Origin of the sequence: Kineococcus rhizosphaerae (assembly GCF_003002055.1) — a bacterium.
In the GTDB taxonomy this organism is placed as follows: domain Bacteria; phylum Actinomycetota; class Actinomycetes; order Actinomycetales; family Kineococcaceae; genus Kineococcus; species Kineococcus rhizosphaerae.
Genome location: NZ_PVZF01000001.1, coordinates 401,011 through 458,681, shown reverse-complemented (window position 1 = coordinate 458,681; position 57,671 = coordinate 401,011). Strand labels below are relative to the sequence as shown.

Genomic DNA, 57,671 nt, shown 5'->3' with positions numbered 1-57,671 from the left:
ACGGCCGCCGCCCCCCAGGTCATCGGTCGCGTCAGCGCCATCGTCGGGCTGTCCGTCGAGGTCGCCGGCCTGGAGGCCGCGGTGGGGGAGACGATCCTGCTCGGCGACCACCGGGGCTCGATCCCCGCCGAGGTGGTCGCGGCCGAGGGCTCGAAGCTGCGCTGCCTGCCGCTGGGCCACCTCACCGGCCTGGCCGCCGGTGCCCCCGCCGTCGCCACCCGCCGTCCCTCCGACGTCCCCGTCGGCCCCGCGCTGCTGGGCCGCGTCGTCGACGCCATGGGCAACCCGCTCGACGGCGGTGCCCCGCTCGTGGCCGCTCCCCGCGCGGCGCTGCACAACACCCCGCCGCCCGCGCTGACCCGCGGCCGCGTGAACACCCCCCTGAGCCTGGGCGTGCGGGCCCTGGACACCCTCGTGCCCGCCGGCCGCGGCCAGCGCTTCGGCATCTTCGCCGGCTCCGGCGTCGGCAAGTCCTCGCTGCTGTCCATGATCGCCCGCGGCACCTCCGCGGACGTGTCCGTCCTGGCCCTCATCGGCGAACGTGGCCGCGAGGTCCGCGAGTTCCTCGAGGACGACCTCGGCCCCGAGGGCCTGGCCCGCTCCGTGGTCGTCATCGCCACCTCCGACGAGGCCCCCGTCCTGCGGCTGCGCGCCTCGCTGACGGCGACCGCCGTCGCGGAGTCGTTCCGCGACCTGGGCGCCGACGTCGTGCTGATGATGGACTCCCTCACACGCGTGTCCATGGCCCAGCGCGAGATCGGCCTGTCCGTGGGCGAGCCGCCCGCCACCCGCGGCTACCCGCCGAGCGTCTTCGCCCTCATGCCCCGCCTGCTCGAGCGCGCCGGGCCCGGCGTGACCGGCTCCATCACCGGGATCTACACGGTCCTGGTCGACGGGGACGACCACAACGAGCCCATCGCCGACACCGCCCGCTCGATCCTGGACGGTCACGTCGTCCTGGACCGCCGCCTGGCCACCGCCGGGCACTTCCCGACGATCGACGTCCTCGACTCCGTCTCCCGCGTCGCCGGCCGCGTCACCACGCCCGAGCAGAAGGCCGCCGCCACGGCCCTGCGCCGGGTCATGGCCGCGCACCGCGAGGCCAAGGAGCTCATCGACGTCGGCGCCTACCAGCCCGGCGCCAACCCCGAGGTCGACGCCGCGGTGGCCCACCTGCCCGCCATCAACGCCTTCCTGCGCCAGGACATCCACGACATCACCCCCGCCTCCGTGGCGTGGGCCCAGCTGCAGCAACTCGTCTCGAGCTTCGGAGGTGCCCGGTGAGTGCCACCAAGGCGATCATGGCGCTGCTGAAGCTGCGCAAGGTCCAGGCCGACCAGATCAAGGTCGACCTCGCCGCCGCCAACGCCGTCCTGCGCAACGAGCAGAAGCGCGCCGCCCGCGTGCGCCACGAGCTCGGCCAGGCGCACCTGAGCGACGAGACCATGGCCGCCTGGACCGCAGCCGTGGCCCGCCGCGCCGCCCTCGTCTCCGACCTCGACGCCACCCGCGCCCTCGTGGCCCGCGCCGAGGTCGACCTGGGCGCCAAGCAGGCTGCCTGGGCCCGCGCCCGCCGCGCCGAACGTTCCCTGGAACGCATCGTGGAACGCCACGAACGCGCCCAGGAGGAGGCCGCGCTGCGCGCCGACCAGAAGGCGCTCGACGACCGCACCGTCGCCGAGTTCGCCGCCAAGGCGCGCCGTCGGGCCCAGCGCGAGGGGGGTGACCAGTGACGGTCGTCGACGAGATCCAGGGTCGCATCGCCGACATCCAGGCCCGCATCGCCTCCTTCTCGGGGCAGGCCGTCGGGCAGGTCGCCACCACGGCCGTCTCCACCGCCTCGCGCGCCTCCTCCGTCACGTCCGGCTTCGCCGACGCCCTGTCCAGCGCCGGTTCCAGCGCCTCCGGCGTCGTCACCCGTGGCCTGCGCACCCTCAGCGACTCCACCACCGGCCAGAAGCTGCTCTCGGTGGCCCAGCAGTACGCGGGCACCCCGTACAAGTGGGGCGGCACCACCCCCGCCGGCTTCGACTGCTCCGGCCTCGTGCAGTACGCCGCCAAGCAGCTCGGCATCACCCTGCCCCGCACCGCGGCCCAGCAGGCCACCGTCGGCACCGAGGTCCCCAGCCTCGACCAGGCCAGGCCCGGCGACCTCGTCGTCCTGGAGAACGGCCACCACATCGGGATCTACGTCGGCAACGGGCAGATGCTGCACGCGCCGAAGACGGGGGACGTCGTGAAGGTGTCCAAGGTCTGGGAGACCCCCATGACGATCCGCCGCCTCGGCACGACGGCCGCCACCGCCGCCGCGGGCACCGCCGTCGCGGCCACCCTGCTGTCGGGCCTCACCGGCGCCACCTCGAGCGACGCGTCCTCGTACGTGCGGCCCGCGTCGCTGTCCTCCACCTCCAAGTCCGCGCCCTACGAGACGGCCTTCGCTGCGGCGGAACGCAAGTACGGCCTGCCGACCGGCCTGCTCAAGGCCGTCGCCAAGCAGGAGTCGGGCTTCGACCCGACCGCGAGGTCCGGCGCCGGGGCCGTCGGGCTCATGCAGTTCATGCCCGCCACGGCCCGCAGCCTGGGCATCGACGCGAGCGACCCGTTCGCCTCCATCGACGCCGCCGGCAAGTACCTGGCCCAGAACCTCGAGACCTTCGGGTCCGTCCCGCTGGCGCTGGCCGCCTACAACGCCGGCGCGGGCAACGTGAAGAAGTACGGCGGCGTCCCGCCGTTCAGCGAGACCCAGAACTACGTCAAGAAGATCACCGCCGACCTCGGGAGTGCCGCGTGAGCGCCAACCTGACCGTGACGTCGCTGCCCCTCGCACCGACCGCTCGCGACACCGTCCGCTTCTCGTCCTCCTCGTCGGACTCCGACTTCGCCGACTCCTACGGCCAGGCCATGCAGGACCTGCGCAGCTCCTCGCGCGACGACCAGGTGCGCCCGGACTCCCGACCCGACGCCCGCGACGACCAGGTGCGCCCCGACGACCGTCCCGTCGACGCCTCCCCGCGCGCCGAGAAGGCCACCGAGCGGGTCGAGAAGGCCACCGAGCGGGTCGAGAAGGGCGGCGAGCGTCCCGAACCGGCCCACAAGAGCACCAAGCCGGGGACCAAGCACCCCGTCGGCGGCTCCGAGCGGGCCGGCGAGGACGAGGCCACCGACGACGCCGACGTCCCCGCCGTGCCGGTCGACCTCTCGCTGCTGGGGCTGCCCCCCGCACTGCGCGCCGCGCTGACCCCGCAGGCCCCGGCCGAGACCGTCCCCACCGACGCGACGGCGAAGAGCGCCGTCCAGGGCGTGGCCACGACCCAGCCCGTCCTCACCGCCGCCCCGGCCGCCGTCGGCGAGCAGGTCCCGGCCCAGGCCTCGGCGTCCGCCACACCGGGCTCCGCAGCCCCGCAGGTCCCACTGGCCGCACAGGCCTCGGCGCAGACGGCCCCGGCGGTCGCCGTGCAACTCCCGGCCCAGGCCATCGCCACCGCCGCGGGGACCCAGGTGCAGGCCCCGGTCTCGACCCCGGTGCAGGGCACGCCGCAGGTCCCGGTGAGCGCCGTGGACGCGGCGCTGGCGACCGCGACGGTCACCTCCGCGCCCGCCGGTCCCGCCACCGCGCCGTCGGTCCCGGTGCAGACCGCCGTGACCGGGTTGCCGCAGCACGTCGCGCAGACCCCCGTCGACGCCGCGGCGCCGGCGCTCGCCGGCGCGGCCCAGCCGGTCGCGACCCAGGCCCAGGCCGCCGCAGCGGCCTCCCCGTCCCCGACCGCCCCGCAGACCCCGGCCCAGCCCGTCGCGGCGCAGCCGGCCGACGCCTCCGCGCCGGTCGTCGCCGTGCCCGCGGGGCAGGGTGGCCAGGGCGCCGGGGACACCGCGGGCCAGGACGGGCAGCCGTCGGGCCGGTCCGGGCAGAACCCCGCTCCGGCCCAGCCGATCGTCGTGACGCCGCCGCGGGCCGCGGCGGGGGAGGGCCCGGCTCAGCCGTCGCCGACCGTCCTGGCCGCCAGCCCGACCGTCGCCCCGCCGATCGCGCCGCCCGTGACGGCTGGCGCCGCCGCCCCGAAGCCCGCCGACGTCGACCCGGCGGCCGGTCTGGTCCCGGCGCTCGCCCCGACGGTCACCGGCACGGGGACCGTCACCGCGCCGAGCGTCGCCCCGGCCTCCACGCCGCCGGCCCCGCTGCCGCTGACCAACCCCGTCGCGTTCGCGCAGGGCGTGGCCGGCCGGCTCGAGGACCTGCCCACCACCGACGCGGTGCACCGCATGAGCGTCGAGGTGAACCCCCAGGGCCTGGGCCCGGTGCGGATCACCGCCGAGGTCACCGCGGGTGCGCTGCACGTGTCCCTCGCGGGGGCCTCCGAGGCGGCCCGGCACGCGCTGCAGGCCGCCGTCGGCGACCTGCAGAGGGAGCTGTCCACGACGAGCTTCACCCAGACCACCGTCGACGTGCGCGCCGACTCCGGGTCCGCCCAGCAGCAGCGCTCGGCCGACGCCCAGTCCGGCGAGGGCCGGCAGGGGTCGTCGCAGCAGGGCTCCTCCGCGCAGCAGAACGCCGGGCACAGCGCCCGGTCGGCGTTCTCGGCGGCCGCCGCCGAACGCCGTCAGGCCCGGGAGGCCGCCGCCGCGGCCGACGGCCGCCTCGACCTGAGCGTCTGAACCGTTCCAGCCGGGGGATTCACCTGGCTGGGCGCTGTGAATCCCTCACTCGGACTACAGAGTCCCACCCGTTCCGCCGAAGGAGTAGGCATGACAGTCGACGCGACCAGCGGATCGGGCAGCTACTTCTCGCAGCTCACCGCGAACTCGGACGCCCTGACCGCCGCCTCGGCGACCAAGAACGCCAACGCGACGGACACCTCCGCGGCGGCCAAGGCGAAGACCAAGGACGACAAGGACATGTTCCTCAAGCTCCTCGTCGCCCAGCTGCGCTACCAGGACCCGTCGAAGCCGGCGGACACCACGCAGTTCATGGCCCAGACCGCGCAGTTCTCGGCGCTGGAGGCCATGCAGGACGTCGCCACGCAGTCCAGCTCGATGGTCGCGGCGCAGAACAAGCTGCAGGCCAGCACGATGGTCGGGCAGACGGTGTCCTACACCGACGAGAACGGCAAGGTCGTGACCGGTGAGGTCAAGTCGGTCTCCTTCACGCAGGGCTCGGTCGGCGGCACCAACGGCGAGCCGGTCCTGAACGTCGACGGCGTCAGCGTCGTCCTCTCGAAGGTCTCCGGGGTCGGCTCCATCGACGCCACCGCGCTCAACGCGGCGGCGGAGAAGGCCGCCGCGGAGGCCAAGGCCAAGGCTGAGGGCACCTCCGTCCCCGTGACCACCGTGCCGGGTGCGGCCACCGGCAGCTCCTCCACCGCGTCCTCCGGAACCGCCAGCACGGGAACCTCCGGAGCCACGGGAACCTCTCAGACCGCTCCCGCCACGGGAACCCCTGAGACCACCCAGACCTCCGGCACCACCGGAGCCCAGGGTTCGACGAACCCTCCGCAGTCCGCCTGATCCCTCCGCTCGCCCCTCCCGTACCCCCGTCAGCCCCTCGAAAGGTCTGAAGCATGCTCCGCTCCATGTTCTCCGGTGTCAGTGGTCTCCGCGCGCACCAGACGATGATGGACGTCGTCGGCAACAACATCGCCAACGTCAACACCGCCGGTTACAAGAGCTCCAGCGTCGTCTTCGCCGACACGCTGTCCCAGCTCACCAAGGCCGCCGGTGCACCCACCAACGCGACCGGTGGCACCAACCCGGCTCAGGTCGGTCTCGGTGTCCGCGTCGACGCGATCACCCAGAACATGTCGCAGGGTTCGGCGCAGGCCACGGGCAAGTCGACCGACCTGATGCTGCAGGGCGACGGCATGTTCGCCGTGCAGCAGGGCGACGGCGTCTTCTACACCCGCAACGGGTCGTTCACCCTCGACGCGCAGGGTTCGGTCGTCACCAACGACGGTGCCTACGTCATGGGGTGGAAGCCGGACTCGGCCGGGAACGTCGACACCAACGGGACCGTCGGCAAGCTGGTCATCCCCTCCGACACCGTGATGCCCGCGAAGCAGACCAGCACCGGCAAGGTGACGGGCAACCTGGACAACACCCTGAAGAACGGGAAGGCGCAGGAGGTCACGACGTCCTTCACCTCCTACGACGAGCAGGGTGTCGCCACGCCCGTCTACGTGAAGTTCGTCAACGCCAGCACGTCCACCACCGCCAGCAACGACTGGGAGATCTGGACCTCGACGGACAACAAGACCTTCACCGACACCAGCCAGGCGGTGAACTTCGACTCGGTCACCCCGCCGGGTGAGTCGGCGACCAAGGTCGGGCAGTACGCGTCGCCGCAGACTTTCGACCTCACCGGTCTCACCAACGCGCAGGGTGCGCCCATCCAGACCCTGACGCTCGACATGTCGGGTCTGTCCGCCTACGTCGGGGCCTCCGGCAGCAGCAGCATCCAGACCGCGCAGGACGGTGCGCCCATCGGCACGCTGACCAGCTACTCGTTCGGCACCGACGGCGTCATCACGGGTTCGTACTCGAACGGGTACAAGCAGACCCTCGGGCAGGTCGCCATCGCGACGTTCAACAACTACGCCGGCCTGCGCAAGGAGGGCAACTCCCTCTACAGCGTCTCGACCAACTCCGGCACCCCGGTGTACGGCATCGCCGGGCAGTCCGGCCGCGGTGGTCTGCTCGCCGGATCGCTGGAGATGTCGAACGTCGACCTGTCGGCGGAGTTCACCGAGCTCATCCTCGCCCAGCGCGGTTTCCAGGCGAACTCGAAGGTCATCACGGCCTCCGACGAGATCCTGCAGGACCTGGTCAACCTCAAGCGCTGAGGCTGAACCGCCGAGAACCCTCCCGGAGCGAGCGCTCCGGGGGGGTTCTCTGCTTCCCGGGTAGTAGCAGAGGGTGACGACGGACGAAGCGTTAGCACGAACGGGTGCACCCTGCAACCCCCTCTCAGGTCCCGGAACGGCACGCCGATGGACTGGGTGGAAACACCCAGCCCACGGACGGGCGCCCCCGTATCCACCCCCAAGGACGGACCCACACGTGATCCTCGTGACTCGCCTCAACGGGTCGGTGTTCGCCGTGAACCCCGATCTGATCCAGCGCGTCGACTCGACCCCCGACACGGTCATCACCCTCGTCGACGGCGCGAAGTTCGTCGTCACCGAGCCCCTGTCGGAGATCGTCGAGCGCGTCATGGCCTTCCGCGCGCGCGTCGTCGCGACCGCGCACTCCCTGGAGGAGACGGGGACGGCCGACGTCCTCGAGCTGCCGACGCACCCGGACGCGCACTCCGGCGCCCGCCCCACCGACCACCAGACCACCAGCGAAGCCGACGGCACCCTGCCGGCTCCGGTCCCGCTGCACCGCAGGAGGCCGTGAGCCATGGACTTCGCAACGATCGGCGGGCTCATCATCGCCGCCGCCGCCATCCTCTGGACGCAGAACCACGAGGGCGGCAGCCCGACGGACATCCTGCTGCCCGGTCCGCTCGTCCTGGTGTTCATCGGGTCCCTGGGCGTCGGGCTCATGGGCGGCACCCTCAAGGACGGGATCGGGTCGCTCAGGGCGCTGCAGAAGGCCTTCCTGGGCAAGCCCAAGAACGCCGGCGAGACCGTGGGCGTCATCATCAAGATGGCCGAACGGGCCCGTCGCGAGGGTCTGCTGGCCCTGGAGGACGCCATCAAGGAGGTCGACGACGAGTTCCTGCGCGACGGCCTGCAGACCGCCATCGACGGCACCGACCCGGACGAGCTGTACGAGATCCTCTCGGCGCGGATCCAGGCCAAGAAGGCCGCGGACAAGCAGACCGCGAAGTTCTGGGGTGACCTCGGCGGTTACGCCCCCTCCGTCGGCATCGTCGGCACGGTCATCTCCCTGACCGTCGTCCTGCAGAACCTCTCCGACGCCGGCTCCCTCGGCCCGATGATCGCCTCCGCGTTCGTCGCCACCCTGTGGGGTGTGGCCAGCGCCAACGTCTTCTTCCTGCCCGTGCAGACCCGCCTGAACCGGCTGTCCGCGCTGGAGACCGCGCAGATGGAGCTGGTCGTCGAGGGCATCCTCGCCATCCAGGCCGGCTCGAACCCGCGCTCGGTGGCCAAGAAGCTCGAGAGCCTGCTGCCCCCGGGCACCGCGGTCCCGGACAAGAAGGCGGCCTGATGTCCGCAGCGCACAAGCGGCGCCACAAGCACGAGGAGCACGAGGAGCACGTCAACCACGAGCGGTGGCTGGTCTCCTACGCCGACATGCTGACGGTCCTCATGGCGCTGTTCATCGTCCTGTTCGCCCTCAGCCAGATCGACCAGCTGAAGTTCGCCCAGTTCAAGGACGGCCTCAGCAAGGGGACCCCGGACTCCAGCCAGGCCGTCTCGGGCTCCTCGGGCGTCATGGACGTCACGAACGGCAACTCGGTCGTGCAGGTCTCGCCCTACTCCACGGGACAGGAGCTGACGACCTCCTCGCAGGTCCAGCAGATCGCCCAGAAGATCCAGACCGCGCAGACGGCCAAGGACCTCACCGCCGCCAAGGCCGAGGTGCAGGACTACCGCGAGGTCGAGAAGAAGATCGACGCCGCCCTCACCGCCAAGGGCGACCAGGACCAGGTGACCTACCGGATCACCGCCGACGGCCTGGTCGTCGGCCTGGTCGCCGACAACGTCTTCTTCGCCAACGCCTCGGCGGACGTGGAGGCCAAGGGCCGCGAGGTCCTGGACACGATCGCCCCGATCCTGGCCGCCCTGCCCAACGACGTCGCGGTGCAGGGGCACACCAACAACCTGCCCCTGAACGGCAGCGCCCGCTACCGCGACAACTGGGACCTGTCCTCGGCCCGGGCCAACACCGTGGTCACCGGCTTCATCGGCCACGGCATCGCCCCGGTCCGCCTGTCCGGCACCGGGTACGCGGACTCGCGTCCGCTGTACCCCGACTCCGACCCCAAGGCCCTCACCGGCAACCGCCGCGTCGACCTCGTGGTGGCCTCGCCCAGCTCCGACGCCGTCAAGGCGCTGCTGCCGGAGGTCGCGCAGCAGACCGAGTCGAACGGGCCGGCCGAGCTGACCGGCACGACCGACACCGAGACCGGCACCAGCACCACCGGCACCACCGGCACCACCGGCACCACCGGCGCCACCGGCGCCGTGAGCGAGGACGTCTCGGCGGGCATCGCGCCGGACATCGCCACGAACGTCGCCCACTGACCTGATCCACCGACCTGAAGGAGGCCGCGATGGCCAAGAAGGACAAGGCCGAGGGCGACGCGAAGCCCGGCGGCGCGAAGAAGCTCATCGTCATCGGCGCGGCCGCGGCCGTGCTCCTGGCCGGCGGCACCGGTGCGGGGGTGTTCTTCCTGACGAAGGGCAACTCCGCCTCGGCCGCCGAGGCCACCCCGACCGCCACGCTGACGCCCGGCACGGTCACCGCGCTGGACCCCATCAGCGTCAACCTCGCCGACGGGCACTACCTCAAGATCGGCGTCGCCCTGCAGGGCGTCGCGGCCGCCGGCGGCGGTCACGGCGAGGGCAGCAAGGACACCCTCGACGGGTCCAAGGCCTACGACCTGATCATCAACGAGTACTCCAACCTGTCGATGACGGACCTGCAGAACTCCGAGCAGCGCAACCACTACAAGGACGAGCTGCAGGAGAAGGTCATCGAGGCGTACAAGACGCACGACGACAAGGGTGAGGAGACCGAAGGGGTCATGGGGATCTACCTGACCAGCTTCGTCATGCAGTGACGACCTGAGACGCGCTGAGCGCACGAAGGCCCCCGCCGTTCCCGGCGGGGGCCTTCGACGTTCACGCACGAGTCAGGGGACCCACAGCGCGGGGACGTCGACGACGACGCCGGTGTGGTCACCACCGGTGAGCCTGACGTGCCCGGCGCCCTGATGGACGGGCTCGTACCGCCCGTCCACCAGGGTGAACGCGTACGGGCACCGGTCGCCGTGGTCGAGGATCCAGCAGTTCCGCGCGCCGCAGCGGGCGCAGTCGCGCAGGGTGCGCACCCGGTCCTCCACCGCGTTCGAGGGTGAGGTGACCTCGACCACGAGCACCGGCGGGTCCACGGTGAAGCGGGCGTCGGTGTCGAGACGGGCCAGGAGCATCACGTCGGGCTGGTACTCGCGCGTCGCGCCGTCCGGACGCCACGCCCACTCGGTGAGCGCGACCCCGTCGAAGCCGCGCAGCAGCTCGCGCACGTTCGCCACGGCGAGCTGGTGGCGGCCGGTGCTCCGCGGGCTCACGACGAGCATCCCGTCGACGTGCTCGCCGCGGACGTCCTCGCCCAGTGCACCGAACTCCTCCCAGGACATGCGGATCGCCTGGGGAGCCTCGCTCACCTCAGCTGCCACGCGGGTCAGGTTGGACACGTCGTCCACCCCGCCCCGGGACCGACCCCGTCCACCCGCGGGTGGCGCGACACGCGCCGCGACCACCCGCCGGCCCGCCGGGGGCAGGCTGGGACGGTGAGGTGCAGCAGCAGGCGCGCCGGGCCGGGCGGGGCGGGCCCGACCTTGAGCCGGGAGGCCGCGGACCACCCGTTCGGGCTCGCGCTAAAGGGTGACGCCCGTTCGTGCCGATAGGTGACTCGTGGCAGCCGAGACCCCCAGCACCGCAGAGCGGGCAGGTGCCCGTCGCTCCCGGCGACGAGGCGTCCCCGTCCCGTACGACTTCCGACGGCCGACCAAGCTGTCGCGTCAGCACGCCCGCGTGCTCGAGATCACCTACGAGGGCTTCTGCCGGCAGTGGGCGACGCTGCTGTCCTCCACCCTGCGCACCACCGTGCAGGTCGAGCTGGACGGCATCCAGCAGTACAGCTACGACGAGTACGCCGCGTCGCTGCCGATGCCGACCGTGATGGCCGTGTTCGACCCCGAGCCGCTGGTCGGCGCCGCGGTGCTGCACGTCGACATCGCGTTCGTGCTCGCCTGCATCGAGCGCATGCTCGGCGGGACCGGCACCAACGCCCAGCCCGAGCGGCAGCTGACCGACATCGAGGCCGTCCTGGCCCGGGGGATGGTCGAGCGCACCCTGACCGAGCTGGCCTCCTCGCTGGTCACGGTCACCGACCTCAAGCCCAAGCTGACGGCCATCGACCAGAACCCCGCCTTCGCGCAGGCCGCCGCTGCCACCGACGTCATGATCGTCTCCTCCTTCCACCTGCAGGTCGAGGGCGTGACCGGGACCGCGACGCTCGCGATGCCGCTGGACCCGCTGTCGGCGGCGCTGACCGCGGCCGAGCTGCGCGTGGCCAGCCCCGAGGAGCTGCGCATCCGCCGCCTCATGCGCGACCGCCTCGACGACCACCTGGAGAACATCCCGGTCGACGTCTCGGTCCGGATGAAGGCCGCGCAGATGCGTCCCGACGAGATCCTCTCCCTCATCCCCGGTGACGTCCTGCGCCTGCCGCACCGCGCCGACGAGCCGCTCGAGGTCGTCGCCCAGGGCGCCTCGGTCGCCTCCGCCGTCGCGGGGACCCGCGGCGCCAAACTCGCCTGCCTGATCGTCCCGACCCCCGAGGAGAACGCACGATGAGCACCGCCACCCACGCCGACCTCATGTCCACGCTGCGCGAGGCCGCCCAGGCTGCGCTCGCCGTCCTGCCCCTGTCGGCGCCCGGGACCATCTCCAGCGTCCTGGCCGTCGCCCAGGCCCCCGACCTCGGCGACGAGGGCACCGCGGTGTCGGCGAACTTCGCCGGCGCCGCCAACGGCCGCGTCACGGTCATCGTGGGGGAGGAGACCCTCAACACGCTCCTCATGAGCCCCGAGGGCGCCCTGGACCCCGTCGACGCCCTGCGCCCGGCGTTGGAGACCGTCGTGCACGCCCTGGGCCAGTGCGTCCTGGAGGCCGGTGTCGAGGGCGACCCCGCCCAGGCCCTGAACCAGCTCGAGGGGGGCGCGGTCGCGGTCGTCGACGCGGCGGGGGAGACCCTGGCCCTCATCGGCCTGACCCTGACCGCGCAGTCCGAGGCCCCGACCCCGGCGCCGTCGACGACGGCCTTCGCCGGTGCGGCCCCGGCCGCCGGCGGCCCCCGCCGCACGATGGACCTGCTGCGCGACGTGCAGATGGACGTCACCGTCGAGCTCGGCCGCACCTCCATGACGGTCCAGGACCTGCTGGCCCTGACCCCGGGCTCGGTCGTCGAGCTGGACCGCGCCGCCGGTTCGCCCGCCGACATCCTCGTCAACGGTCAGCTCATCGCCCGCGGCGAGGTCGTCGTCGTGGACGAGGACTACGCCATCCGCATCACCGAGATCGTCACCCCGGAGGCCGGCGCCTGATGGACGCCGTCGCCGCGATCGCGCGGACGAGCATCTCGCTGGTCGCGGTGCTCGGCCTGCTGTACCTGATCTCCCGCTGGCTGCGCCGCCGCCAGGGCGGCACGGCCGCGGGGGCCGACTTCGCCGTCCTGGCCAAGCAGAGCCTGGGCGCGAAGGCCGCCGTCGCGCTGGTCAAGGTCGGCGACAGGGCCCTGGTCGTCGGGGTCTCCGACGCCGGGGTGAACCTGCTGGGCGAGACCGACGTCGAGGCCGTGTTCAAGGATTCGGCCGAACGTGTCGAAGAGGTCGACATCACCGCCACGGATTCGGCGGAAGAACAGACGACTGGCACGGATGCCGGTGCGGCGCAGCCCCAGACGGGGGAGCGCTACCTCCGCAAGGCCGGCGAGACGATCGCCGTGAAGGCTCCGGCCAAGCACACCGCCACCGGTGTGAACGGTTCGGCCCTCAACCCGGCCACGTGGTCCAAGGCAGTCGACGTTCTTCGTGAGAGGACGACCCGCAGGTGACGAAGTCCCGAGTCCGCACGCTGGCCGCAGCGCTGGTGCTCTCCGGTGGTCTGGTCGTGGGGGGCGCGCTCAGCGCCCAGGCGTCCGCCCCCGCCGCGAGCGTCTCCGCCGCCGCCCCGGCCGCCTACACCACCGCCCTCAGCGGCTCGGTCCAGGCGGGCGTGCAGGCACCCACCGCCCCGACGGCGCCGACCGCGCCCACGGGCACCGGGTCCGGCTCGGTGACGATCAACGGGATCGACGGCAAGCCCAGCCAGTCGGTCACCATCATCATCGCCCTGACGATCCTGTCGGTGGCCCCCGCGCTGCTGCTGCTCACGACGAGCTTCATGAAGATCCTCGTCGTCCTGGGCCTGACCCGCAACGCCCTGGGCCTGCAGGGCACCCCGCCGAACCAGGTCCTGGCCGGCCTGGCCCTGTTCCTGACGATGTTCGTCATGGCGCCCACCTTCAGCGCCGTGAACGACGCCGCGGTCCAGCCCTACCTCAAGGGCGAGAAGACCGCCACGGTCGCCTTCACCGACGGCTCCAAGCCGCTGAAGGAGTTCATGCTGAAGCAGACGCGCCCGGAGGAACTGGCGCTCATGACCAAGGCCGCCAAGCGCGACCTGCCCAAGACCCGCGCCGAGACGCCGCTGACGACCCTGGTGCCGGCCTTCGCCCTGTCGGAGCTGCGCAGCGCCTTCATCATCGGGTTCGTCGTCTTCATCCCGTTCCTGGTGATCGACATCGTCGTCTCAGGAGCCCTGATGAGCCTGGGCATGATGATGCTGCCACCGGTCACGGTGTCCCTGCCGTTCAAGCTGCTGCTGTTCGTGATGGTCGACGGCTGGGGCCTGATCATCAAGTCCCTCGTCGCCTCCTACGCCGGCTGAGCCATCGCCCCGACCCCTCGCCCGACCCCTCGCCCGACCCCTCGCCCGACCCGTTGCGCTGCAGCCCCTCGCGCTGACCCGTCCGCGAACGCCGCGTCCTGAGCCCCGATCCGCGGGGCTCGGGGCGCGGCGTTCGCGCGTGCGGGCCGGACCCGTCCCGCGAGCGCCTGCGGACGGCGCCGCAGGGGTTAAAGGGATTCACCCGATCGGCCGAGATACCCACTGCACGACCACCCCGACCGGAAGAGGCGAAGCTGATGACCGACGTGACCGTCATCCACATCGGGATGACCGCTCTCGTCCTCGCCGCCAAGCTGTGCGCCCCGATGCTGCTGACGGCCCTGGCGGTCGGTTTCGGCATCTCGTTGTTCCAGAGCGTCACCCAGCTGCAGGAGCAGACCATCGCGTTCGTCCCCAAGGCCGTCGCGGTCGGGGCGGCCATCGTCATCTGCGGCAAGTGGATGCTGCACGAGGCGACGGGTTTCACCACCGCGCTGTACGAGCAGATCCCCTCCCTGCTGACCCACGGCGGCTGAGCGCGTGCAAGGCGTCCCGGCCGTCCCCCTCGACCTGCTGGTGGCCGTGCTGCTGGCCTCGGTGCGCGCCGCCGCGTTCGTCATGCTCGCGCCCCCCTTCGCCAACAAGGCCGTCTCCGGGCAGGTCAAGGCGCTGCTGTCGGTGGCGATGGCCCTGCCCGTGGCGTTGCGGCTGCGCGACACCGTGCCCGCCGTCGAACCCGGCGCCCTCATCACCGCCGTCGTGCAGCAGGCCCTCGTCGGGGTCGTCATGGGCGCCTTCGTGGCCCTGCTGTTCGCCGCCGTCCAGGCCGCCGGCGACATGCTGGACCTGTTCGGCGGGTTCCAGCTCGCCAGCGCCTACGACCCGCTGATGCAGACCCAGACCGCGATCTTCGGCAAGCTGTACGCGTGGACGACGACGGCGCTGCTCGTCGTCACCGGCGGCCACCTGCTCATCCTGCAGGGCTTCTTCCGCTCCTACGACGTGCTGCCGCTGGACGCCGGCGTCGACCCCGGCACCATCGCGCGGACCTTCACCGACGGCGTCGGCCAGCTCGTGCTGTCCGCCCTGCAGATCGCCGCCCCCCTCATCGCGGTCCTGTTCATCACCGACATCGGCCTCGGGCTGCTCTCGCGCGTCGCACCGGCGCTGAACGTGTTCGCCATGAGCTTCCCCGTGAAGATCCTCATCGCCCTCACCCTGGCCGGTTTCACCTTCTCCCTGCTGCCCGGTGTCGTCGGCGACCTCGCCGACACCGCCCGCGAGACGATCGTGCGAATGGTCACCCCCCTCGCCGGTCCGGACGTGGGCGGGGGTGAGGGCGGGTGAGCGGGGAGAAGACCGAGAAGCCGACCGCCAAGCGCCTCAAGGAGGCGCGCGACGAGGGCAACATCCCGTTCTCCCGCGACGTCGGCGCCTGGCTGTCGACCGGCGCGGGCGCGCTCACGATCCCGCACACCATCGAGGCCGGCAAGACGCTGGGGCAGCGCACCCTGGGCCGCATCGCCGAGGTCGCCGCCCACCCCGAACCGGGCCGGGCGCTGAGGGTCCTGACCGACACCTTCGCCGGCATCCCGACCGTGCTCGGCCCCCTGGCCGTCGCCACCGTCCTGGCCGTCGTCGTCGCCGGCGCCGCCCAGGGCACGCTGCGCCCGGCGCCCAAGAAGCTCAAGCCGAAGTTCTCCAACCTCAACCCCGTCAACGGGTTCAAGCAGCACTGGGGTCCGCAGGCGGTCTGGGAGGGCGCCAAGTCGCTGCTGAAGACGATCGTCATCGGCGGCGCCGTGTGGATGGTCGTCAAGGACCTGGCCCCCGAGCTCATCGGGCAGGGCCTGCTGTCCACGACGGCGGTCCTGGCCATGACGAAGGCCGCCGTCGTCCGGATGCTGGCCGTCACCGTCCTCATCGGCCTGGTGATCGCCGCCGCCGACTACGCCATGAGCCGGCGCCGCGTGATGAAGAAGCTGAAGATGAGCAAGCAGGACATCAAGCAGGAGCACAAGAACGCCGAGGGCGACCCGCTGCTCAAGGGCGCCATCCGCTCCAAGCAGATGGCCATGTCCCGCAACCGGATGATGGCCGACGTCGCCAAGGCCGACGTCGTGCTGGTCAACCCCACCCACATCGCCGTCGCCCTGCGCTACGAACCGGGCAGCGGCGCCCCCAAGGTCGTCGCCAAGGGCGCCGGCGCCATCGCCTCGAAGATCCGCGAGAAGGCCAAGGAGAACGACGTCCCGCTCGTCAAGGACATCGACCTGGCCCGCGCGATGTACAAGGGCGTCAAGGTCGGCCAGGAGATCCCGCCGGAGTTCTTCGCCGCCGTCGCCAAGGTCCTGGCCTTCGTCATGAGCCTGCGCAGCCGCGGGTCGCTGACCGCCTTCGGCGAGGCGCACACCGTCCCCGCCTGATCCCGCGCGGGACCGTCGACGCACCGGGACGGAGCTCCGGTGCGTCGACGGTCCACCCGGGGCCCCGTTCAAGGTCGGTACCCGGGCCGCCGATGGCAACAGCGTGGGCCGACCGGGTGAGGCGCAGGGTGCGCCGGACGAGCACGGCGTGCGCGACAGCGGCGCCCGCGAGCACCTCGCGCGGCTGCTGCCCCAGCCCACGCCCCAGCCGGGAGCCTTGCGCAGCGCCGCCGCCGCCCACGGCCGCACCCGCCGCCGCACCGACGAACGCGCCGCCGCCGCCGCGGCCACCTCCGTCGGGGCCCGCCTGACCCGCGTCCTCGGCGGCGTCCTCGCCCTCCTGCTCCTCGTCGGCCTCAGCGGCGCCGGCGGCCTGCTCGTCACCGGCTCCTCCCGGGCCCGCGAGACCCAGCTGCGCGGCCTCGAAGCCGCCAACGCCGGCCTGCAGCTGACCCTCACCGACGCCGACACCGCCGTGCGCGACCAGCACGACCGGCACGACCGGCACGACACCGACCGGCCCCGGGGCACGACCACCTGGACCGCCGCCGTCGCCGCCCTGCCCGCGCGGCGCGCCCGCGTCGACGCGCTGCTCACCGACCCGCTGCAGCGCAGCCTTTTCGCCGAGCAGTCCCGGCTCATCGACAGCTGGATCGCCCTCACCGACCCCGACCGCGGCGCGGCCGACACCGCCGGCGCCGCCGCCCAGGCCGCCGCCTTCGCCGAGGTGCGCGACGCCAACGAGCGCCTCGACGCCCTCGTGCGCCACCAGCGCCACGACGCCACCACCACCGAGAACCGGGTCCGCTACGGCGCCCTGGCCTTCACCGTCCTGACCATGGCCGCGGCGCTCGCGGTGGCCGTCGGTGCCGGCCGGCGGACCCGGTGCGCCCTGGTGGAGCCGTTGCGGGCCCTCGTGGAGGTCCTCGACGCCCAGCACGGCGGACGGGACGGGGCGCAGGTCCAGGCCGACCCGACCCGCGGGCCGGCCGAGGTCCGCGCCGTCGCCCTGGCCGTCAACGACCTGGCCCGGGAGAACGACCTGCTGCTGGAGGCCGCCGGGCAGTCGGCCCGGCTGCACCGCCTCGCCGGCGACATCGGCCGCGAGGTCCGCGACCAGCTCGTGGCCCAGGACGCCCTGCAGGTCGCGGTCACGCGCCTGGGCGAGGAACTGGGCCTCGCCCGGGTCTGGGTGCGGATGCTCCAGCCGCCGGGGGTGCAGCTCTCCGGCCACGACGCGGGCCTGGGGCCGGTGGCCAGGGAGTGGGCCGCCAGCCCCCTGGCCCCCCTGACCGGGGCCGGGGCCGGGGTCGCGGCCGACGTCAGCGCCGCCTTCGACGACTCCCGGGCCTGGCTGGGGCAGCTGCACGCCTCCGGAGACGTCTACGCCGTCCCCGACACCCGCCCGCTGACGGGCCGCTCACCCGGCCTGGACGCCTTCCTGCGCGGTTGCGACGCCCGGGCCCTGCTGCTGGTGCCGATCGGCGTGGGGGACAGCCCGCACGGGCTGCTGACCCTCGTCGACGCCGCCGGGCCCCGCGAGTGGACCGTCCAGGAGGTCGAACTGGTCCGTTCCGTGGCCGTCGACCTCGCCCGCGCCCTCGTGCTGGCCGGGCTCTACCGCGCCCAGGAACGGCTCCTGGGGGAGCTGCGCGACGTCGAGTCGGTCAAGTCCGACCTGCTGGCCACCGTCTCGCACGAGCTGCGCACGCCGCTGACGTCCATCTCCGGATACCTCGAGCTCCTGCGCGACGGCGCGGTCGGGGAGGTCGGCGAGGACGTCGCCGCCGTCCTGGGCATCGTCGAACGCAACACCGAACGCCTGCGCGCCCTCATCGAGGACCTGCTGCTGCTCTCGCGCGTGGAGTCGGCCCCCACCGTCGCGGTGCCCGGCGAGACCACCGTCGCCGACCTCGTCACCGGCGTCCTGGCCGCCGTCGGGTCCGGCTCCCCGGCCGGGCACCGCGGCGGCGGCACCGTGCGCTGCACCACACCCCCCGACGAGCTCACCGGCCTGCGCGTGCACGGCGACCGCGACCACCTGCACCGCGCCCTGCTGGCCGTCGTCGACAACGCCGTGAAGTTCTCACCGGCCGGGTCCCTGGTCCGCCTGCGGGTCGAACGCCACCTCCGCAACGTGCGCATCGTGGTGCAGGACAACGGGATGGGCATCCCGTCCACGGAGGTCGGCGCCGTCTTCGGGCGGTTCGCCCGCGCCTCCAACGCCGCCCTCCTGCAGGTCCCCGGCACCGGCCTGGGTCTGACCATCGCCCGCGACCTGGTCCGTCTGCACGGCGGCGGCATCGACCTGGACTCCGAGGAGGGCCAGGGCACGACCGCCACGCTCACCCTCACCCTGACCGACACCTCGATCGACACCTCGATGGACACCTCGACCGACACCCCCGAGGACCCCGGCGTCGGAGGCGCCCGCGCATGACCAGCACCCGCCAGCACACCCCGGCCGCCGACCGCGTCCCCCGCCTCCTCGCGGGCCCGGGCACCCCCGCGCCCGGCGTGGAGGTCCTGCGCCTGGCCGCCCTGCACGGCTACGACCTGCTGGACACCCCCGCCGACCCCGAGCTCGACGCCGTCGTGCGCATCGCCGCCGCCCTGGCCGGTGTGCCGACCGCCACCGTCAACCTCATCGACTCCCAGCGCCAGTGCCAGCTGTCGGCCGTCGGGTTCGTCGGCGGCGACTGCGCGCGCTCGGAGTCCCTGTGCGCCCGCAACCTCGGCGACCCCGACGTCGTCGTCGTGCCCGACGCCCGCACCGACGCCCGCTACGGCGACTCGGCGTGGGTCGACGGCCGCCTGGCCGAGGTGGTCTTCTACGCCTCCGCGCCCCTGATCACCCCCGACGGGCACCACCTGGGCGGCCTGTGCGTCTTCGACTCCACCCCCCGCACCCTCACCCCCGAGCAGGTCGAGCGGCTGCGCGACCTCGCCGGGGTCGTCATGGCCCTGCTCGAACGCCGCCGCCGCCACCGCGACCAGGCCCACCTCGTCGCCGAGGTCGAGGAGCAGCGCCACCTGCTGCAGCACACCCTGACCGAGCTGGAGACGCGCGAGGAGTTCACCGCCGCCCTGCTCGACTCCGTCGGCGTCGCCGTCGTGGCCTGCGACGCCCGGGGCTCCCTGACGGTGTTCAACCCCACCGCCCGCCGCATCCACGGCCTGGCTCCCGACCCGCGGATGCCCTCGACCGAGCACGCCCGCGCCTACGGCCTGCACGCCGCCGACGGCCGGACCCCGCTGGCCGCCGCCGACGTGCCCCTGGCGCGCGCCCTGGCCGGCGAGGACGTCCGCGGCGTCGAGATCGTCATCGCCCCCCGGGACGCGGACCCGGTGCGCGTCACCTGCACCGGCCGCGCCCTGCACGACGAGGCGGGCGCCGTCATCGGGGCCGTCGTCGCCATGCAGGACATCACCGCCGACCGGGCCCGCATCCACGCGCTGGAGGAGGCGGGGGAGCGGCTGCGGCGCTCCAACGACGACCTGGCCAACCTCGCCGCCGTCGCCAGCCACGACCTCGCGGCCCCGCTGACCTCCGTCATCGGCTACCTCGAACTCGTCCTCGACGTCCACGCCGAGGCCCTCGGCGCGCAGGGTGCGGCCTGGACCGGCACCGCCCTGCGCGCCGCCCGGCGCATGCAGGGCCTCATCGAGGCCGTCCTCGAGCACGCCCGCGCCGACTCCACCGGGTTCGCCGCGAGGCCCGTCGCCGTGCGCGACGTGCTGTCCCACGTCGTGGAGGACCTCGGCGCCGCCGCCGGCGCCGTCGAGATCGCCTACACCGAGACCGGCCTCGACGGCGCCGGCACCGCCGCCCACGTCCGCGCCGACCCCGTCCTGCTGCGCCAGCTGCTGCAGAACCTCGTGGGCAACTCGGTGCGCTACCGCCACCCCGGGCGCCCCTGCCGCGTCGAGGTCCGCGTCGCGGACCGGCCCGGCGGCTGGGAACTGGCCGTCGTCGACAACGGCCGCGGCATCGACCCCGCCCACCGCCACCGGGTCTTCGGGATGTTCACCTCCGCCGCCGACCCCGCTGCGGACCCCTGCGCCGACCCTTCCGCGGGTCCCACCGCCGGCCCCTCCACCGACGACGCACGAGGCCGCCGGGCCGGGCACGGCATCGGCCTGGCCACCTGCCAGCGCATCGTCGAGCGCCACGGCGGGCGCATCGTCGCCGAGCCCACCCCCGGCGGCGGCGCGACCCTGCGGGCCACGTTCCCCGTCGCCGCGGCCCGGGACCCGGGGCTGCGCGAGCGGCTCAGCACCGGCTGAGCCCGGCCGATGGGCCGGGGGAGCCCACCACGCCACCGCTCCCACCGCGTCCGTTCCCCGTCCCCCCACCAGGTCCAGGAGGACCCCCATGGCCCGAGTGCTGGTCGTCGAGGACGACCCCGACATCCGTCAGCTCGTGGAGCTGCGGCTGCGAGGACTCGGCCACCGCGTCGTGTCCGCCCCCTCCGGCCCCGAGGCGCTCGCCGTCATCGCCGACCGCGGGGCCCCCGAGGTCGTCGTCCTGGACGTCGCGATGCCCGGCATGACCGGCCTGGAGGTCCTGCGCACCCTGCGCGCCCAGCCCGAGCACGCCGACCTGCCCGCGATCTTCCTGTCCGCCCGTGTGCGCCCCGAGGACATCGCCGCCGGTGAGGAGCTCGGCGCCCTCTACCTGACCAAGCCGTTCGTGGTCAGCGCCCTCGCCGGCGCCATCGACAAGGCCCTGACGCGCACCGCCGAGGCCGCCGCCGGCTGGTGAAGCGGCCCACCCGCCCGTCCTCCCGGCCCCGTTCCCGCTGCGCGGGAGCGGGGTCCGTGCGTTCCCGGGGCGACACGGGGCGACACGGGTGGCGCGGGCGCCCGTCACCCGGACGGGTGCGTTAAAGGACACCGCCGCGGGTGCCGAAGGAGGGCGTAGCCAGGAAGGCTGAAGCGGGGCCACGGACGGGCCGCTGGACGAGTGACGCCCGAACGGGTGCCCGAGATCGACAGGCGGTGCAGTGAGACTTCCGAACCTCTCGCAACTGGTGGTCCCCGCGGGGGTCGTCGGCATCGTCCTGCTGCTCGTCGTGCCCCTGCCGGCGGCGCTGCTGGACTTCCTCATCGCCCTCAACATCACGCTCTCGCTCGTGGCGCTGCTGATGACGATGTTCGTCAAGCGGGTCCTGGACTTCTCCGTCTTCCCCTCGCTGATCCTCGTCCTGACCCTGTTCCGCCTCGGCCTGAACGTCGCCTCGACGCGGCTGGTGCTGTCCGACGGCTACGCCGGCAAGGTCATCGAGGCCTTCGGGCACTTCGTGATCTCCGGATCGCTGGTCATCGGCCTGGTGATCTTCCTGATCCTGGTCGTCATCCAGTTCGTCGTCATCACCAAGGGCGCCGAGCGCGTCGCCGAGGTCGGCGCCCGCTTCACCCTCGACGCCATGCCCGGCAAGCAGATGGCCATCGACGCCGACCTCAACGCCGGGCTCATCGACGAGGCCACCGCCCGACAGCGCCGCGCCGACGTCACCGCCGAGGCCGACTTCTACGGCGCCATGGACGGTGGCTCGAAGTTCGTCAAGGGCGACGCCATCGCCGGCATCATCATCATGCTGATCAACCTCATCGGCGGCTTCGCCATCGGGATGGTCCAGCACGGCCTCGGCCCGGCGGAGTCCATCCAGAAGTACGCGCTGCTCAGCATCGGTGACGGCCTGGTCTCCCAGGTGCCCGCGCTGCTGCTGTCGGTGGCCACCGGCCTCATCGTCACCCGCTCCACCGGCGCCGGTGACATGGGCTCCGAGGCGATCAAGCAGCTGTCCTCGCAGAAGCTGGCCTTCCAGATCGCCGGCGGCGCCCTCGTCGTCCTGGCCCTGATCCCCAGCATGCCGAAGCTGCCGTTCCTCGTCGTCGGCGGCGCCGCGATCTACGCCTCCACCCGCATCGCCAAGCGCGACAAGGCGGCCGCCCGCCAGGCCGCGCTGGCCGAGCTGGCCCCCGCCCCCGTCAACCCCGGTGAGGCCGCCGAGAACCTCCTCGAGGAGATGCGCGTCGACCCCCTGGAGGTCGTCCTGGCCCCCGACCTGGTCGACCTCGTCGACACCTCCGGCGGCGGCGACCTGCTCGAGCGCGTCCGCGCCCTGCGCCGCAAGATCGCCCTGGAGCTGGGCCTGGTCGTGCCGCCGGTGCGCACCCGCGACTCCCTGGACCTGCCCGTGTCCACCTACGCGGTGCGCATCTCCGGCGTCGAGGTGGCCCGCGGCATGGCCCCGCCCGGGCAGGTGCTGGCCCTGGGCGACAACCTCGACGGCCTGCCCGGCCGCAGCACCGTCGAACCCGTCTTCGGCCTGGCCGGCAAGTGGATCCCCGCCGAGCTGCGCCACCAGGCCCAGCTCACCGGCGCCACCGTCGTCGACCGCGCCAGCGTCCTCATCACCCACCTCGGTGAGCTCGTGCGCACCCACGCCCCGCGCCTGCTGTCCCGCGAGGACGTCCGGTCGCTCGTGGAGGCCCTCAAGCGCACCCACCCCGCCGTCGTCGACGAGCTCACCCCCGCCGTCCTCACCCTCGGGGAGGTCCAGCGCGTCCTGCAGGCCATGCTCGACGAGGCCGTCCCGATCCGGGACCTGGCGCGCATCTTCGAGGCGCTGTCCCTGCGCGCCAAGGCCGGTTCCGACCTCGACGGGCTCGTGGAGGCCTCCCGCCGCGCCCTGGGCCCGGCCGTGGCGGCCGTCCACGAGCAGGACGGCGTCCTGCACGTCATCACCCTGGACCCGCTCCTGGAGCAGCAGCTGGCCGACTCCCTGCGCCCCGGGGAGATCGGCGCCAGCCTCGCCCTGGACGCCCTGACCGCCGAGCACCTGGTGACCGGCTCAAGTTCCTGCCTCGAACGTGCCGAAGGGCAGGGCATCAGCGCGGTCCTGGTGTGCGCACCCCCGCTGCGCGCCCCGCTGCGCCGCCTGCTGAAGGTGGCCGTGGGCCGCCTGCACGTCCTGTCCTACGACGACGTGAGCAACCACCCCCGGATCGAGACGGTTGGATCGGTGAGCGGTGTCCATGCACTTGCTTCTTGAAGGCTCTGACCTGCAGGAACTCCTGAACTCCGTGCGCGAGCAGCACGGCAGCGCCGCGCGCGTCGTGCGCGCCGAGCGCATCCGCTCCGGAGGCGTCGCCGGCTTCTTCAGCAAGGAGCGCTACGAGGTGACCGTCGAGATGGACGGCGCCGGCGCCCCCACCGGCACCGAGACCGGCCCCGAAACCCGCACCGACCACTCCACGGGAGAGTCCTTGCCCGACCCCACCACCGCCACCGACGGCCTGGAGCAGCGCGAGGCCCTCGACTTCGAGGCCCTGCTCGCCGCCGCCGACGCCGCCGAGAGCACCGCCCGCAGCGCCACCGGTCCCGACACCTCGAGCGCCCCGAGCGCCCCGAGCGCCCCGGCGCTCGCCGGTGAGGTCGCCGGTGAGGTCGCCGCCGACGAGCAGGCGCACGAGTTCGAAGCCGCCCGTGCCGGGCTGCTGGAGGTGCTGCGCGCCTCGGGGTCGGCCACCGGGCCGACGACCGCGCCGACGACCGGTGAGGGCGCCGCGCAGGGCGGGCTCAAGGTTCCGGCCGCGGATGCCGAGTACCCCGTCGTGATCGCGCAAACGGGTGACACCGCTCAAGCCGAGCCGACCTCGCAGGAGGCGGCCGAGCAGGCCGTCGTCGCCTTCGAGGACGACCTGCTGGAGCAGGCGCAGGCCGAGATCGAGCAGGCTGAGGCTGAGCGTGCCGAGGCTGAGCGTGCGGAGGTCGAGCTCGCCGAACGCCGGCGCGCCGAGGCCGAGCGTGCCGAGGCCGAGCGTGTGCTGGCCGAGCGTGCCGAGGCCGAGCGTGTGCTGGCCGAGCGTGCCGAGGCCGAGCGCGCCGCCCGCGAGCGCGCCGAGGTCGAGCGTGCCGCCCGCGAGCGCGAGGCCGCAGAACGAGCCCTGGAAGAGGAGCGGATGCAGCAGCAGTTGATCCAGCGTCAGCAGGCCGAGCGTCAGCAGGCCGAGCGCGCCCACGCCGAGCGTCAGCGGGCGCAGCGGACCGCCGAGGTCCGCCGCCGGCAGGCCGAGCGCATGGAGCAGGCCGCGCCCCGCTCGCTGGGTGACGTCCTGGCCGCGGCCGACGCCGCCGAGGGCACCGACCGCCTCGGGGCGATGTTCGCCGCCGGCCAGCAGGCCCCCGTGCGCGAGGTGCGCGAGGTGCGCGCGGTGCGCCCGCACCGGCCGATCTCGACCGAGAGCGACTCCTTCGCGCGGACGATGGCCTCGATGCGGTCGGGCGCCACGCGAACCCCTGCGACTGGAGTAACGGCTGATGTACGCTCCGTGACGACCTCGGACCGCCCCGTCCGTCCTCGTCAGGGCCGTCCCGAGGCACGTCCCGCTCGCACTCCGGAGGAACGCGTGTCCGATCAGTTCGGTGCTCCCAACGGCGCGACCGCCCAGGGCCGCGGCCCCGCCCGTCGTCCGGAACTGCGCCGCCCCGCGGCCGTCGAGGACCAGTTCGCCGACCAGTTCGGTGACCAGTTCGGCGACCGGTTCGAGACCGACCGCCGTGAGTGGGCCCACGACTACGACGCTCTCGAGCAGACCTACGAGCAGACCTACGAGCAGCCGTACGCGCCGCAGGACTACGAGCGCCAGGAGGAGCGCGTCGCGCGCAGCCAGCCCCAGCGCGAGCGCCTCCCCGAGCGTGGAGCAGAACGTGCAACCGACCGAAGCGCGAACGACAACGAGGCGATGACCATGGATCTGACTTACCGTGAACCCGTGTCCACCTACAGTGAGCGTCAGGCGCCCTCCCGCGTGTCGTACCGCGAGCCGCAGGACACCGGTGACGTGCTGCGCCTGGCCCGCGACATCGACGTCCCCGCGCCGCTGCGCGTCGGGGCCGGTGAACTGGTCGTCGTGATCGGCGAGGCCGACGCGGTGGTCGCGGCCGCGCTGCTGGTCGCCGACGAGGTCGGCTCGGAGGCGCCCCTGGTGCTGGGCCGCGCCGACGTGCAGAACACGGTCACCGCCGACGAGCTGCCCGCCCGTCAGGAGCAGGCCCGTCGCTGGAGCGCACCGTTGACCGTGGCCATCCCGGCCCGTCCGACCGGCGCCGACGCCGAGCGCGCGGCCCGCATGGCCGCCGAGGTCGGCGCCGCCTCCGTCGTCGTGTGCGTCGACGCCACCCGCCGCAGCCACGCCGTGGCCAGCCTGCTGCGCGCTCTGGACGGCGTCGGCCTGCCGGCCCGTCGCCTGGCCGTGCACCGCGCCGCCGAGAGCCCGGACCCGCTGGACGTGCTGTCCCTGGACGTCCCCGTCGGCTTCCTCGACGGCCGTCCGGCGACCTCCGGCGCCTGGGCGGGGCTGCTGCTCGACGCCGCCGGCGACCCCGGCCTGCGCTGATCCCCGCCCTCTGCCCGTGACCGTCGCACAGATCCCGGAGAACGAGCGCCGATGGCCAGACGTGCCACCGCCGGTTCGGCCCTGACCCGTCCCGCCCCGGCGCACTGGCCCGGCCTGAACGACCGGGTGTGGGTGGAGGTGCAGCTGCCCGACCTCCTCGGAGGTGACCTCGTGCGGGTCCCGACCCGCGTGGAGGACACCTCCGAGGCCGGTCTGGTGGTCGCCGCCCCCAGCTTCCGCGGCGACCTGCAGGTCGTGGCGCCCGGACTGGCCGTCTCGGTCTGCTGGGCCGGTCAGCGCGGGCAGAGCCGGCAGGAGTTCCTGATCGCCGAGGTCGTGCGCCGCCGGGTGCCGGCCTGGGAGCTGGCCCCGTGCAGCGACGTCGTCGTCGAACAGCGACGCCGCTACGCCCGTGTCCCGGCCCTGGGGCCGGCGAGGATCGTGCCCGTCGCCGGTGACCCGCTGGCCGCCGAGCCCGGCCCGGACGGCGCCGAGGACGAACCCGTTGTGCTCGCCCAGCTGGTCGACCTGTCCGAAGGCGGCTCGGCCCTGTCGGTGCCGGCCGGCAGCTGGATGCGGCTGGGCCGGCTGGCCCGGGTCCACTTCGACCTGGACGGGTACCCCGTCGACCAGCCGGGGCAGATCGTCCGCTCCCTGAACGCCCTCGACCCCGGCCACCTCGAGGTCGTCGTCGCCTTCAGCGACCCGGTGCCCGCCGCCGACCGGTTGCGCCGCTACGTGATGCAGACCCAGATCCGCCAACGCCGTGGAGGCGACCGATGACCGCGATCGTGCTGGCCGTCAGCCTGGTGCTGTCGGCACCCTCCATCCTGGCCGCGGTGCGCGGTACCGGTGAGGTCGACACCGCGCTGCTGCACCTGGTCCTGGCGCTGGTGGTGACCGCGGTCGCCGCTCAGGTCCTGCGCCGGGTCGTGCGTCCCTACCAGGAGCAGGCCGCCCACCCGGCGCCGGAGGAGGCCGAGACCGGACCCGTCGCCGGCCGCCGCCGCGGGGACCTCTGAACCCCGTCCGCGCCTGCCGACGCCCGCTGCCGACGCCCGTCCTCCCAGGTGGGGGCGGGCGTCGCCGCGTCCTCGGCCACCCGCCACATCTGTAACGCGAACGACATGGCTGGACACGGTTCGTCACCTACACTGGTCGCATGCTGGTCCTGACCCGCAAGGCCGGGGAGTCCGTCGTCATCGGCGACGAGGTCGTGGTGCGCGTCCTCGAGGTGCGGGGGGACGTGGTCCGGGTCGGGATCGACGCCCCGAGGGACGTCCAGGTCCACCGCCAGGAGGTCTACGAGGCCGTGCGCGAGTCCAACATCGCCGCCGCCGCGGCCTCCGAGGAGGCCATCTCCGCCCTGCAGGGGATCGTGCGCCGCGCCGGTGCCCCGGAGACCACCCCGTAAGTCGGTCCCGCCCGCAGCCACCGGCGGGCACGTCTCACCTGTTCAGCCCCACGGGCCTCAAGGACCCCCGCCGCCGGTCCGAGACCACCTGCAGGAGCCGCGCGGGAGCGTGCGGCCGTCGCAGCGGACGAACGGTGGAGGACGACGATGGCGGCAGCGCGGGTCGGCACGTCGGAGGTCCTGCCCGCGGACCGGTTGGCCTCGGCCGTGGAGAACGCCGGCGTGGCCCTGCTCCTGATCGACGCGCAGGGACGCACGAGCCACGCCACCGCCGGCCTGGCCCGGGTGCTCGGCGAACCCCGCGCCGCCCTGGTCGGCCTGGACCGGCTGGGCTGGTGGCTGGGGCTGAGCCTGGACGCCGGGGACGAGCGGACGGTGCTGGACCCCGCCCTGAGGCCGTCGTTGTCGGCCGCCGCGCCGTCGGGTGCGGACCTGCTGGCCGTCGTGCAGCACCTGCAGGAGGCTCAGCACTCCGAGAAGCACCCCGGGACCCACCCCGGGGTGCACCTGGACGTGGACGTCGACCTCGCCCGCGCCGACGGTCAGCTGCTGGTCGCCCAGGTGCGCCTGAGCCCCGACGGGACGGGGGGAGTGGTCCTGCTGGTCCACGACGTCACCACCGACCGGGCCGCGGCCGCGAACCTGCGCACACTGCTGGCCCGGCAGGAGGCCGTCATCGCGGCCAGTCCCGACACCATCTACCGCATCCACCTCGGGCAGTCGGTGGTGGAGTGGACGAACACCGGCGCCGGGTCGCTGCTCGGGCTGCCGCCCGTCGAGCGCGACGCGCCGACCGCGCCCGTGCACCCCGACGACGTCCCGGTCGTCGCGCGCGCCGTGCAGGCCCTGCGCCACGCCGCACCCGGCGAGATCGTCGAGTGCACCTACCGCGTCCTGGGCGGGCACGGTGAGGAGTCGTGGGTGCACACCCGTTCCACCGTCTCGGACCGGACCGTCGCCGGCGCCCCGCTGCGGGTCGTGGGCATCGCCCAGGACCTCACCGAGACCATCACCACGATGGACGCCCTGGCCGGCTCCGAACGCCGCTTCCACGAGATCTTCGCCCGCGGCCCGGTCGGGATGCTGCTGTTCGGCCTGGAGGGCTGGGTCCACGAGGTCAACGTCGCGTTGTGCACGTTCCTCGAGCGGGACCCGGCCGAGCTCGTCGGGGCCCTGGCGGCCGACGTCGTCGACCCGGTGCCCTCCGAGGCCGAGCTCGCCGCCGGCCAGGACGCCCAGGCCCTGGCGGACGCGCAGCTGTCCGCGCTGGTCGAGGGCACCGAGGAGGTCGTGCACCGCGAACGGCGCTACGAGCTGCCCAGCGGCCGGGTGGTGTGGGCGCAGATCACCGTGTCGCTGACGTCCACCAGCACGGGGGAGCCGGCGTTCCTGGCCTTCGTCGAGGACATCACCGCCCGCAAGCGCGAGGCCGAGCAGTTGGAGCACGCGGCGCTGCACGACCCGCTGACCGGGCTGCCCAACCGCGCCCGGGCCGAGGACCGGCTCGGCACGGCCCTGGCGCGCACCCAGCGCCGCGGCGGCGGGTGCGCGGTGCTGTTCGTCGACCTCGACCACTTCAAGGAGGTCAACGACACCCTCGGGCACGCCGCCGGCGACACCCTGCTGCGCGACGTCGCCGACCGCCTGCGCTCGCTGCTGCGCGCCGGGGACACCGCCGCGCGCATCGGTGGGGACGAGTTCGTGCTGGTCTGCGAGGACGTGCCCGACGCGCAGGCGCTGGCCGCGATCGCGGCCCGGGTGTGCGAGCGGATCACCATCCCCGTCGACCTGGGGGCCCGCACGGTCACCGTCACGGCCAGCGTGGGCGCGGCCCGCACCGACGGCGCGGCGGCCGCCGACGACCTGCTGCGGGCCGCGGACCGCGCGATGTACCGGGCCAAGGCCGCCGGCCGGGCCTGCTGGCGGGTCGACTGAGCCCACCGGGCCCGGTCCGAGCGGGGTGATGAAGGTCACGCCCGTTCGGCCGTACCTGGGGATCCCCCCTGCGGCGGGTGCTCGTTACCCTGAGCGAGACCCTTCACCGACAGGTGAGGACAACGTCGTCTGCGGTCGAAGCACCGGCAACCGTCCGAACTCCTGGAGGTCTGACATGGACGAGAACACCACCACCGAGAACGTCGTCATCGACGTGCGCGAGGCCGCCGAGCTGACCACGGTCGCCAACCCGCGCCGCACCCAGCTCTGACCCGGCTCTGATCCGGCCTCGCCGGCCGAAGGCCCCCGTCCGGTCCGGACGGGGGCCTTCGCGCGTCCAGCACCCGTGCCCGCGGGGGCGGCTCAGGGTGCGCGCAGGACGCCGGCGCGGTACCAGCGGTGCAGGATCTCGTAGCCGTCGTCACCGGTGACCCACGGCACGGGGGAGTGCTCCGGCGTGGCCGGGGCCGACAGCGGGTGCCCCCCGGCCAGGAGCTGCTCGGCCGGGGTCAGGCGCCGGATGCCGACGCCGGCGACCCGCTCGGGGGCGGCGGCGAGGAACTCGGCGTAGGTGCGGGGGTCGTGCTGGCCGTCGTCGCCGACCAGCAGCCAGCGCACCTGCGGCAGCTCGCGCGCCAGCCGCGCCAGGGACTCGCGCTTGTGGGCGGCGCCGTCGCGGAACCAGCCCGTGTTCGTCGGGCCCCAGTCCGTGAGCAGCATCGGGCCCTCGGGGTAGCCGGAGCGCTGCAGGAACCGCGACAGCGTGGGGGCCACGTTCCACGCCCCGGTGGACAGGTACAGCACGGGCGCGCCGGGGTTCTCGGCCACCACCTGCCGGTACAGCTCGGCCATCCCGTTCACCGGCACCCGGGCCCGTTCGTCCAGGACGAAGGAGTTCCACGCCGCCACCAGCGGCCGCGGCAGGCGGGTCACCACGACCGTGTCGTCGATGTCGGACAGCAACCCGGTCACCGGGTCCGGACCGACGACCACGATGCGCGCGGACCCGCTGTGCCGCACCGCGTTCGCCGCCGGGATCTCCGCCCCGCCCTCGGTGTCGTCCTCCACGAGCTCGACCTCGGGCGGCAGCTCGGCCCCCTGCGGCGCCTCGGGCCCGACGGTCAGGACGACCTCGTGGACCCCGGGGGGCAGGTCGATGTCGACGCGTTCGTCGACGTAGCCCTCGCGGTTGGTCCGCACCAGCCGCTCCTGCCCGCCGATGCGGACGGTGACCTCGGCCCCGGCGACGGGGACGGTCAGGAAGTTGCGCCACCCGCGCAGGGTGCGGTCCTGGTCGCGCGCGCTCTCCTCACGGGTGTCCTCCCGGCCCAGCAGGACCCGGCCGAACACGCGCACCCAGCCGGGACCGCCGTACCCGGGGTAGGCCAGGGCCCGGGCGTGGTACCCGCGCCGGCGCAACCGGGACCCGGCCAGGCCCTTGACGGCGTCCTCCACGCGCGCGGCCCGGTGCAGGCCGTGCTCGCCGGGACGGGGTGCGAGGTCCCCGCGCAGGTCGACGAGGTCGCGGCGGGCCTCCTCGACCCGTCGTGCCCGCCGCTGCGTGCGCTGCGCCCGGGTCAGGGCCGGCCCGTTGATCACCTGCTCGACCCTAACGGGCGGCGAACCCTCCGGCGAGGCGGCTGAAGCCCTCGTCCAGCGGCACCCGCGGGGACCAGCCCAGCCGCTGCCGCGTGCGGGAGACGTCGAACCAGTGCGCCGTGGACAGCTGCTCGGCCAGGAACCGCGTCATCGGCGGCTCGTCGGGCAGCGCGAAACGGGTCCAGACGCGTTCGACGAGACCGCCGGCGACCTTGGCGGCCGCCGACGGGACCCGCCGCGTCGGTGCCGCGACACCCGCCGCGGCGCAGATGCGCGCGAAGACCTCCGCCACGGTGCGCGGCTCGCCGTTGGTCACCACGAACGCCTCCCCGTGCACCCCCTCGTCGATGCACCGGTCCAGGGCCGCCACCAGGGCGTCCACGGCGTTGTCGACGTACGTGGTGTCGATCAGGGCCGTGCCGTCGTCCAGCAGCGGCAACCGGCCCGCCCGGGCCCGGTCGGCGATCCGCTGGACCAGCTGCGTGTCACCGGGACCCAGGACGATGTGCGGGCGGACCGCGCACACCGCGAACCCGGGCGCGTCGGCGCCCAGGGCCAGCAGCTCGGCCCGCGCCTTGGTCTGCGCGTACGACCCGTGCGCGGCGTCGGGGTCGGCCGCGGTGGTGCCCACCCCCACCAGCGCCGACCCGGCGTGCGCGACCGAGGGGGAGGACACCATGACGAACCGCTGCACGCCCGCGGCCCGGGCGGCCTCGAGCAGGTTCGCGGTGCCGTCGACGTTCGTGGCGACGTACTCCGGGTGCGGACCGGTGACCGACACCTTCGCGGCCAGGTGCACGACGGCGTCGATCCCCGCCACGGCCCGCGCGCACGCGTCGGGGTCGGTGACCGAGCCCAGGACCTCCTCGAACCCCGCCAGCCCCGCGGGCCGGCGCTGCAGCAGGCGCACCCGGTCCCCGCGCGCGGCGAACGCGCGCGCCGTCTCGCGGCCCAGCATCCCGCTGGCCCCGGTCACGAGCACCCTCACGCCAGCCTCCCGGCCCTCTCGCCCGCCAGGGCCCGCTCGGCCCACGCCTGGACCCGGACCCGGTCGATCTTGGAGTTGTGCCGCACGTCCGTCGGCAGCGCCGGCACCAGCAGCACCGCGGCCAGGTTGCGGCCCGTGGCCACCCGCACCGCCTGCGCCAGCACCGGATCGGCGACCGTGGTCCGGCGCACCGGATCGCTCGCCTCGGCCACCACCGCGAACTGGCACGCGGCGCGCGGGCCGATCCCCACGAACGCGGCCCGCGCGATGCCCGCCACGCGCTCGGCGCGCTGCTCGGGACCCACCGGGGTCACGACCTCCCCGGCGGTGGTCACCACGTGCGCCAGACGCCCCTCGATCCACACCCGGCCCCGCTCGTCGAGGTGCCCGACGTCACCCGTGCGGTGCCAGCGCCCAGCACGCACCGCACCCAGCAGCGTGGCCGAGGGCCGCACGTCGACGCTGGCGGCCTGCGTGCCCCACAACTGGTCGTAGTGGTCCTTGACGTGCTCACCGCCGACGACGACCTCACCCACGACCCCCGGGGTCGTCAGCAGCTCCGCCCCGGCCCGGCCGTCGGCGTCCAGCGGCGCCAGGGCCACCGTGACGCCCTCCACGGGCCGGCCCACGCAGATCCCCTCACCCTCACCGGCGTCGAGGATGTCCGACAGGCCCACGTCCGTGGCCGGCAGCACCTCCGTGGCCCCGTACGGGGTCCGCGGGTCGGCCAGCGGCATCAGCTCACGCACCCGCTGCAGCAGCGGCGTCGGCACCGGCGCCCCCGCCGACAGCAGGGTCGTCACTGTGCCCAGCGCCGCGCGCTGCGCCCCGTCGAGGCCGCCGGCGGTGGCCAGCACGTTCACCACCGCCGCCGGGGACAGGAACACCGACGTCGCCGCCGCCGCCGCGACCGCGTCCGCCAGGGCGCTCGCCGTCAAGGTCGCCGGCTTCGTGACGTCCATCGCCGGCACCACGCACGTGGCTCCCAGCGCGGGCCCGAACAGCGCGAACGGCGCGAACGCCGACACCAGCGGCTGCCCCGGCCCGATCCGGATGACCCGGCCCATGGCCTGCGCCAGCTGCGCGAGCTGGCCGTGGGTGTACACGACCCCCTTCGCCGGTCCCGTCGAGCCCGACGTGAACAGCACGGCCCCCTCGGCCTGCGGCCCCGGTTCGGCGGGCAGCGCGGTCCCCGCGGCCAGCCGCGCCGCGCCCTGCTCGGCGATCGCGACGAGCTCGGCGACGGCGACCCGCTGCCCGGGCCAGCGCAGCGCCCGCGCCGCCAGCAGCGCCTTCGGCACACCCACGACCCAGTCCACCCCGGCGCCGGTGACCGCGCGCGAGAGCCCGCGCACCCCCAGCCCGGCGTCGGCCACGACCGCCACCGCCCCCAGGCGCAGCAGCGCGTACAGCGCCGCGGTCAGGTCCGCGCCCGGCGGCACCAGCAGCGACACCCGCTGCCCGGCGCGCACCCCGCGCGCGGCGAACCCCGCCGCGAGCTCCTCGGTGCGCCGGGCCAGCAGCCCCCACGACACCGCCCGCGACGACCCGTCCGGGCGCATCTCCACCACGGCCGGACCGTCGGCGACCCGCGCGTCGCCCGAGCGCTGCCGCAACGCCGCCCACATCGGCGGCACGTCCGGCCCGGGGGCGGGCGCGGCGCCGGCGTCCTGACCGACCCCCGGGTCCAGGACGCGCGCGTCCAGCCAGCGCAGCACCAGGTCCGCGAACCCCGGGTCCTCCGGCGTCAGGTGCGAGGCGCCCTCGAAGCGGTGCACGTCCGCGTGCGGCACCCGCGCGCGCCAGTCCCGCAGGAACCACTCGCCGAACACCGGGTCCCGCGGGCCCCACGCCACCAGCGTCGGGACCCCCGCCGCGGCCAGCCGGCCGATCCCGGCGCTCACCGCGTCCAGCGCCGCCCGGCTCGGGTGCTGCGCACCCACCGGCACATCCGCCACGAACGCGTCGATGCCCGCCCGCTCGGCCTTGGAGGAGTACGGCGAGCGGTACGCCGCCTTCACCGCCGCCGGCAGCGCCGGTCGCGGCAACGCCAGCGTCGTGCGCAAGAACGCCTCCGAGCCCGACGTCGCCCACCGCCGCACCCCCGGCGCCAGGACCGCCTTCAGCACCCCCGGCGCGCCCGCGTCCGCCGGCCAGCTCGCCGCCGTGTTCGCCACGACCAGGCCGGTGACGTCCACCGACGTCGGGTGCGTCGCCGCCCAGCCCGACACGACGATCCCGCCCCAGTCGTGACCGACGGCCACGACCTTGCCCGACAGCGCCAGCGCCTCGACCAGACCGGCCAGGTCCTCGACGCGCTGCGCCAGGCGCCGGGTCGTGCCCGTGCGCTCGGAGAACCCCATCTCCAGCTGGTCCACCGCCACCACGCGCCAGCCCAGCTGCACCGCCGACGCCGCGCTCGCCAGGTGCCGCCACAGGTACGACCACGTCGGGTTGCCGTGCACGCACAGCAACGTGCCGACCACGTCGCCGTCCCCGGCCCCGGGGGCGGTGTCCAGCACGTGCCACGTGCGCTCCACCCCGGCGTGGTCGCGCGCCCGCACCAGCCGCGACCACCGCGGGTCCCAGCCCGGCAGGTCCGCCGGCGGACGCACCGCGGGCAGGACCACCGCGGGGGAGGGGGAGGAGGTGTCGGGGAGGGCCGCGCTCACCACGCCAGCTCGAGCATCGCCGTGTTCAGCCCCGAGCCCACGCCCATCGCCATGACCTTGTCGCCGGGGGAGAACTCCGGCGCCGACTTCGCCAGCGTCATCGGCAGCGAGATCGGACCCACGTTGCCCCACGTCGGGAACGTCATCGGCACCTTCGCCGGGTCCACCCCGATCCGGCTCACCAGCGTCTCGGTGTGCACCCGCGAGATCTGGTGGATGACGAACTTCTTCGCCTCCCGCCACCCCCACAGCGCGTCCCCGGCCTCGAAGGCGTCCACGACGATCTCGATGCCCTCGGTCAGCATCAGCTTGGCGTCGGTGCGCATGTGGTTCATGTCCCCGATGCACAGCTCGTGGTGGGCCGTGCCCGCCCGCGAGACCCCGCCGACGATCCGGTGCCCCTCCGGGTGCCGGTCCGCCCGGCCGATGACCGCCGCCGCCGCACCGCAGCCCAGCGTCATCGTCGCGAACTCGTTGAGGAAGTCCTTGCGCGTGATGCCCTCGCGCTGCAGCCGCGCCACCGTGCCCTCGTGCATCGAGCGCACGTCCTCGGCGCCCAGGACCACGGCGTACTCGACCATCCCCGCGTCGATCATCGCCGACGCCACCTGCACCCCGTTCACCCACGCCAGGCACGCGTTGGCGATGTCGAAGTTCAGCGCCGAGGTCGGCAGGTCCATCCCGTGGTGCACGCTCGTGGCCACCGCCGGCTCCAGGTGCGGGCGCGTCACCGTCGTCGAGATCACCATCCCGACCTGCGAGGCGTCGACCCCCGCCTCCGACAGCGCCTTCGCCCCGCACTCGGCGGCCACGTCCGAGGCCTTCTGCCCCGGCGCCCACCACCGGCGCTCGCGGACCCCGGCCACCTTCTCCAGCAGCCCCGGCCGCAGCCGCAACCGCTCCAGCGTCGGGGCCAGCACCTCGTCGAAGTGCGAGGACGGCACCACCACCGGCGCCTCGACGTGCGAGATGGACAACAGCGCGGCGTTGGCCGGGGCGAACGTCGAGTTCCCCTGGAAGGGCGACCCCACGCGGTGCGCGGAGGCAGCGTCGGAGCTGGAAGGGTCGAACAAGGGCTTCCCCGATCTATCGTTGGCCGCGCGGGCGGGACCTCAGGTTAACCGCCGACGAACACTGTGCTCGCCGCCGGACCCGACCGCAGGCCGAGGACCGCCGCCGACGCCGACTCCAACGCCTCGCGCGCCCGCTGCAGTTCCCCCCGCGCCGGCAGCGCCCGCGCGAAGCACACCCGCTCCAGCACCGACAGAGCCCCCCGCGCCTCCTGCCACACCGGCCCCGGCACCCCCGCCGGCCCGGCCCCGGCGAGCCGCTCGCGCCACGACGAGACCCCCTCGCTGGCGCCGCGGCGCAGCGACGGGTCCAGCACCGCCTCGAAACCGTCCACCGCCACCAGCAGCGCCACCACCGACGCGTCCCCGCGCCGCGCCACCGGCACCTGCGACAGCTGCGGACTCCGGCGCCGGCGACGAGGCGACCACCACGCGAACCAGCCGACCAGCGCGGCCCCGGCCAGCACACCCCCGGCGGTCCAGGCCCGCGCCGCCGGCGAGTCCAGCACCGCCGACACGCTGCGCTGCACCCACGACCACGCCCGCTGCCACCACGACCCCGACCCGGCACCGGCCAGCGCGGCCCCCGCCGTCGGGTCCGAGGAGACCCACCCCGTCCCCGGGACCCACACCTCGACCCACGCGTGCGCGTCCTGCGCGCGCAGCACCCGCTCCCCGCCCTCGTGCGCCCCACCGGAGAACCCCGTCACCAACCGCGCCGGGACCCCCGCCGAGCGCAGCAGCACCACCTCCGCGCTCGCGAACTGCTCGCAGAACCCGACCCGGTCCACGAACAGGAACCGCTCCACCGCGTCCGCACCCTCCTGCGGCACCGGGGCGTCCAGCGCGTACCGCTCGTGCTCGCGCAGGTACGCCGACACCGCGCGCGCCGCCGCCACCGGGTCCTGCGCCCCGGTGGGCCCCGACGACGCGACCAGCCCCACGCCCAGGTCCCGCACCCGCCGCGGCAGGTCCGCCGGCAGCTGCACCCACCGCTCCCGCTCCAGCGGGCCGGCCGTCCCCGACACCCGCACCACGTCCGACTCCAGCGACGGGACCTGCCGCGACACCACGTCGTACGGCACGTCGGCCGACGACAGGGAAACCCCGGAACCGTCGTCCCGCAACGACAACGGTCCCTGCGACGACGACGGGACCGGCCGCAGCGCCACCGGCGACCCCGCGCTCACCACCGCGTCGTAGGACCCGAGCGGGACCACCCGGTCCGTGCGCTCGCGCGCCGACGCCCCGTCCTCCACCGCCGAGGCCCAGCCCGTCGCCGTCGGGGTCCACAGCCCCAGCGGAGCCGACACCGACCACGTCCGGCCGTCGTAGACGTCCAGCACCCCCGCCCGCCACAGCTGCGGCGAGGCCGCCGGCACCCGCAGCAGCGGCGTGGCCGCCAGCTCCCCGCGTGAGGACAGGTCCAGCGTGCCCCCCGCGTACGCCTGCGCGCTGCGCGCCACCGCCTCCTGCCCGTCGGCGCCCCGCCCCGCCGCGCCGGACCCGGACGCCGCCGCGGACGCCCACCCGGCCACGGCACCACCCTGCGGCGCCGGCACCAGCAGGAACACCACCGACGCCACCACCGCCGCCACGCCCAGCCCCGAGGCCACCCGCCGCACCAGCGCAGCGTCCACCGGCCGGTGCGGCACCGAGAACGCCGTCCCCGCCGACGCCGACACCCACACCAGCGCCGCCGGGCCCACCAGCCCCGCCGACGGGGAGATCCCCGCCGCCGCCAGCGACACCAGCACCGCCAACCCCAGCACCGAGCGCACGTCCCGCGCCGAGCGCACCACCGCGAACTGCCGCACCGCCAACGCCACCGCCAGCACCGGCCACACCGCCAGCGCACCGCGCCCGGCGACCAGACCCGGCAACCACACCAGCGCCGCGACCGCCCCCAGCGCACCCACCAGCTGCGCACCCGCCCGCGAGCCCCGCAGGAGCAGCGCCGCACCCACCGCCACCGCCGACGAACCCGCCACCGCCCACGGCGCCGCACCGGTCACCGCCAGCCCCAGCACCGAGGCCACCACCGCCACCGCAGCGCACCCCAGCGCCGCCCGCGACACCGCGTGCGAACCCAGCAGGGCGTCCGGACCCGCGCCGCGCACCGAGCTCACCACGACCCCCACCCCGACGAGACACCCGACGACGAACCCGACGACGAACCCTGCGCTGCACCCCACGACCACCCGGCCGCCGACGCGACCACCACCCGGCCACCCCGACCGGCCACCCGGCCGGCGCTCGCGAGCGCGGTCGCCACCGCGGCCTCACCGGCCGGTGAGGCCGCGGCGAGCACGTCCAGGGCCCGCGGGCCCTCCGCCGGCCGCCCGGCGCCGTCCAGGACCGCGACGCGCCGGCCCGCGGCCCGTTCGGCGTGCAGCAACGCCGCGACCTCGCCCAGGACCGTCTCGAACCCCTCGGGCTCACCGCCGCCGAGGACGACGACGAGCTGCCCCAGCGGTTCGGCCTCCCGCTCGAGCACCACCAGCGACGGACCCGCCGGGGACGACAGCGGCCCGCGCCGCGCCGACGCCCGCCAGTGCACCGAGGCCGCGCGGTCACCGGCCCGGAACGGGCGCAGGCCCGCCACGTCGTCCGACCCCACCCGCACCGGCGGGACCGGCAGCACGGGCACCGCCGTCGGCGCCGGGTGCACCGCGACGGGCGCCTCCAGCCGGGCCCGGCGGCGGTGCAGCAGCAGCCCGAGGACGTCGGCGGCCTGCACCAGCACGTCCGGCCCGGCGCTCAGGCCCCGCACCAGCGCCTCCCGCGGCACGCGCAGCTCGACGGCCTCACCGGCGCGCAGCGCCGGGACACCCACGTGCACGTGGGCGAACCCGTCGCCGCCCAGGTGCAGCACGACCGCCGCGCACGAGCGGTGCGCGGTGTTGCGCACCCGCACCACGTGCTCGACGACCTCGCCGACCCGGGCCCGCGCGGGCACCCGCACCGCCACCGCGAGCCGGCCGAAGGGCGGCATCGTCGCCACCGCCGTCGCCACCGCGGCCAGCAGCGCGCAGCCGACCAGCGTCAGCCACCGGTTCCCGACCCCGAACGACAGCACCAGCAGCGCCGGCCCCGCCGTCGCCAGCAGCACCGGGCGCCACCGCAGACCCCGGCCCCCCGGCAGCTCCGTCTCCAGCTCGCTCAGGAAGCGCTCGGTCACCGCTGCAGGTCCACCGCGACCGCGGGGACGAGACCCGCCGCGAGCCGCTCCTGGGCCACCGTCCGCGCCGCCGGCCCGTCCTCACCCAGCAGCGAGTGCGCGTCGCCGGGCACCAGCCGGTGCGCCAGCACCGGCACCACCAGCGCCTGCACGTCCTCGGGCAGCACGTGGTCGCGCCCGGCCAGGACCGCCCGGCCCTGCGCGCACCGCACCAGGGTCAGCACCGCCCGCGTGCCCGCCCCGGAACGGACCTGCGGGTCCGTGCGGGTGGCCCGGCACAGCCGCACCGCCAGGTCCAGCGTCGCGTCGGCCACGTGCACGGCCGCCGTCGCCTCCTGCAGGTCCAGTAGACCCGCCAGGTCCAGCACGGGGGACAGCGCCTCGGGACGGTTGCCCGCCAGCTGCTCGCGCACCACCTGGCGCTCCACGTCCTCGGCCACCGGCCCCAGCACCAGCCGCACCGCGAACCGGTCCAGCTGCCCCTCGGGCAACGGGTACGTCCCGTGCTGCTCCACCGAGTTCTGCGTCGCGATCAGCACGAACGGGTCCGGCAGCCGGTGCCGCACCCCGTCCACGGTCACCGCCCGCTCCTCCATCGCCTCCAGGAACGCCGACTGCGTCCGCGGCGACGTGCGGTTCAGCTCGTCCACCAGCAGCACCGGCGCGAACACCGGCCCGGGCACGAAGCGGAACCCGCCCGTGGCCGGGTCCCACACGCCCGCACCGGTCACGTCCGCCGGCAGCAGGTCCGCCGTGGCCTGCACCCGCGAGCACCGCGCCCCCACCGACGCCGCGAACGCCGTCGCCAGCGTCGTCTTGCCCGTGCCGGGCACGTCCTCGATCAGCACGTGCCCGCGCGCGAGCACAGCCGTCACGAGCAGCTCGACCACGGCCAGCCGGCCGCGCACCACCCGCTCGATCCCCTCGACCAGGCCGCGCGCAGCGACGGTCGGGTCGCCGGAGGGGAGGGGGTGCACCAGAGCGTCAGTCACCCGGTGTGGATCGGCTCCCCGCCGCGCCGACCCGACGAGCCGTCCCCCGGGTGGAGCAGTGGCATGGGCGACCCCCCTGGCGTGCTAGGGTTTTCCTCGTTCGCACGGGAGGAAACACCCGGGCGAGCACCACTCGTCCGGGTGGCGGAATAGGCAGACGCGCTAGCTTGAGGTGCTAGTCCACGTATAGTGGGTGGGGGTTCAAGTCCCCCCTCGGACACTCGTTGAGACAGCGACGAGACAAGCCCCGACCAGCATTCGTGCAGGTCGGGGCTTTTTTCGATTGTGGCGTCGAACCCTCCGAGGTCCGAAGGACGACCCGGGAGCACCACCGCAGGCCTCACCGCGTCCAGTTCCCCGATCGTTCTCGGGGACACCCGGAGGACCCGCCCGCCGAGCGGGACCCGCCCCGGGAGCGCTGAGGACGAGAAGACCGCAGCGCACCACCGGCAGGCACCGACGGCGAGCCCTGCGACCCAGCGTGTGCAGCCCCTCATCCCGGGGTCCGGTGACGGGGAACACCCCCTCGTTCGTGAGGCGGCAGCCACCCCATCCCGACGCGCTCCCGTCCCGTGGTCGTGGTGGTGCAGCCGCGAGATCCGCAGGCCTCCCTCGTCGCCCGCTGGTAGGACCCACGGCTCCAAGCCCTGCGCGCCCGCAGGCCCGCATCACCGCTCGTCAGAGGCCGGTCAGCCGGGGGACCACGTCGTCGCCGAGCAGTTCGCTGCTGCGCACGAGTTCGGCGTGCGAGGTCAGGGGGTCGGCCATCTGCAGCGAGATCCGGTCGATGCCGCCGAGCTGGTCGGAGAACCGGGCCGGCTTCGCCGCGACGGTGTCGGGGGCGCCGACGACGAAGGCCCCGTCGGGACCGGTCTGGGCGTCGAACTGCCCCGGCCCGGGCGAGGGGGAACCGCGCTCGCGTCCGATGGGGGTCATCGTGTCGAACCAGCCGGGGGAGAACGCGTTTCGTGCGGCGGCAGAGGTCGATGAGCGGGGCGAACCGGCGGGGTTCACCGCCGACGACGGCCAGCACCAGGGGCAGACCCGGCAGACCGGCCCGGACGAAGGACGCGGGGGGTGCCGCCGACCCCGACCGACGCCGGCAGCGGGTGCTGCACGGGACGGGGGTAGACCTCTCGTCGGAGTCCGGGCTGTCCCCGGGCGACCACCCGGTGCTGCCGGCTCTCCACGAGGCGCCGGAACACCGGCTGCGGCCCTCGAGCCTGGCCGCGACGATCCACCGGGAACGCAGCCGCCTCTCGCACCACCGGGGACGCAGGGAACGACGCAGGCTGATCACCCGCGAACAGGCGCAGGACGACCCCCGCGGCGCGGACGTGGTGCTGACCGACGACGGCGCGGCCGCGTACCGGCGCAGCTCCGTAGCGCACCTGCGGGCCGTGCAGGAGCTGTTCCTCGACGCCTGCACCGAGGAGGAGCTGGCCGACCTTCAGCGCCTGACCTCCACCCTGCGCCGGCACCTCGGTCTGGATCCCGGGCACTGACCGGCACCCCGGCCCGGGAAACGCCCCGCCACGTCGGTCCCTGCGCGACGTGGCGCTCGCCGACGAGGACTTCCGCGTCAGGTGCCGACGACAGCCCGGCCGTCGTCCACGAGCCGACGAGCAGGAGCCGGCCGCGAGCACGCGCCGAGACGCCCGCCCGAACCGTCCGCGGGGCGCTGCGCCCGGACCGGCGAGGGGGCTACCGCGCCCCCGCGAGGGCGCCCAGCCCTGCCTCGACCCCGGCGCCGACCACCGCACCGACCCGCCCCCACAGACCCGTGCGCAACGCCGCGACCAGCAGCAGCGGAACCACCACCGCCAGCCCGGTCAGGACGAACCCCACGGCGGGGACCGGGGTGCCGAAGGCAGCCAGCCACAGCACCACCGAGACGACCAGGACGAGCACCGCGGTGGCGACCGTCAACGCCGCAGGCTGCCCGGCCGAGGTACCGCTGCCGCGGGCCGTGCCCTGCACGACCGCCAGCAGCGACCACAACAGGGCGCACACGGCAGTCGCCGCGACGCGCGCACGACGGACACGCACCACCCGGGCGCCGGCCTTCACCGACATGGCCATCGAGGTGGCCATCGAGGTGGACACCGCCGAGAGCCTCACCGCGAACGGGCAGAGAGCTGCACCACGCACTGCGACCCGGCCACCCGCCGCGCCGCCCACCACGCCGCGGCGCACCGCAACGCCCGCACGAGCAGCCCCCTCGACGTCCGGCGCTGGGCACGACGCAGTCCGCAGCCCGACCGCGGCAGGGCGGTCACCGCCACGACCCGCACACGCCGGACGTGCCTCGCGGTCGGGCTGCAGCATCTCCGTCCACCGTCCCTGACCGTCGTGCGCTGGAACCGCGGCCGTGCCGCGAGGGCAGACCCTCGTCCTGACGGCGCACCGACGGGACCTCCGGATCATCGAGGTCATCGTGCACCGCCCGCCCCGCTCAGCGCCAGAGGCGCTCGCAACCCCGCGGAACCCGCGCCGCAGGCCCCCCGGCCTCAGCCGGTACCTCGCGAGGTCACCGCCCGGCGATCCGGTCCGCGGGCAGCTGACGTCGAGCCCTCCATCACCGACGGTGACGACGTGGCCGACACGGGGGTCCCAGGAGCGCAGGCCACCCCAACCTCAAGCACGCACCGTGATGTGCCGAAGAGAACTGGTCCGCGCACGTCCGCCACGGAGCTGGCCCCAGGAGGAACACCGACGTGTTGAACGTTCCCTCACCCGCCACGTCCGGTGAGCTGGGCCTGTCCTCGGCGACGCGCGACCCCAGCAGCCCGATCCTCGCGCAGGCGGTGAACGCCTCGGGCACGGCGCTGGCCCGCGAGGCGCGAGCCCGCCAATCGCGCATCCTGGCCTCCCTGACCGTCAGCGACCGCTCCTTCCTCGGCGTGGTGCTGGGCCCGGGGCTCGAACTGACCGACAGCGCGTCGTTGGACGAGATCGGGTCCTCGGCGCTCGCCGCCCAGGTCGCAGCCGACCGCGACAGCGGCCTGCTGCCGCAGGGGTGCCCCATCGACATCGCCTACGTGCGGTTCCTGGCGGGCTTCGACGTCGAGGACGAGGCGGGAACCCTGCAGCCGCTGCTGAGCCCGCGCCAGCACGACCGCGCCCGTCGCTACCTGGAGCAGAACGGCGGCCGCGCCACCATCGACTTCCGCACCTGAGCACCTCACCGGCCGGGCGGCGTCGACGCCCCCCGGACAGGCCTTCCGCCTCTCACGGCCCTCTGGGACACCGGCTGCCGGTCCACCCCACGTCAGGCGGTCGGCGTCGGCGCGGTCGCACAGGCGTTCACCGATGGTGGTGGACCGTGCGCGCCGCCGCGACACCTGCCCTCCGGCGTCGCCCGCCAGGGCCTCGCGGCCGCCGCACGGCAGCGGGGGACGGCCGCGACCGCTTCCTCCGGCGGGCGACCGGGGCAGGTTCGGTGGGGACGGGGCGGGACCTCGCTGTGTTCGGCTTCCGTCACCTCGCCCGCGGGTGCTCGACGGCGCCTCGTGTGCGAGAGGGTGCGGCGCAGGTTCCTGGTGTGGGTAACAATAGAAGTTCACTTACCGGAGCCAATGAGGAAGAAGTAGAGGTCAGCGATCTGTGGCTCGCCTGATCAGAACGAAGTGAAGCCCCAACCAGGGAGGTGGCGCCGGATCCGCCCCTCGGGGGCCGACGAACGACAGCCCCGGACCGCAGCGTCCGACGACGGTCGGTCAGGGAAGCTCCGCGTCCTGACCGACCCACGACACCACCGTTCGCGGACTCGGGTTCCCGAGGGTCCTGCCCGGACGACCTGGGGAGGACGGGGCCGCACGAGGGGTTCTCAGAGCGCCACGTACTCCCAGTGCCACGGCTCGAACGGCCCGGGGGAGCCCTGGGCCCACGCCGGGTTCACGAACCCGAACAGCGCCGCGTTGCGGTCCAGCCACTGGTGCTGCACGGCGTTCGCGTCCTGTACGCCGCCCCCCAGGTCGACGGCCAGCCCCAGCCCGTGCCGGGACGTGCCCGGCACCGCCGCCAGCCCGGGCTTGCGGGCCTTCACGTCCACCTGCTCGGCCAGCGAACGGTAGGCGTCCGTCACCGCCAGCGGTACGCCGAACTGCGCCTCGAACGCCTGGGACAGCCCTTCGAAGGCGTGCGCCGCGTCGGCGCGCAGGACCTTGCCCGGGGCGCCGTACAGCGGGCACAGCGCTTCCACCGGCAGCAGGCCGTTGGCGTACCCGCTCAACGTCGCGCCCGTGCAGGTCGCGGTCGTGGACAGGCGTTCGCGGGCGCGCTCGACGACGGCCGGGTCCGGCGTCAGCGCGTCCAGACCCGCGGACGTGCGCTGCGCCGCGGCGTAGGCCACGAGCTGCTGCTGGACGAGCGCCTCGGCGGACGTCTTGGCCGCGAGGGCGGCCTCCGCGCTCGTCCTGGCCTGCTCGACGGCTGCCGCCGCCGTGGCCGCAGCCGTCGCGCGTGTCCGTCGGGCGGCTTCGCTCGCCTCGACGGCGCGTTCGTACTCACCGCTGACGCGGTCGAGGGCGGCGAGCGTCCACCCCACGTCCTGGGTCGTCTGCGGGTCCAGCAGAGCCGTGACGGTGGACAGCTGGTGCATGCCCGTCGTCCCCCGGTACGCCTGCGAGGCCCAGGTGCCGAGCTCGGTGCGCCGTGCCTCGACGGCCGCGTCGGCCACGGCCAGGTCCGCCTGCGCGGCGTCGGCCGCGGTCTGCGCGTCGGTCTGGGCCTGCGCGGCCTGCTGGTAGGCCTCCAGCGCCGCCGCGGCCCGCGCGGCGACGTCGCTCAGCGTCGGGGCCGGCGCCTGCGCGGTGGTTGCGGCCGGTGCGGGGGGAGCGGCCTGCGCGACCTGCGGCGCGGCGACGGTGAGCAGCAGGGCGGCCAAGCCCACGGAGGTGGCGGCGGTGGTGCGTCGACGGGACGGGGACGGCAGGAGCGGGGGCACGGGCTGCGGATCGTCTTTCCCTCGGCGGCAGGAGCCCGGGCAGGTTAGTTGACGGTGCGACGACCTGGGAAACCCGGGACGGCCGAGGCTGTGGACAATCCGTCGCTCTGCGTCACTCGTCGGCTCCGCACGGTCGCGTCGTCGAGAGACGTCGCAGAGCGCGAGCCTGCGCCGCAACGGGTTCACCGCACGGGACCTCTGACGGCGACACGTCGCGGACGTGACCCACGACACCCGTCCGGCGCCGCCGCGGGCGCGGGAACCACCGGGGCCGGTCGCGCGTCGAACGAGCGACGCAGCCGCCCGCAGCGTCGCGCCAGCGGTGCACCACCACACCCCGAGGAGCAGCCGTGACTCTCGACCAGACCGAGATCGCCGCCGTCGAGATCACGGGTGCCATCCCGCGGTTGACGGAGGCGACGATCAGCAACCTCGCCGAGCACCTGCACGCCAGCGAGGCGTCCATCGCGGTGACCGTGCGCACCCTGCTCGACGAGGACGTCATCGCGCAGGGTGCGCCGGCCCCCACCGGCGACGCCACCTACGTCACCGTCGGCGGCGAGGTGGTCTGACCGGCGAGCGCCGTCCTCTCCCTCTCAGAAGAGGTCGGCGTACGCCTGTGCCGAGCGGGGCATCCGAGTGCGACCCGGGGTCAGCGACCATCGCCCGCCGTCGCGGTCGACGTTGAACTGCACCTCGTAGAGCAGCTCACCGGCTCCGCCCCCGGCGTGGGTGGCGAAGAAGCGGTGCATGTTCTCGACGAACACCGGGGAGTCACCCTCGTCGGCGTTGCCCGACCACTCGTTCACCGACAGCGGCAGCCCCACGGACCGCGCGAAGTCCAGGTGCGCCTGCAGACCCAGCGGTCCGCCACCGGAGGTGTCGTCCACGGAGGCGTCCCACTGCCCCTGGGAGGCGACGTAGGGGTACTGGTTGTAGTAGTCGACCCCCAGGACGTCCACGACGTCGCGGCCGGGGAAGTAGTCGGTCCAGGGACGGGACATCCCCAGCGATTCCCGGTTGAGGGACATCACGAGCTCGGCGCCCGGCAGGATCTCGTCCTTCAAGCGGCTGTAGCGGGCCCACGCGGCCTTGACGGTCGCGGGGTCGGTGTCCCGGATGGACCAGTCGTACCAGTTGCCGTTCGCCTCGTGGGCGAAGCGCACGTAGAGGGTGTTGGGCGTCGGGTCGCCGGCGGCGCGGCAACGGTCCTGCAGCGCGGTCCACTTCTCCCGCAGGGCCGTGAGGGACCGGCGCCAGAGGTCGTCGTGGCCGCCGTCCGCGGCGTCGCGCCAGGTGCCGGAGGTGAAGGCACCCACGGCGAGGTCCAGGGAGCCGCACCAGGAACCGAGCTCGCCCCCGGGAGCGAGCTGGCCGAGGGAGACGGCCGAGGAGTCGTCGTCGGCCCAGGTCGAGGTGATCTCGGCTGCGCCGCGGCTGGTGCCGGAGCGGCCCGAGAGCCAGCCGGGCGAGCGGTCGGAGCCGGGGGAGGCGGCGACGGCGGGGGTGGCCGTCAGGGCGGCTGCGCCGAGGGCGAGGGCCACCGCTGCGCCGAGCGGGCGCAGGCCCCGTCGGCGGGGGGTGCGGGGGGCGGGGCTGTCGTTCGTGTCCATGGAGGGCAGTCCCATCGTCTGGTCCAGGGGGGGTGGGCCGGTCGTCCCACCGCACCGACACGCTCGGGGGTGCGGGCGGGCCGTGGGTGCGGTAAGGCCTCGAACGTACCGTGTGGTTGATGGTGCAACCAGTGACGACCGACGTCGGCCGTGTCGGGAGCCCCGTCTACGGTGACGCCGTGAGGGGTGACCGGGTCTGGATCGACGTGGCCGTCGCCGTCCTGGCGGCCGTGGTGGGCGCCGGGCTGGCGCTGGACCGCACGGCCGTCTGGGCCCCGGGAGACGCCGTCGTCGTGACCCTGGTGCTCCTGGCCGCCCTTCTCGCGATCGTCCCCGCTGCGCTGCAAGCGGTCACCTCCGTGCGGGGCCGGCGCGTCGACGCGACGCGCGAGCTCTACGACGACCTGCTCTCCGGCGCCCTGTGGGCCGTGGTCGACGCCACGGGGACCGACCCCCGGGACCTGGCCCTGGCCGGTTACCGCCTCGAGCGGCCCTGGTGGGGGCCTGCCCGGCTGGCCCGCGTGCACCGGGTCCGGGCCCGCCGCCGCCCGGTCGCCTCCGGCGTGCGCTGGGCCCCGGGCAAGGGGGTCGTCGGCGAGTGCGTGGCCACGGGAGCCGTCGTGGCCCGCGACGTCACCGCCCTCGACGCGGCGGGGGAGCGCCAGGGGCTGAGCCCGGAGGAGTTCCGCCTCGTCCGGGGCAAGTACGCCGTCGTGGTGGCCGTCCCCCTCGTCGACGACACGGGGCAGACCTCCGCGGTGACCGGGTGCCTGGCCCTGGACGGGCCCGCCGGGTCCCTGGAGCGGCTGACGACCCCCGAGGTCCTCGGCGTCCTGGAGGCGACGGCCCGTGCCCTGCGACGGCTCACGGGTGGCGCACCCGCGACCGTGAGCCTCGCGGTACCGGCCGGAGCCGACCGGCTGCGCACCGCCCTGGAACGGCAGGCGAGCCCGGCCGAACGGGTCGCCGCGGTGGAGCAGGCCCGGTGAGGCCCCTGGTCGAGCCGGGACCGGACCTGACTCCCGCGCAGCGCGAGCGCTACTCGCGGCACCTGCTGCTGCCCGAGATCGGCGAGCTGGGCCAGCGCCGCCTGCTGGCCGCACGGGTCCTGGTCGTCGGGGCGGGGGGCCTGGGGTCCCCGGCCCTGCTGTACCTCGCCGCGGCCGGGGTCGGGACGATCGGGGTGGTCGACGACGACGTCGTGGAGGCCTCCAACCTCCAGCGGCAGGTCCTGCACGGGACGGGCGACGTCGGGCGGGCCAAGGTCGACAGCGCCGCGGACGCCGTGGCCCGGCTCGACCCCGCGATCACGGTCGTCCGCCATCGCGAACGGCTCACGAGCGCCTCCGCGGCCCGGACCGTCGCCGGCTACGACCTCGTCCTGGACGGCTCCGACACCTTCGAGACCCGGTACCTCGTCAACGACGCCCTCGTCGCCGCCGGCCGGCCGTGGGTGTGGGGTGCGGTCCTGCGCTTCGACGGGCACGTCAGCGTCTTCGACCCGGCCGGGGCCACGTACCGGGACCTCTTCCCGACGGCCCCGCCACCGGGGTCGGTGCCCAGCTGCGGGGAGGCCGGTGTCCTCGGCGGCGTCTGCGCCGCCGTCGCCTCCGTCATGGTGACCGAGGCCGTCAAGCTGCTCACGGGTGCCGGCCGCCCGCTCCTCGGCCGCGTCCTCGTCCACGACGCCCTCGCCATGACGTGGCGCGAGCTCCCGCTGCGCCCCGACCCCCGCCGCACCGGACCCGAGCACCTGCCGACGGTGACGGTCGCCGACCTGCTCAGCAGGCCCGGGGCGGTCGTGGTCGACGTCCGGGAACCGGACGAACGCGCCCGGGGACTCATCCCGGGCTCGCTCACCCTGCCGCTGGGGGAGCTCCTCGCCGACCCCGCCGCCCTGCCCGACGGTCCGGTGGTCCTGCACTGCGCGCGCGGATCCCGCTCCGCGCAGGCCCTGCGGGCCGTGCTCGCCACCGGGCGCACCGACGTCGTGCACCTCGACGGGGGCTTCGCGGCCTGGTGCGCAGCCGGGGGACCGGTCGACTGACCCGTCTCCGGCCGCCGGACCGACCTGATCCGCCGTGCCCAGGAGGTGACCCACTCACATCTTCAGAAGTTCAGTTACTGGAGCCAATCTTTGCACACTTCGCAAGGCGGACGAACAACGCCCCTGACAGGGGAGCCGCTCACGACGATCGGCGACGACGACGGCTCACGTGGTCGGTGACTGGTGGTCGCCGCGAGCGCGTCCGGCCGCCTCAGAGACCCACGTGGGCAGCGGGGTTGCCCGGGAACGGCCGCTCCTCGCGCACGCAGGCCGCCAGGGCCGCCGCCGACCGGTGACCGGTCTGCCGGGCGATGGACACCCCGGGGACGCCGGCGCGGGCGGCGGAGGTCACGAACCCGGCCCGCAGGCTGTGCCCGGAGAACAGGCTCGGGTCCAGCCCCACGTCGAGGGTCCGGCGCTTGACGACCTCGGCGACCCCGCGGTCGCCGAGCCGCTCCGGTCGCAACGACTTGCCGCCCTTGGTCATCCGGCGGAACGCTGGCCCCTCGGCGAGGCGGGCCACCTCAGCCCACTTGCGCCACGACCGCACGGGACACGTCTCCAGGCGCTTGCCGCGAGGCAGTTCCACGACGCGTTCGGCGCGGGCGCCCGCGGCGCGGACCGTCAGGAGCAGGCGGCCGGGCTCGACCACGACGTCGCCGACCTCCAGGGCGCTCAGTTCCGAGCGGCGCAGGGCCCCGGCGAAGCCCAGGACCAGCAGCGCACGGTCGCGGTGGTCCATGACGGTGTCGGTCAGCGGGGCCACCAGGTCGGCGAGGTTCCTGGTCTCCAGCGCGTCGACCCGGCGGCGGCGGCGTCCGGGCTCGTGGACGCGGCGCAAGCCCCGCCACACGAGGCCGACGTGCTCGCCGTCGGTGGGGGAGGGGACCCCGATGACGCCGTGCGCCACGGCGATCGCGGCCAGCCGGCGCTGCAGGGTGGCGACGGACAGCTTCTCGACGTGCGCGACGAGGTAGTCGGCCACCGTCTCGGCCGCCGCGGGCAGCGGCTGCAGGTCGTGCAGTGCGCACCACTCGGCGAAGTGCGCGAGGTCGACCGCGTAGGCGCGCCAGGTGCCGGGTGCCCGCACCCCGCGGCGCACCGGGTCGAGGGAGGCGAACCAGGTGCTGAGGGTGTCCGCGTCGAAGACCGGCGGGGGGTCCAGCGGGGGGAGCAGGGCTGCAGCGAGTTCCGCGGGGACCTCGTCGGGACCGGTGGCGCTCACGAGGCAACTCTAGCAAGGGAAGATCTGTTACTGGAAGTCATAGCAACAATTTTTCGCGAAGTTGCTCCACAGCGTCAGACGAGAACAGCCCCGACGAAGGGGGCGAGTGACGCGGGTTATCCTGACTCCGCTCCCGGTGAACTCCGTGACGGACCCGGGGGCGCAGGCTGGTCCCACCGCGACTCCGGTGGCCGCCGACGGGACGACGTCCTCGCCCGCGCACCTGCGGGGCCGGGGGAGTCGTCCGCTCGCGCGGGACGCTGTCCGCGGGCCCATCGGCCGCGGTGTCCCGTGCGAGACCCACCCCTCCCTGCAGACCTGGAGCAGTCGTGCCCGCGTTGCGTTCCCGTACCTCGACCCACGGCCGGAACATGGCCGGTGCCCGCGCGTTGTGGCGTGCCACCGGCATGACCGACGGCGACTTCGGGAAACCCATCGTCGCGATCGCCAACTCCTACACCCAGTTCGTGCCCGGGCACGTGCACCTGAAGGACATGGGCGACCTCGTCGCCGGGGCGATCGCCGAGGCCGGTGGGGTCTCGAAGGAGTTCAACACCATCGCCGTCGACGACGGCATCGCGATGGGGCACTCGGGGATGCTGTACTCGCTGCCGAGCCGCGAGCTCATCGCCGACTCCGTCGAGTACATGGTGAACGCCCACCAGGCCGACGCCCTGGTCTGCATCTCCAACTGCGACAAGATCACCCCGGGCATGCTGATGGCGGCCCTGCGGCTGAACATCCCCGTCGTCTTCGTCTCCGGGGGGCCGATGGAGGCCGGCAAGGCGGTCGTGGTGGACGGGGTCGCCCACGCCCCGACCGACCTCATCACCGCGATCGCGGCGTCGGCCTCGGAACAGGTCACCCAGGACGGCCTCGACGCCGTCGAACGCTCCGCGTGCCCGACCTGCGGGTCCTGCTCGGGGATGTTCACCGCGAACTCCATGAACTGCCTCACCGAGGCCCTCGGACTGTCGCTGCCCGGCAACGGGTCCACGCTGGCCACGCACGCCGCGCGCAGAGACCTGTTCCTGCGGGCCGGATCGCTGATCGTGGAACTGGCCAGGCAGTACTACGACGGGGACGACGAGTCGGTCCTGCCGCGCAGCATCGCCAACCGGGCCGCCTTCTCGAACGCCATGGCGCTCGACGTGGCGATGGGCGGGTCGACGAACACCGTCCTGCACATCCTGGGCGCCGCCCAGGAGGCCGAGCTCGACTTCACCCTCGCCGACATCGACGCGATCAGCCGTCGTGTCCCGTGCCTGTCGAAGGTCGCCCCGAACTCCGACTTCCACATGGAGGACATGCACCGGGCCGGGGGGATCCCCGCGATCCTCGGCGAGCTGTGGCGCGCGGGACTGCTCGACGAGTCGGTGCGCACGGTCCACTCGCCCGACCTCGCGTCGTGGCTGTCCGCGTGGGACGTGCGCGCCGAGAACCCGAGCGACGTGGCCGTGGAGCTGTTCCACGCCGCGCCGGGCGGTGTCCGCACCACGGAGGCGTTCTCGACGCAGAACCGGTGGAACTCCCTGGACCTGGACGCCGAGGACGGGTGCGTGCGCGACCTCGCGCACGCCTACACCGTCGACGGCGGGCTGGCCGTCCTGGAGGGGAACCTCGCGGCCGAGGGGGCGGTCGTCAAGACGGCGGGCATCGACCCGTCGCTGTTCCACTTCGAGGGCGAGGCGATCGTCTTCGAGTCCCAGGAGGACGCGGTCACGGGCATCCTGTCCGGTGCCGTGAAGCCCGGGCACGTCGTGGTGATCCGCTACGAGGGACCGGCTGGTGGGCCGGGGATGCAGGAGATGCTGCACCCGACGTCGTTCATCAAGGGCCGGGGCCTGGGCAAGGTCTGCGCCCTCGTCACCGACGGGCGGTTCTCGGGGGGTTCCAGCGGCATCTCGATCGGGCACGTGTCGCCCGAGGCGTGGGCCGGTGGCCTCATCGGGCTCGTCGAGGACGGGGACCGGATCGAGATCGACGTCGAGACCCGCGGTCTGCACCTGCGCGTCGACGACGAGGTGCTCGCCGAGCGCCGCGCCAAGATGGAGTCCTCCGAGCGGCCCTGGGAGCCGCTGCAGCGCGACCGCCCGCTGACGGCCGCGCTGCGCGCCTACGCCGCGATGGCGACGTCGGCGTCCACGGGGGCGGTGCGCAGGGTGCCCGAACGCACGCACCGGCGCTGAAGGCCCGGCCCGGCCGCCTCGAGGCGGAGGCGGCCGGGTGGTCCTCAGGCTTGGACGACCGCGTCCCCGTCGACCTTCACGTCGACGGCCTTGAGGGGTTCGGTCGCCGGACCCTTCAGGACCTTGCCCGTGAACAGTTCGAAGCGGGACCCGTGGCAGGGGCAGTCGAGCTCGGAGTCCTTCACCGCCACGGCGCACCCCTGGTGGGTGCACAGGCCGCTGAAGGCCGCCACCTGGCCCGCCTCGGGCTGGACGACGACGACCGCGGCTCCGTCGGCGTTCTGGACCACGATCCCGGAGCCGACGGGGACGTCGGCGAGCGGGGTGAGCTGCCCCGGGGTGCCCGCACCGGTGGAGGCGTCCGAGCTGCTGCTGCCTGCGGCGCCGGGGGTGGTGGTCGTCTCGTCGCTGCCGCAGGCGGCGAGCACGGCACCGGCTCCGAGCGTGCCGCCACCGGCGGCCAGGGCCCGTCGGCGCGTCAGGACGGCGCGGGCGAGCGGGTGGTGGGGCGTCGGGTCGTCCACGGGGGCCTCCGGAGCGGTCGGGTGCGGTGTGCAGGGGTGACACGAGACGGGGACCGGGTCGGTTCACCGGCTCGGTCCAGCGGCTCTCCGTGCGCGTCCGGCGGGTAGCGTGCCCGGCGTGGACGAGTTGGCGGCACGGTTGGCGCACGTGCGCTGGCTCGGCGGCGGCTCGGGGGCGGGCAAGTCGTCCGTGGCGGCCGAGCTGGCCCGCCGGTACGACGTCGACGTCTGTTCCACCGACGACTCGATGGCCGAGCACGCGGCGCGGCTGGACGCGGACGCGGCGCCCCTGCTCCACCGGTTCCTGGCGATGTCGCTCGACGAGCGGTGGGTGCTGCGGGCGCCGCAGGCGATGCTGGAGACGTTCCACTGGTTCGCGGGGGAGGGTTTCGACCTCGTCGTGCAGGATCTGCTGGCCCGGCCTGCGGACCGGGTGGTGGTGGTCGAGGGCTTCCGGTTGCTGCCCGCCCTGGTGCGTCCCCTCGCGTCGGGGGCGGATGCGGTGTGGTTGCTGCCCACGCCGGCTTTCCGACGGGCCGCCTTCCGGGCCCGGGGTTCGGAGTTCACGATCGCGGGGCGCACGAGCGATCCGGAGCGGGCGCTGGAGAACCTGCTCGTGCGGGACGCGGCGTTCACGCGGCGGTTGGCGGCCGAGGCCGGGTCGCGGGGTCTCGTGGTGGACGGCACGTCGTCCCTGGCGCAGCTCACGGACCGGGTGGCGCGGAGGTTCGCTCTGGTGCGGTGAGGTACTGGTCGGCCCAGGCGCTGATGATCCGGGCGGCGCGGCGAGCCTGCCCGCGGGCGGTGAGCAGGTGGTCGGAGCCTTCGAGGGAGATGAAGCTGCGCGGGTGGGGGGCGGCGCGGAAGATGGCGCTGGCGTTCTCGACGTTGACGGTGGAGTCGGTGGGCGAGTGCATGACGAGCAGCGGGACGGTGAGGTGCCGCACGTGCTGCTTGAGGTCGGCGGCGCGGACGTCCTCGATGAAGGCGCGTTTGAGGGTCAGGGCGCGTCCGCCGACCAGCCACTCGGCGTGGCCGTCGGCGAGGACGCGGTCGACGAGGGCGTCGTAGTTGTGCTCGACGTGGCGGGGTTCGGAGGGGGCGCCGACGCTGACGACGGCCTGCAGCCCGGGGATCCGGCCGGCGGCGGCGAGGACGGCCGCGCCGCCGAAGGAGTGCCCCACGAGCAGAGCCGCGGGAGTTCCCCGCTCGGCCAGGTGCGCCGCGGCGAGGACGGTGTCGTCGACCTTGTGCGTGAAGGACCCGTCGCCCCAGTCGCCCTCGGAGCCGCCGAGGCCGAGGTTGTCGAAGCGGAGCATGCCGATGCCCTCCTCGGCCAGCCCCTTGCAGATGCGGGCGGCGGCGGGGGAGTCCTTGCCCAGGGTGAAGCCGTGGGCGAAGACGCCCCAGCCGCGCACCGGGCCCTCGGGGACGTCGAGGAGACCGGCCAGCCGGTGGCCGGTCGAGCTGAGGAACGACACCTGCTCGGCCATCCGCCGAGCCTAGTGGGTCAGCTGGGTGAGCCCTGGGAGCCGGAGCCGGGGGTGGGTTTCGGGGCGGGGCTGTTGGCGCGGGCGACGGACACGGCGTGCCGGTACTGCTTGACGGCGGACAGCTGGGAGAAGGCGAGGAACCGCAGCCCGGCGGTGCGCCCCCCGGTGGCGTAGGCGAAGTCGTCGACGACGTGCACGGTCTCGCTCCAGCGCATCTTGGCGACGTTGGGGCCGGGGGAGAAGTTCACGTACCGGTCCCCGCGGGTGATGGCGGCCTGGACGAGTTCGGCCTGCAGGAGGGTGACGGCGGAGAACTCCCAGTACTCGGGGTTCAGGCCGGAGGAGTGCACGTAGGAGGTGCCGGCGGAGTGCAGGGCGAGCTGGACGGCCACGACCTGGTCGTCGACGACGAGTTCGACGAGGCTGGCCTCCTTGGCCTGGGCCAGTTTCGGCACGAGGCGGACGAGCATGTCGCGGCGGGTGGCGTCGGCGTAGACGTCCGGGTGGCTGGAGGTGGTGCCGTCGAAACCGGCGCGGGCGGAGTGCAGGGCGAAGAACCGGTGGACGGCGGTCTCGTCGACCTCGGACCCCTCGAGGGTCCGGACGTGCCAGCTGCGGCCGCTCTTGGTGAGCCGGTTGCGGCTGCGGCGCAGGCTCTCCTTGAGGTTGCGCTTGAGGCCGCCGCGCATCTCGTCCCAGGTTCCGGTGAGGGGCAGGACGACGCAGGCGCGGGCTGCGCGGTGGCTGTAGTGCGGTGCTTCGGCGGTGGTGTCCTCGACCCAGCCGGGTTCGAACCACGCCTGGTCGCGGGCGATGGAGACCTCGGACCAGTCGGCGCCGGCGTCGCGGGTCCAGCGGACGACGGCCTGGTGGACGGCGCGGGCGTCGGCGGTGGTGGTGAGCACCTGCGGCAGTTCGAGGGCGGTGCCGAGGCCGTAGCCGACGAGGACGAGGCGGCGGCCGACGGGCAGCCGGCGGGGGCCCACGGTCTGCTCGTAGAAGGGGGCGACGCCCGCGAGCGCCCCGTTGGTGTCCCGGATCCACAGCAGGTGCTGCCGGGCGGGCTCGGGCACGTAGCTGCGGTACCACTCCAGGACCCAGTCGGAACTGGTGAAGGGGTTGCTCACGCCGGTCTGCCGGCCGTGGAGCGTGTCCCACTCGTTGCGTTGCTGTGGGGTGAGTGAGCTGATCTCGATCCGCTCGACCTCGTACCCGCTGGTCGTCACCATTGCTATCCCCCCGGACGAAACACTGACCAGGGGTGAGGTTACCCGCACAGTGCACGCTCGGGTGCGGAGTGTGCCCGTTTGGCGCACGCGTCGGTGCGTCGCGACAGGGCCGGGCGACGGTGCGTGACGGGTGGGGCGGGTCAGGGGTGCTGGTCGGTGACGGTGAGGTGGGCGAGGGTGCGGGCGGCGGCGGCGCGCAGCTCGGCGGGTTCGAGGAACTCGGCGGGCAGGCCGAGGCGGGCGGTGTGGGCGACGATCCAGGCGGGGTCGTCGGCGGCGACGAGGAGCAGGCAGTGCTCGGGACCGTCGGGTTCGACGCGGCCGACGGTCTCGGGGACGAGGTCGCGGACCTGCTCGACGGGGGCGTGGACGCGGATGCGCGCGCTCAGCCGGTAGGGGGTGACGGTGAGGGCGTCCTGGACGAGGGTGACGGGGTCGGGGTGGTCGCGGGGGTGGAACCGCCAGGTGGTGACGTCGGTGTCCTGGACGCGGTCCAGGCGGAAGGTCCGCCAGTCGGCGCGGTCGAGGTCGTAGGCGACGAGGTACCAGCGCTGGCCGGTGGTGACCAGGCGCAGCGGTTCGACGGTCCGTTCGGTGCGCGGCCCGTCGGGGGTGCGGGAGTGGGTGAAGCGGACGCGGACGGTGTCGCGGCAGGCCCGGGCGAGCGTGGCGAGCAGTTCGGGGTCGACCTCGGTGGTCCGGCCGGGGGCGTGGAGGGTGTCGGTGGCGTCGTGGACGGCGCGCACGCGGTGGCGCAGGGCGGGGGGCATGACCTGGTCGAGCTTGGTGAGGGCGCGCAGGGCGGCGTCGCCGGCTCCGGCGATGCCGGCGCCGGCGGCCAGCCGCAGGGCGACGGCGGTGGCCACGGTCTCCTCCTCGTCCAGGAGCAGGGGTGGCAGGCGCGTACCGGCTCCGAGCTGGTAGCCGCCACCGGCGCCGGGGACGGCGTGGACGGGGTAGCCGAGGGTGCGCAGGCGTGCGACGTCGCGGCGGACGCAGCGGTCGGTGACGCCGAGCTCGGCGGCGAGGTCGGCGGCGGTCCAGCGGGGGCGGTGCTGCAGGAGCCCGAGGAGGCGCAGGACGCGTTCGGTGGTGCCTTCGGCGCTCACGGGGTGAGCGTGGCACGGATCGCGGACCGCAGCTGTCCGGGTCGTGGACGATGCTCGGGGTCGTGGACGAGACGACGAGCAGACGGTTCCAGGTGACGTTCGACTGCGCGGACCCGGCGCGGATGGCCGGGTTCTGGGCGCAGGTGCTGGGGTACGTGGTGCAGCCGCCCCCGGCTCCCTTCGCCTCGTGGCCGGAGGCGCTGGCGGCGTGGGGGGTCCCCGCGGAGCGGCACGGCGACGCGTCGGCGGTGGTGGACCCCGAGGGGGTGGGGCCGCGGATCTACTTCCAACGGGTGCCGGAGCCGAAGGTCGCGAAGAACCGGGTGCACCTGGACGTGCGGGCGGCACCGGGGCTGGCGGGGGCCGAGCGGATGGCCGCCCTGGAGGCCGAGGCCGCGCGGCTCGTCGCGGCGGGGGCACGGGTGCTGGCGCGGTGCGCGCCGGCGCCGCCGCTGGAGTCGGGGCACCTGGTGCTGGCCGACCCGGAGGGCAACGAGTTCTGCCTGGACTGACGGGCTCGGGCTGACGGGCCCGGGACGCAGGACGCCCGGGCGCCGCGATCCGCGGCGCCCGGGCGTGGGGTGAGCTGGGTTCAGGTCACTCGGCGAGGGGCGAGGGCCCGAGCTCGTCGAGCAGCTCCTGCATCTTCTTGTACGCCTTGTTGCGGTAGTCGATGAGGGCGGCGAGCTTCTCGGGGTCGAGCTCGAGGAAGCCGGAGCCGGTCTTGGTGCCGAACTTGCCGGCCTCGACGAGGGCGGTGAGGTTGGCGGGGGCGGACAGGCGCTCACCGAAGTGGCCCTCGAGGACCTTGAAGCCCTTGGCGTAGACGTCGAGGCCGGCCATGTCGGCGATCGCGAAGGGCCCGAAGAAGGGCAGGCGGAAGCCGAAGGTCGTGGAGACGATGGTGTCGACGTCGGCGGGGGTGGCGACCCCTTCGTCGACGACGGACATGGCTTCCTTGAGCAGGACGTACTGCAGGCGGTTCAGGACGAAGCCGGGGACGTCCTTTACCTGGGCGCCGCGGCGGCCGGCGCGGGTGAGCAGGTCGTCGATGAGGGGCAGGACGGCCGGGTCGGTGGCTTCACCGGTGACGAGCTCCACGCCGGGGATGAAGGGCGCGGGGTTGGAGAAGTGCACGGTGAGGAACAGGGACGCGTCCTCGAACGCCTCGGCGAGCACCTTGACCGGGATGGTGGAGGTGTTGGTGCCGATGATGGTGCCGGGGGTGACGGCCTTCTCGACGCGCGAGAGGACGTCCTTCTTGACGGCGGGGTCCTCGAAGACGGCTTCCTCGACGAAGTGGACGTCGGCGACGGCTTCCTCGATGGAGGCGGCCGGGTGGAACTTGGCCTTGAGGACCTCGGTGCTGCCGGGCGCGAACAGGCCCTGCGCCTCGAAGAGCTCGGACTCCTTCAGGAGGCGTTCGTAGTTGCGCTGGGTCGACTCCTGGTCGGCGTCGGCGAGCCAGACGTCGTTGCCGGCGAGGGCCAGGGACTGGGCGATGCCGCCGCCCATGTAGCCGGTGCCGATCTGGGCGACCTTGGTGATCTTGTCGGTGCGCGGTGCGGTGGGCACGGGGTCTCCTACGAGGGGTTGCCCGCTCGGTTGAGCGGGTGGGCCGCGATCTCCTCGATCACGGCCTGGAAGTTGGCGACGTCGTGGGCGAAGCGGCCCAGGAACAGGCCGTCGACGCCTTCGGCGACGTCGGTGAACATGCCGGGGCCCGCGCTGCCTCCGTAGAGGATGCGGGTGAGCCCGGAGCGGTGCGACAGCGCGTCGCGCAGACGGGTGGTGACGCCGACGACGTGCTCGGGCGGGGCCGGTTCGGTCTGCCCGATCGCCCAGTTGGGTTCGTAGCCGATCGCGACCTCGGCCTCGGACGGGACGTCCTCGAGCGCGGCCAGGACCTGGCTGATGGTGGTGCGGGCCGCGT

53 protein-coding genes and 1 tRNA gene (2 of these 54 only partly in view) are annotated in these 57,671 nt (G+C 74.4%); 35 read left to right on the top strand and 19 right to left on the bottom strand.

The features are described 5' to 3' along the window. The 10 genes from CLV37_RS02295 to CLV37_RS02250 all read left to right on the top strand — a co-directional run. Positions 1 to 1,284: the 3' portion of a FliI/YscN family ATPase gene (locus CLV37_RS02295; RefSeq protein ID WP_106207369.1), read on the top strand. It extends 39 nt beyond the left edge of the window; only the last 1,284 of its 1,323 coding nucleotides appear in the window; its start codon lies off the left edge, out of view; it ends in the stop codon at positions 1,282 to 1,284. Then, entirely contained in the window at positions 1,281 to 1,733 is a 453-nt protein-coding gene (locus CLV37_RS02290; protein WP_106206531.1) for a hypothetical protein, read from the top strand. Before CLV37_RS02295 ends, CLV37_RS02290 begins: the two co-directional genes overlap by 4 nt. After that, entirely contained in the window at positions 1,730 to 2,791 is a 1,062-nt protein-coding gene (locus tag CLV37_RS28765) for an NlpC/P60 family protein (protein WP_106206529.1), read from the top strand. Before CLV37_RS02290 ends, CLV37_RS28765 begins: the two co-directional genes overlap by 4 nt. Further along, positions 2,788 to 4,653, top strand: a complete 1,866-nt coding sequence (gene fliK, locus CLV37_RS02280) for a flagellar hook-length control protein FliK (RefSeq protein WP_106206527.1) — start codon at positions 2,788 to 2,790, stop codon at positions 4,651 to 4,653. The genes CLV37_RS28765 and fliK overlap by 4 nt, the downstream gene beginning before the upstream one ends. A gap of 90 nt (positions 4,654 to 4,743) precedes the next feature. After that, positions 4,744 to 5,502, top strand: coding sequence for a flagellar hook capping FlgD N-terminal domain-containing protein (locus tag CLV37_RS02275; protein ID WP_106206525.1), 759 nt, complete (start codon positions 4,744 to 4,746; stop codon positions 5,500 to 5,502). Positions 5,503 to 5,555: 53 nt separating this feature from the next. Continuing rightward, positions 5,556 to 6,833 carry a flagellar hook protein FlgE gene (locus tag CLV37_RS02270; protein WP_106206523.1) on the top strand — a complete coding sequence of 426 codons (1,278 nt, stop codon included), beginning with the start codon at positions 5,556 to 5,558 and terminating at the stop codon, positions 6,831 to 6,833. A gap of 217 nt (positions 6,834 to 7,050) precedes the next feature. Next, entirely contained in the window at positions 7,051 to 7,389 is a 339-nt protein-coding gene (locus CLV37_RS02265; protein ID WP_106206521.1) for a flagellar FlbD family protein, read from the top strand. Positions 7,390 to 7,392: 3 nt separating this feature from the next. Beyond that, positions 7,393 to 8,166: a motility protein A gene (locus CLV37_RS02260; protein WP_106206519.1), complete on the top strand. Its 774-nt coding sequence runs from the start codon at positions 7,393 to 7,395 to the stop codon at positions 8,164 to 8,166. After that, positions 8,166 to 9,206, top strand: a complete 1,041-nt coding sequence (locus tag CLV37_RS02255; protein WP_106206517.1) for an OmpA/MotB family protein — start codon at positions 8,166 to 8,168, stop codon at positions 9,204 to 9,206. The genes CLV37_RS02260 and CLV37_RS02255 overlap by 1 nt, the downstream gene beginning before the upstream one ends. Positions 9,207 to 9,235: 29 nt before the next feature. Beyond that, positions 9,236 to 9,745 (top strand): flagellar basal body-associated FliL family protein, encoded by a 510-nt coding sequence (locus tag CLV37_RS02250; protein ID WP_106206515.1) that lies wholly within the window; start codon positions 9,236 to 9,238, stop codon positions 9,743 to 9,745. Between the two features lie 72 nt (positions 9,746 to 9,817). On the opposite strand, the gene CLV37_RS02245 is transcribed toward CLV37_RS02250, so the two are convergent. Further along, positions 9,818 to 10,378: a Uma2 family endonuclease gene (locus CLV37_RS02245; RefSeq protein WP_170127003.1), complete on the bottom strand. Its 561-nt coding sequence runs from the start codon at positions 10,376 to 10,378 to the stop codon at positions 9,818 to 9,820. A 220-nt stretch (positions 10,379 to 10,598) separates the two neighbouring features. Here CLV37_RS02245 and CLV37_RS02240 point away from each other — a divergent pair, with 220 nt between their 5' ends. From CLV37_RS02240 to CLV37_RS02165, 16 genes are all read left to right on the top strand, one after another. Then, positions 10,599 to 11,543, top strand: a complete 945-nt coding sequence (locus CLV37_RS02240; protein WP_106206511.1) for a flagellar motor switch protein FliM — start codon at positions 10,599 to 10,601, stop codon at positions 11,541 to 11,543. After that, entirely contained in the window at positions 11,540 to 12,292 is a 753-nt protein-coding gene (gene fliN, locus CLV37_RS02235; protein WP_106206509.1) for a flagellar motor switch protein FliN, read from the top strand. The genes CLV37_RS02240 and fliN overlap by 4 nt, the downstream gene beginning before the upstream one ends. Then, positions 12,292 to 12,801, top strand: coding sequence for a FliO/MopB family protein (locus CLV37_RS02230; protein WP_106206507.1), 510 nt, complete (start codon positions 12,292 to 12,294; stop codon positions 12,799 to 12,801). Before fliN ends, CLV37_RS02230 begins: the two co-directional genes overlap by 1 nt. Next, positions 12,798 to 13,676: a flagellar type III secretion system pore protein FliP gene (gene fliP / locus CLV37_RS02225; protein ID WP_106206505.1), complete on the top strand. Its 879-nt coding sequence runs from the start codon at positions 12,798 to 12,800 to the stop codon at positions 13,674 to 13,676. Before CLV37_RS02230 ends, fliP begins: the two co-directional genes overlap by 4 nt. 257 nt (positions 13,677 to 13,933) lie before the next feature. Further along, a complete protein-coding gene (locus tag CLV37_RS02220) occupies positions 13,934 to 14,212 on the top strand; it encodes a flagellar biosynthetic protein FliQ (RefSeq protein ID WP_106206503.1) in 279 nt (92 codons plus the stop codon). Between the two features lie 4 nt (positions 14,213 to 14,216). Further along, positions 14,217 to 15,023: a flagellar biosynthetic protein FliR gene (locus tag CLV37_RS02215; protein WP_106206501.1), complete on the top strand. Its 807-nt coding sequence runs from the start codon at positions 14,217 to 14,219 to the stop codon at positions 15,021 to 15,023. Then, positions 15,020 to 16,102, top strand: a complete 1,083-nt coding sequence (locus tag CLV37_RS02210) for an EscU/YscU/HrcU family type III secretion system export apparatus switch protein (RefSeq protein ID WP_106206499.1) — start codon at positions 15,020 to 15,022, stop codon at positions 16,100 to 16,102. The genes CLV37_RS02215 and CLV37_RS02210 overlap by 4 nt, the downstream gene beginning before the upstream one ends. Before the next feature lie 148 nt (positions 16,103 to 16,250). Beyond that, entirely contained in the window at positions 16,251 to 18,542 is a 2,292-nt protein-coding gene (locus tag CLV37_RS02205; protein WP_146149261.1) for a GAF domain-containing sensor histidine kinase, read from the top strand. Next, positions 18,539 to 20,389, top strand: coding sequence for a sensor histidine kinase (locus CLV37_RS02200; RefSeq protein WP_106206495.1), 1,851 nt, complete (start codon positions 18,539 to 18,541; stop codon positions 20,387 to 20,389). The genes CLV37_RS02205 and CLV37_RS02200 overlap by 4 nt, the downstream gene beginning before the upstream one ends. An 88-nt stretch (positions 20,390 to 20,477) precedes the next feature. Further along, entirely contained in the window at positions 20,478 to 20,867 is a 390-nt protein-coding gene (locus CLV37_RS02195) for a response regulator (RefSeq protein ID WP_106206493.1), read from the top strand. Positions 20,868 to 21,108: 241 nt separating this feature from the next. After that, the gene (gene flhA, locus CLV37_RS02190) at positions 21,109 to 23,163 is read left to right on the top strand and encodes a flagellar biosynthesis protein FlhA (RefSeq protein ID WP_106206491.1); all 2,055 of its coding nucleotides are present in this window, start codon (positions 21,109 to 21,111) and stop codon (positions 23,161 to 23,163) included. After that, on the top strand, positions 23,141 to 25,510 hold the full coding sequence (locus CLV37_RS02185) for a hypothetical protein (protein ID WP_146149260.1): 2,370 nt from the start codon (positions 23,141 to 23,143) through the stop codon (positions 25,508 to 25,510). The genes flhA and CLV37_RS02185 overlap by 23 nt, the downstream gene beginning before the upstream one ends. Positions 25,511 to 25,561: 51 nt before the next feature. After that, entirely contained in the window at positions 25,562 to 26,293 is a 732-nt protein-coding gene (locus CLV37_RS02180; protein WP_106206487.1) for a flagellar brake protein, read from the top strand. Continuing rightward, on the top strand, positions 26,290 to 26,532 hold the full coding sequence (locus CLV37_RS02175; RefSeq protein WP_106206485.1) for a hypothetical protein: 243 nt from the start codon (positions 26,290 to 26,292) through the stop codon (positions 26,530 to 26,532). Before CLV37_RS02180 ends, CLV37_RS02175 begins: the two co-directional genes overlap by 4 nt. Before the next feature lie 140 nt (positions 26,533 to 26,672). Beyond that, a complete protein-coding gene (gene csrA / locus CLV37_RS28950; RefSeq protein ID WP_106206483.1) occupies positions 26,673 to 26,924 on the top strand; it encodes a carbon storage regulator CsrA in 252 nt (83 codons plus the stop codon). Positions 26,925 to 27,071: 147 nt separating this feature from the next. After that, positions 27,072 to 28,859: a diguanylate cyclase domain-containing protein gene (locus tag CLV37_RS02165; RefSeq protein WP_106206481.1), complete on the top strand. Its 1,788-nt coding sequence runs from the start codon at positions 27,072 to 27,074 to the stop codon at positions 28,857 to 28,859. A 363-nt stretch (positions 28,860 to 29,222) separates the two neighbouring features. Here CLV37_RS02165 and CLV37_RS02160 read toward each other — a convergent pair whose 3' ends face one another. The 7 genes from CLV37_RS02160 to CLV37_RS02130 form a co-directional block, all read right to left on the bottom strand. Then, positions 29,223 to 30,371 carry an App1 family protein phosphatidate phosphatase gene (locus tag CLV37_RS02160; protein WP_425433601.1) on the bottom strand — a complete coding sequence of 383 codons (1,149 nt, stop codon included), beginning with the start codon at positions 30,369 to 30,371 and terminating at the stop codon, positions 29,223 to 29,225. A gap of 97 nt (positions 30,372 to 30,468) precedes the next feature. Continuing rightward, positions 30,469 to 31,446, bottom strand: coding sequence for an NAD-dependent epimerase/dehydratase family protein (locus CLV37_RS02155; RefSeq protein WP_106206479.1), 978 nt, complete (start codon positions 31,444 to 31,446; stop codon positions 30,469 to 30,471). Further along, positions 31,443 to 34,118 (bottom strand): alpha/beta fold hydrolase, encoded by a 2,676-nt coding sequence (locus tag CLV37_RS02150; protein ID WP_211298302.1) that lies wholly within the window; start codon positions 34,116 to 34,118, stop codon positions 31,443 to 31,445. The genes CLV37_RS02155 and CLV37_RS02150 overlap by 4 nt, the downstream gene beginning before the upstream one ends. Next, positions 34,115 to 35,191 carry a 3-oxoacyl-ACP synthase III gene (locus tag CLV37_RS02145; protein WP_106206477.1) on the bottom strand — a complete coding sequence of 359 codons (1,077 nt, stop codon included), beginning with the start codon at positions 35,189 to 35,191 and terminating at the stop codon, positions 34,115 to 34,117. Before CLV37_RS02145 ends, CLV37_RS02150 begins: the two co-directional genes overlap by 4 nt. Positions 35,192 to 35,235: 44 nt before the next feature. Next, positions 35,236 to 37,383, bottom strand: coding sequence for a transglutaminase TgpA family protein (locus CLV37_RS28760; RefSeq protein ID WP_170127002.1), 2,148 nt, complete (start codon positions 37,381 to 37,383; stop codon positions 35,236 to 35,238). Beyond that, positions 37,314 to 38,369 (bottom strand): DUF58 domain-containing protein, encoded by a 1,056-nt coding sequence (locus tag CLV37_RS02135; protein WP_106206473.1) that lies wholly within the window; start codon positions 38,367 to 38,369, stop codon positions 37,314 to 37,316. Before CLV37_RS02135 ends, CLV37_RS28760 begins: the two co-directional genes overlap by 70 nt. Further along, complete coding sequence (locus tag CLV37_RS02130) at positions 38,366 to 39,361, bottom strand: AAA family ATPase (protein WP_106206471.1); 996 nt, start codon at positions 39,359 to 39,361, stop codon at positions 38,366 to 38,368. The genes CLV37_RS02135 and CLV37_RS02130 overlap by 4 nt, the downstream gene beginning before the upstream one ends. A gap of 135 nt (positions 39,362 to 39,496) precedes the next feature. Here CLV37_RS02130 and CLV37_RS02125 point away from each other — a divergent pair. Further along, positions 39,497 to 39,581 (top strand) — tRNA-Leu (locus CLV37_RS02125). Positions 39,582 to 40,039: 458 nt separating this feature from the next. Here the strand turns inward: CLV37_RS02125 and CLV37_RS02120 are convergent. Next, positions 40,040 to 40,297, bottom strand: coding sequence for a hypothetical protein (locus CLV37_RS02120; RefSeq protein ID WP_106206469.1), 258 nt, complete (start codon positions 40,295 to 40,297; stop codon positions 40,040 to 40,042). Positions 40,298 to 40,533: 236 nt separating this feature from the next. On the opposite strand from CLV37_RS02120, the gene CLV37_RS02115 reads away from it, so the two are divergent. Further along, complete coding sequence (locus CLV37_RS02115) at positions 40,534 to 40,866, top strand: helix-turn-helix domain-containing protein (protein WP_146149258.1); 333 nt, start codon at positions 40,534 to 40,536, stop codon at positions 40,864 to 40,866. A gap of 199 nt (positions 40,867 to 41,065) precedes the next feature. Here the strand turns inward: CLV37_RS02115 and CLV37_RS02110 are convergent, their stop codons facing one another. After that, positions 41,066 to 41,467, bottom strand: a complete 402-nt coding sequence (locus tag CLV37_RS02110; protein ID WP_106206465.1) for a hypothetical protein — start codon at positions 41,465 to 41,467, stop codon at positions 41,066 to 41,068. A 611-nt stretch (positions 41,468 to 42,078) separates the two neighbouring features. Here CLV37_RS02110 and CLV37_RS02105 point away from each other — a divergent pair. Continuing rightward, entirely contained in the window at positions 42,079 to 42,540 is a 462-nt protein-coding gene (locus CLV37_RS02105; RefSeq protein ID WP_106206463.1) for a hypothetical protein, read from the top strand. 650 nt (positions 42,541 to 43,190) lie between these two features. Here CLV37_RS02105 and CLV37_RS02100 read toward each other — a convergent pair. After that, positions 43,191 to 44,309: a M15 family metallopeptidase gene (locus CLV37_RS02100; protein WP_106206461.1), complete on the bottom strand. Its 1,119-nt coding sequence runs from the start codon at positions 44,307 to 44,309 to the stop codon at positions 43,191 to 43,193. A 350-nt stretch (positions 44,310 to 44,659) separates the two neighbouring features. On the opposite strand from CLV37_RS02100, the gene CLV37_RS02095 reads away from it, so the two are divergent. After that, entirely contained in the window at positions 44,660 to 44,881 is a 222-nt protein-coding gene (locus tag CLV37_RS02095) for a hypothetical protein (RefSeq protein WP_106206459.1), read from the top strand. Between the two features lie 24 nt (positions 44,882 to 44,905). Here CLV37_RS02095 and CLV37_RS02090 read toward each other — a convergent pair whose 3' ends face one another. Further along, positions 44,906 to 45,922: a glycosyl hydrolase gene (locus tag CLV37_RS02090; RefSeq protein WP_106206457.1), complete on the bottom strand. Its 1,017-nt coding sequence runs from the start codon at positions 45,920 to 45,922 to the stop codon at positions 44,906 to 44,908. A gap of 179 nt (positions 45,923 to 46,101) precedes the next feature. On the opposite strand from CLV37_RS02090, the gene CLV37_RS02085 reads away from it, so the two are divergent. Together CLV37_RS02085 and CLV37_RS02080 are read left to right on the top strand one after the other, a co-directional pair. Further along, the gene (locus CLV37_RS02085) at positions 46,102 to 46,911 is read left to right on the top strand and encodes a hypothetical protein (protein WP_146149257.1); all 810 of its coding nucleotides are present in this window, start codon (positions 46,102 to 46,104) and stop codon (positions 46,909 to 46,911) included. Beyond that, positions 46,908 to 47,969 carry a ThiF family adenylyltransferase gene (locus tag CLV37_RS02080; protein ID WP_106206452.1) on the top strand — a complete coding sequence of 354 codons (1,062 nt, stop codon included), beginning with the start codon at positions 46,908 to 46,910 and terminating at the stop codon, positions 47,967 to 47,969. The genes CLV37_RS02085 and CLV37_RS02080 overlap by 4 nt, the downstream gene beginning before the upstream one ends. A gap of 211 nt (positions 47,970 to 48,180) precedes the next feature. Here CLV37_RS02080 and CLV37_RS02075 read toward each other — a convergent pair whose 3' ends face one another. Further along, positions 48,181 to 49,194 (bottom strand): site-specific integrase, encoded by a 1,014-nt coding sequence (locus CLV37_RS02075; protein ID WP_106206450.1) that lies wholly within the window; start codon positions 49,192 to 49,194, stop codon positions 48,181 to 48,183. 329 nt (positions 49,195 to 49,523) lie between these two features. On the opposite strand from CLV37_RS02075, the gene ilvD reads away from it, so the two are divergent. Then, positions 49,524 to 51,383, top strand: coding sequence for a dihydroxy-acid dehydratase (ilvD, locus tag CLV37_RS02070; protein WP_106206448.1), 1,860 nt, complete (start codon positions 49,524 to 49,526; stop codon positions 51,381 to 51,383). Between the two features lie 44 nt (positions 51,384 to 51,427). Here ilvD and CLV37_RS02065 read toward each other — a convergent pair whose 3' ends face one another. Then, the gene (locus CLV37_RS02065) at positions 51,428 to 51,907 is read right to left on the bottom strand and encodes a QcrA and Rieske domain-containing protein (RefSeq protein ID WP_106206446.1); all 480 of its coding nucleotides are present in this window, start codon (positions 51,905 to 51,907) and stop codon (positions 51,428 to 51,430) included. A gap of 118 nt (positions 51,908 to 52,025) precedes the next feature. Between CLV37_RS02065 and CLV37_RS02060 the strand changes: the two genes are divergently transcribed. Further along, on the top strand, positions 52,026 to 52,652 hold the full coding sequence (locus CLV37_RS02060) for a hypothetical protein (RefSeq protein ID WP_211298301.1): 627 nt from the start codon (positions 52,026 to 52,028) through the stop codon (positions 52,650 to 52,652). Here CLV37_RS02060 and CLV37_RS02055 read toward each other — a convergent pair. From CLV37_RS02055 to CLV37_RS02045, 3 genes are all read right to left on the bottom strand, one after another. Continuing rightward, positions 52,612 to 53,400 (bottom strand): alpha/beta hydrolase family protein, encoded by a 789-nt coding sequence (locus tag CLV37_RS02055; RefSeq protein ID WP_106206444.1) that lies wholly within the window; start codon positions 53,398 to 53,400, stop codon positions 52,612 to 52,614. The two genes, CLV37_RS02060 and CLV37_RS02055, sit on opposite strands and share 41 nt — an antisense overlap. A 17-nt stretch (positions 53,401 to 53,417) precedes the next feature. Beyond that, a complete protein-coding gene (locus tag CLV37_RS02050; RefSeq protein ID WP_170127001.1) occupies positions 53,418 to 54,626 on the bottom strand; it encodes a GNAT family N-acetyltransferase in 1,209 nt (402 codons plus the stop codon). A gap of 143 nt (positions 54,627 to 54,769) precedes the next feature. Then, positions 54,770 to 55,738 carry a helix-turn-helix transcriptional regulator gene (locus tag CLV37_RS02045; protein WP_106206440.1) on the bottom strand — a complete coding sequence of 323 codons (969 nt, stop codon included), beginning with the start codon at positions 55,736 to 55,738 and terminating at the stop codon, positions 54,770 to 54,772. Positions 55,739 to 55,788: 50 nt separating this feature from the next. Here CLV37_RS02045 and CLV37_RS02040 point away from each other — a divergent pair, with 50 nt between their 5' ends. Then, on the top strand, positions 55,789 to 56,250 hold the full coding sequence (locus CLV37_RS02040; RefSeq protein WP_106206438.1) for a VOC family protein: 462 nt from the start codon (positions 55,789 to 55,791) through the stop codon (positions 56,248 to 56,250). A gap of 85 nt (positions 56,251 to 56,335) precedes the next feature. Here the strand turns inward: CLV37_RS02040 and CLV37_RS02035 are convergent, their stop codons facing one another. Both CLV37_RS02035 and CLV37_RS02030 read right to left on the bottom strand, forming a co-directional pair. Continuing rightward, positions 56,336 to 57,313 (bottom strand): 3-hydroxyacyl-CoA dehydrogenase family protein, encoded by a 978-nt coding sequence (locus tag CLV37_RS02035; protein ID WP_106206436.1) that lies wholly within the window; start codon positions 57,311 to 57,313, stop codon positions 56,336 to 56,338. Between the two features lie 8 nt (positions 57,314 to 57,321). Then, positions 57,322 to 57,671, bottom strand: the end of a protein-coding gene (locus tag CLV37_RS02030; RefSeq protein WP_106206434.1) for a triose-phosphate isomerase. Its footprint extends 424 nt past the window's final position; only the last 350 of its 774 coding nucleotides appear in the window; the start codon falls outside the window, past its right edge; the stop codon is at positions 57,322 to 57,324.

Bases quoted from the DNA above. Each gene is read 5' to 3' on its own strand.
- CLV37_RS02195 (WP_106206493.1), top strand. From the start codon at position 20,478: ATGGCCCGAGTGCTGGTCGTCGAGGACGACCCCGACATCCGTCAGCTC.
- CLV37_RS02180 (WP_106206487.1), top strand. From the start codon at position 25,562: ATGGCCAGACGTGCCACCGCCGGTTCGGCCCTGACCCGTCCCGCCCCG.
- CLV37_RS02275 (WP_106206525.1), top strand. From the start codon at position 4,744: ATGACAGTCGACGCGACCAGCGGATCGGGCAGCTACTTCTCGCAGCTC.
- CLV37_RS02055 (WP_106206444.1), bottom strand. From the start codon at position 53,400: ATGGCCGAGCAGGTGTCGTTCCTCAGCTCGACCGGCCACCGGCTGGCC.
- CLV37_RS02260 (WP_106206519.1), top strand. From the start codon at position 7,393: ATGGACTTCGCAACGATCGGCGGGCTCATCATCGCCGCCGCCGCCATC.
- CLV37_RS02200 (WP_106206495.1), top strand. From the start codon at position 18,539: ATGACCAGCACCCGCCAGCACACCCCGGCCGCCGACCGCGTCCCCCGC.
- fliN (WP_106206509.1), top strand. From the start codon at position 11,540: ATGAGCACCGCCACCCACGCCGACCTCATGTCCACGCTGCGCGAGGCC.
- CLV37_RS02090 (WP_106206457.1), bottom strand. From the start codon at position 45,922: ATGGACACGAACGACAGCCCCGCCCCCCGCACCCCCCGCCGACGGGGC.
- CLV37_RS02230 (WP_106206507.1), top strand. From the start codon at position 12,292: ATGGACGCCGTCGCCGCGATCGCGCGGACGAGCATCTCGCTGGTCGCG.
- CLV37_RS02270 (WP_106206523.1), top strand. From the start codon at position 5,556: ATGCTCCGCTCCATGTTCTCCGGTGTCAGTGGTCTCCGCGCGCACCAG.
- CLV37_RS02040 (WP_106206438.1), top strand. From the start codon at position 55,789: ATGCTCGGGGTCGTGGACGAGACGACGAGCAGACGGTTCCAGGTGACG.
- CLV37_RS02175 (WP_106206485.1), top strand. From the start codon at position 26,290: ATGACCGCGATCGTGCTGGCCGTCAGCCTGGTGCTGTCGGCACCCTCC.
- CLV37_RS02120 (WP_106206469.1), bottom strand. From the start codon at position 40,297: ATGACCCCCATCGGACGCGAGCGCGGTTCCCCCTCGCCCGGGCCGGGG.
- CLV37_RS02220 (WP_106206503.1), top strand. From the start codon at position 13,934: ATGACCGACGTGACCGTCATCCACATCGGGATGACCGCTCTCGTCCTC.
- CLV37_RS02165 (WP_106206481.1), top strand. From the start codon at position 27,072: ATGGCGGCAGCGCGGGTCGGCACGTCGGAGGTCCTGCCCGCGGACCGG.
- csrA (WP_106206483.1), top strand. From the start codon at position 26,673: ATGCTGGTCCTGACCCGCAAGGCCGGGGAGTCCGTCGTCATCGGCGAC.
- CLV37_RS02255 (WP_106206517.1), top strand. From the start codon at position 8,166: ATGTCCGCAGCGCACAAGCGGCGCCACAAGCACGAGGAGCACGAGGAG.
- CLV37_RS02250 (WP_106206515.1), top strand. From the start codon at position 9,236: ATGGCCAAGAAGGACAAGGCCGAGGGCGACGCGAAGCCCGGCGGCGCG.